The following is a 57,671-nucleotide window of genomic DNA, read 5'->3' on the forward strand; positions in this document are numbered from 1 at the left end:
GCGCGGTCGCTGAGCACGACACGCGCGACCGCGAGCAGTTGCACGCGATCCTCGTGCGGGATCTGCGCGCTCGAACGCACGAAGACACCGCCGGGCTTGTCGATCATTGCGGCTTCGCCGATCGCGGCGACGGCGCCGTAGATCGCATCGTTCACTTCTTGGCGATAGCCGCCGCGCTCCTCGTTGAGCACGATCAGGTCGAACTTCAGGCCCTTGTTGCGGCAATAACGCTGCGCGGCGACGGCCTGGCGGACCAGGACGAGCTTGTCCACGTCTTCGATCAGCACGAGCGCGATCGACAGGTCGCCGGAAATGCCGTGCGCCCACAGGCCGGCCTGGCTCAAGCGGTTGCTGGCGATCACGTCGGCCTGCGCGCGCCGCGCCGGATCGGCGTAGAGAATCGCCGAAGCGAGCCGTGAATAGAGCTGCGCTTCGCTTTCGGCGACGTTGATCTGGCCGAGCAGCATGCGGTTGTGCGTCGGTGCGATCGCCAGCGCGCGGTCGGCGAGCGCGCGGTCGCGATACTTGTCGACCAGCGCGAGCACGGCTTCGCGGCTGGCACCGGCGCCGGTGACGAAGTCGACGATGACGCTGCTTTCGGCCGGCACGCTGACGCGATGGCGGATCGCCACGACCGGATCGAGCACGTCGCCGGCCGTGTTCGACAGCGCACCCGCGCGCTGCAGCGCGGCCGGATCGTTCGCGCCGCGGCCGCGGCCGAGAAAACGTACGCGGTCGGTCTCAAACGAAGTCTCGGCCGGCGTCGCGCGGCCCGCCTCTTCGCGTACGCAGAACAGATGCACGAGCCACGGCTGCGCGTCGTCGGCCAGACGCGGACGGCGCGTGGCGAGAATCGCCGGATACGCCTGCAGAATCTCGGTCTGCACGAACAGGTTGTTGAACGCCGGATGCAGCGCGTCGGCCGCGCCGGTGTTGAGCACGACTTCGGCGTAGCTGGTCAGCTCGAACGTGCGCGCGACGCGCGCGCGATTGGTCAGGCGCAGGCGGCGCAGTTCGACATCGTCCTCGGGCGAGACGACGATCTGTACGCGCGCATCGCCGCGGTCCAAAGTCAGGCGCTGCTCGACGCGCGCGTCGTCGAAGGTGATCTCGTAGGCTTCGACGTCGGCCGCGGCGACCATCGCGCCGGTGCTCCAGACCTTGCCTTCTTCGACGTCGCGGATGTGGATGAAACTGCCCCAGCCGTCGCGCGTCGGATCTTCGCGCCAGCGCGTGAGATCAAGCTCGTGCCAGCGGCTGTAGCCGGCGCCGCTCTGGGTCAGCATGACGTGGTAGTTGCCGTTGCTCAGCAGCTGCACGGCCGGGCGCGGCGTGTCTGCGCGCGTGTAGCGTCGCTGCGGCGCCGCCGGTGCTTCCTCTTCGGCGCGCGCGTCGAGCAGGCGGGTGTCGCCGACTTGCACCGTTTCCGCGCGCGTGATTCGCTCCTGCAGCAACAGCAGCACGGCGGCCAGTTCGGCGTCGGCGGCGAAGCGCCGCTGCATCGGCGCGCCGTTCACGCATTCGTCGAACGCGACCAGGCTCATGCCCTGGTGATGCGCCATGTACTCGCGCACGACGCCGACCGTTTCGCCCGCGGGCAGATGCGCCGGGGTGAAGTCGATCGCCTCGTAGTAGCCCCACTGAGACCACCAGCCGCGCGCGGCGAGGTCGGCGAGGTTGCGCGCCGCCTCGCGCGGAGCGACGAGCAGGGCGAGCGCGCTCGCGTACGGCGCGATGACGCGATCCTGCGACAGGCCGCGCTGCAGCCCGAGCCCCGGCGTGCCGAACGCGCGGTAGTGATAGTTCTGTCCCGCGTCGGTGAGGAAATATCCCGACTCGGAAATGCCCCACGGCAGGCCCTGCTCGCGGCCCCAGGCGATCTGCTGCGCGACGGCGACGCGCGTCGATTCGGCGATCAGGCTGCCGGGCCACGCCGGCATGATCAATTGCGGCATCAGGTACTCGAACATCGAGCCGCTCCACGACAGCAGCACCTGGCCGTCGCGCGTCTGCGTCTGCACGCGGCCGAGCGAGAACCAACCGTCCTGCGCGATCTGGCCCTGGGCGACGGCAATGTAGACGGCGAGGCGCGCTTCGGACGCAAGCAGGTCGTAGTAGCCGGCGTCGCGCCGGCCTTCGCCGACGTTGTAGCCGATCGCGAACTGCTCGCGCGCCGGGTCGTAGAGGAAGGCGAAATCGACGCGCGCGAAATCGGCGCACAGCGCGCCGAGCGCTTCGATCTCGTGCATGCAGGTGCGCGCGAGTTCCTGCGCCGCGGGCGAAATCGACTTCGCCACGGCGAGCGCGGCGAGACTCGGCATCGGCGACTGGGTGTGGATGGCGCCGGCCGCATTCGCGACCGCAGCGGCGATCGACACGTCGCCGACGAAATCTTCGAGGTCGGCCATCGCCATCGCGGCCTGGCGCACCAGTTTTTCGCTCCACTCGCGCTCGAGCGGCGCGCCGGCCGACAAGGCCGCATGCAGCGCCTGCGCACTGAGGAACAGCTCGCGCAGCGCGGCGTGGATCGGCGCGATCGGCAGCTCAGGCGGCAACTGCCGCGCCGAAGCGAGCGCGTCGGCGAAAGGCTGCCAGACTTCGCCGCCCGTGCGCTCGCTCAATGCGCGCAGCACGGCGAAGGTGTCTGCAAGACCGGCGAACACCTGGCGGCCGACGACCGGTGCGTTGAGGCATTCGTACAAACCTTGGCGCAAGGTCAGTACGTGGCCGACGAAGTTGCCGCTGTCCACCGTCGAGACGTACATTGGCTGCAGCGGCTGCAGCGTCGCCGTGTCGTACCAGTTGTAGATGTGGCCGCGATAACGTTCGAGTTTCTGCAAGCTGTCGAAGGTGCGCCGCGTCGCCGCGAGCAGGCCGCGCAGCGAAACGTAGCCGAGATCGTGCGCAGCGAGATTCGCCAGCAGGCCCATGCCGATGTTGGTCGACGAGGTGCGGTGCATGATCTTGACCGACGGATACTCCTGGAAGTGATCCGGCGGCAGCCAGTTGTCTTCGGCGCTGACGAATTGCTCGAACCAGGCCCAGGTTCGGCGCGCGGCCTGGCGCACGAAGGCGGTCTGCTGCGCGTCGAGCGGCTGCGCCGCACGCGTGGGCGCGCGTGCAGTCCACGCAACGATGGCTGGAGCGAAGAACCAAGCGAGCAGCCACGGCAGCGCGAGCGCCAACGCGTCGGCGCGGAACGGGATCAGCGCAGCGGCGACGGCGAGCGCCGCGATCGGCGCCGCTTTCATTTCGTACCACGCAGCCGTCGCGCCTTCGCCGCGCGCGCGCTGCGCGACCACGCTCGATGCGACCCACTGCAGCAAGTGCCGCTTCGACACGTGCACCCGCCAGCCGGTGCGCACGATCGCGCTCGCATTCTGCACCGCCTCGAACGGCAGGCAGATCAGGCGGAAAGCAACGCGCAGTGCGGCCGTCCCGAGGTTGCGCAGGACGTCGCCGAAATGCCGCGCGAGTCCGTTGCTCGGCACGCGCAGCAATGGCGGCAGGGCATCGAGAATCACCGGCAGGAAAACCGCGGCGAGCACGAACGCGGTCCACGCGCTCGGCGCGGGCAGCGCCAGCCATGCGATCAGCAGCAGAGCGAACAGGGCCGGCGGCAATACACTGCGGCGCAGATTGTCGAAAATTTTCCAGCGCGACAGCCACGACAACGGATTGCGTTCGCGCCGCCCGTCGGCCATCGGCACCGAAGGAAACAGCCATGCCGCGATCTGCCAATCGCCGCGAATCCAGCGCGCGCGCCGTTGCGCATCGACGCGATAGCTCTGCGGGTATTCCTCATAAAGTTCGATATCGGCGGTCAGACCGGCGCGCGCGTAGCAGCCTTCGAGCAGGTCATGGGAAAGAATCCGGTTGTGCGGGAAACGCCCGACCTCCGCTGCGTCGTCGGCGCGCTCGGCCGCTTCCGCACCGAGCGTGCGCTCAAACGCCTCGACGTCGTAGATGCCCTTGCCGATGAACGAACCTTCGCCGAACAGATCCTGGTAGAGGTCGGATACGGCGAGCGTGTACGGGTCGAGCCCGGCATCGCCGCCGAACATCGTCGCGTAACGCGTGCTGCCGGCCGACGGCAGCAGGTTGCCGATGCGCGGCTGCAGAATCGAATAGCCCGACTCGACCCTGCGCGCGCCGGCATCGAGACGCGGCCGGTTGAGCGGATGCGCCATCGTCTCGACGAGTCTGCGCGCGGTGTCGCTCGGCAGGCGCGTATCGACGTCGAGCGTGATCACGTAGCGCACGCCGTCGAGCACGGCGCGATCGCCGACGATGCAGCTGAACGCATCGGCATTTCCGCCGCGTAACAGCGCATTCAAGTCGCCGAGTTTGCCGCGCTTGCGTTCGCGGCCCATCCAGTGCCGCTCGCCGTCGTTCCATGTGCGCGGGCGATGCAGCAGAAAGAAATGCGCCTTCGCATGACGCTGGTTCAGTTCGCGGATCGCAGCGACCGCGGCGTCGAGCACGGCCGCATCGCCCGGCAGATGTTCCGCGTCGGCGTCGGGAAAGTCGCTCAGCAGGACGAAGCCGAGGCCGTCGTTGCGATTGGCCAGATAGCGCAGTTCGAGCTGATCGGCGAGCGAGTCAGCTTCTTCCGTACTGCCGATAAGGCACGGCACGACGACGAGCGTGCGCGCATCGGCCGGAATGCCTTTGCGGAAATCCATGCGCGGCAACGGCTGCGGTGCGACCAGAGAAAGCGCGAGACGATCGACGACCCAAACCGCGGGTTGACTGATCGCAACCACCGCGCAGAACGCCGCAACGAGACGCAGCCAGAGCGGCAACTCGGTCGTCCACAATACGTGCAGCAATGGCACGGCCGCGGCGAGCCCGAGCACGACGACGGCGGTGCAATAGACCGGGAACGGCAGGCCGCCGCTGCGCCATTTCTCCCGCTGCGCCGTCGCGATGCCGGCGCCGCAGTGACGCAGCAAGCGCGTACGCCCGGCACCGACCAGGTGGTAGCCAATATGTGCTGCGGGCAGCGCGTCCGTCGCGGGTGCGTCCGCCGAGGCGGCGCGCGCAAGGTCGAGTGCGGCCTGCGCGACCTCAGATTCGCTGTGATCGGTAAGCCGGGCGAAATGCTCGACCGCATGGCGATAGGCGTCGCGCGTGGCGAAGTCCATGCGCGCATAAACGCCGGCCGGGTCCTGGCCGAGCACGCGATCGACTGCGCTCGCGGCTTCGACGAAGTCGTGCCAGTCGAGCGCGTCGAGCAAGCGCAGGCTCGCGATCGAGTTGTCGATCGTGACGCGGTCGAGCGCGCGCTCGTGATGCGAATTCTGCACGAGCTGGGCGATCGACAGCCCCGCCTCGGCGAGACGCTGCTCGATCCACGACAGCGGCAGGTTCAGCGCCGCGCCCGCACCGTGCAGGCGCCGCGACATTTCGGCGACGAAGGCCTGAGTCAGCGGCGGCTCGGTGCGCGCCATATCGGCGACGACGAGGATAAGGCTCTTCGGCTCGCGCTGCGCCGTCTCGAGCATCAGCCGCGCCCAATGCGCGGCGAGACGACTGTGCGCGAGGCCACGGCGCACACGTGCGGCGGCGCGGCCGAGATTCTCGATCAACGCAGCGCGCAGCATGATCGGAATCGCCCAGAGTTCGCCGAGGCTCAGCGGCGCGCGCTCCTGGTAGGCGCGCACGAAGCGCGCGAGCGCATCCTGGTCGACGCGGCCGTCGCCGTGCGAGATGGCATCGAGCGCAAGGTCGTACACGCGCGGCATGCCCGCGCTCGCGCCGCGTGTCAGCACCGGCAGTTCGGCGCTGTAACCGTGCGGCAAATGAGTGCGCGTCTTGCGCACTTGTTCGTGGATCACGTGCAGCTGATCGAGCAGCCATTCGCCGGCCGGGGTGATGCGGTGCTTGTCGGCGATCGCCGCGGCGAGCGCGCGACAGGTGTCGTCGATCAGTGCCTCGTTGTGGCGCAGCCGTTCGAGCAGTTGCACGTCGCCGCGGCGTGCGCGCCGCCATTGATGTTCGCCGGCGAGTTCGCCGCCGCGTTCGCCCATCTGCGCAGCGGTCAGCAGTTCCGCGCGCAACGGCGCTTCACTGACCCGCACGCGGCCGCGACGCTTGCCGAGTTTGCGCGCCGCGAGCGCCGCACCAAGCGGCAGCCCGATCCGACGCATCGCCGGCAGTATCAAACGGCTGAATCTTCGTTTCGCACGTTTCGAGTCCAAGCGCAGTCCTTGTCGTTGCGACGGCCGCGTACACGCAAGCGCGAGCCGCCTCGCTCATTCCCCTTATGAGTGTGGAAAGGCCAAGTCGCAGTGCGCGAAGAAAGGTCGAACGCACCGGTTGCGGACATGTGCGCCCGCGCGACCTGAATGATGTCTTTGGTATAGCCGAGCAAGGCGAAAGAAAACGTAAAAACGCGTTGCGCTTCGTTCATCTAGCGGCGGCGATGCCGCCTACACGTCAATCCGCCAGCAGCAAATTGACGAATGGTTTGCGATTCTTCCAGCGATAGCCTTCGAAGTCGCGCGCATCGGAGGAGAGAATGCGGCCTTCGCCGAGTTCCTCGGCGAGAACGACAAGCGACGCATCGGCCAGATCCATCGGCAGATTCGCATAGCGCCGCATCAGTGTCTCGATGCGCAAGAGGGCATCGTCGGGCAGGTCGGCGACGATGGCGGCGCCGTGCGCGATGTCGCCGACGAAGACATTCGCGCGGTCCGGATGTACGCGGTGGGCGAGCAGATGCACGACTTCGGTCAACACGGGCCAGGTGGTGATGAAACCTTCAGCAGCATACTTTTGCGCGGCTCGCACCGCGCGGTCGTGATAGCGATCGCTGCGGCTGCCGAGCGCGATCCAGAAGCCCGAGTCCGCGAGAATCACTTGGCCGCGCCCTTGCGTGGCTTGCCGGGCTTCGATGTCTTCTCGGGCCGATAGGCCGGAGCCGCCGGTTCGTTGACCGTGTGGCGCAGCTTGCCGTCGAGGGAGTCGCTCAGATAGTCCTTGTAACGCGTCGAGAGATCTGCGGGCGCTTCGAAGCCGCCGATATAGCCAGAAGCCTGCATCAGCTCGAACGCGTTCGGCCGTGCTTTCGCATGGCGCAGGTAGTACTCGCGCAAGGCGTCGCGCAGCACATCGGAGGCGGCGCGCGCGCCTGCCCCCTGGGTCAGCTCGATGAAGCGCCGCGCGTCTTCACCGGTCAGACGCGCATTGATGCGAATGGCTGCTGTGCTCATGGCAGTGCCTTGATTTTGCTTGTCATAATCGTATGACAAGCAGAAAATCGATGCAACTCACCGCGTCCGCCAGCTTATTCGACCCGACAGAACGCCGCTTTCAGATAACGCGATTCCGGCACGTTGGCGAGCCAGGGATGATCGGGGCCGGCACCGGAGACCTTGATTACCTGCACGCTGCGATTCGCATAGAACGCCGCGCGGCGCAGCATGTCGAGGAACTGTTCCTCGCTGACCAGGCCGGTGCACGAACAGGTGAGGAAGATGCCGCCCGGCTTGACCGCGCCGAGGGCGAGCTTGTTCATGTCGAGATATTTCTTCAGCGCCGGAATCACCTGCTCGCGGTCGCGCGTCATCTTCGCCGGATCGAGGATGACGACGTCGAACTTCTTCTGCGGATTGCCGGCCACGTCGCGCAGCCAGGCGAAGATGTCGGCCTGGATGAACTTGACCTTGACCTTGTTGAGCCGCGCGTTCTGTTCGGCGATGCCGAGGATTTCCTCGTCGAGGTCGATGCCGACGACTTCTTCCGCGCCGCCGCGCGCCTTGGCATAGATGCCGAACCCGCCCGAATTGCAGCACAGGTCGAGTACGCGCTTGCCGGCGCAGAATTCGGAAAGGAACAAACGATTGTCGCGCTGATCGGCGAAGAAGCCGGTCTTGTGCTTGCTGCCCGGCGCGGCGTGAAACTGCACGCCGTGCTCGTGGATCACGCTCGGCTTCGGCGCCGGCGGCGCGTTCCAGTCGAAACTCTCCTGCTTCTGCACATGTTCTTCGGCGAAGGCGTAGATCTCCGCGTCGGGGAAGTGCTGCAGCAGCACGCGCTTGATCAGATCGCGCTGCTTGAACATGCCGGCCGAGAAATACTCGACGACGAGGGTGTTGGCGAAACGGTCGACGACGAGACCGGAAAGCCCGTCGCCCTCGGAATGGATCACGCGGTAGGCATCGGTCACCGTGTCGAGCTTGAGCACCTCGCGGCGCAGGCGGATCGCTTCGTCGATCTTGCGGGCGAAGAAGGCTTCGTCGACCGCTTCATCCGGATCGGCGGTGAGCACGCGCAGGGCGATGCGCGAATGGCCGTTGTAGAAGCCGCGGCCGGCGAACACGCCGTCGCGATCGACGATGTCGACCACGGTGCCGGGCTTGGGTTTCGGATCGGGCTTTTCGACCATCTTCTGGAAAATCCAGGGATGGTTGGAGCGGCGCTCGATCTTCAGGCGGACGAGAGGATAGTCGTTGTTCGGGGAATTCATCGCGACATGATAAGGCATGCGCCGCGATCGACGGCATTCGCGTCAGTCGAGCGCGCGCCGGTAGCGCACTTCGTCCACGGCGACGCCCCAAACCACGTCCTTGCGCACCGTGCTATCGGCAACCCAGCCGTCACCCCGGTAGAAGCGTTCGCCGCGCCGGTTGCCGGCCAGCAGCCAAAGCAGGGCGTCGCGGAAACCCTGCTCGCGCAAACGTGCCCGCGCGGCAGCAACGAGCGCGGCGCCGAGACCACGGCCCCACCAGTCCGGATCGACATATAGTGCGCAGAGTTCGCCCGATGCCGGCGCAGCAGCGTCGCGTGCCGGCATCGTTGTGACGAATCCGCGAACCAGGCCGTCCACCACCGCGACCCGCGTCGCCGGTTGCGACGGATCGGCGTTGGCGAAATCGTAACGCCGCGCGCGGTCTTCGGCGCGCAAACCGTCGAGGTATTCCTGCGCGAGTAGGCCACGATAGCCGGCCTGCCACGCACGTACGTGCACGCGCGCAACGTCGATCGCATCGTCGGGTTCGGCCGGTCTCAGCAGCATGCGGTCAGTGTGGCACGCGGCGTACGCCTTGTGCATGCCGATGCCATCCCCATGATGAAGCCATGGAAATCGCTCCGATCACCGCCGAAGCCAGCATGGCCGCCGTGCGCAACGATCGTGCGCGCGTGCGCTACGCGGTGCTCGGCGCGCTCGCGCTCGTCGCCGGCATCTGGCTGGTCTGGCTCGGCGCCTTCGCGCTCGGCTGGGACATGGACGCGCTCGGCATCCGTCCGCGCGATCCGCACGCGCTGATCGGCATTCTCACCGCGCCGTTCGTGCACGCGTCGTTCGAGCATCTGATGTCGAACACGCTGCCTCTCGGTCTGCTATCGGCCTTTATGCTCTATGCCTATCCGCGCGCGGCGCGCTACGCGCTGCCGCTGATCTGGATCGTCTCCGGCCTCGGCGTCTGGCTGTGGGCGCGGCCGTCGCTGCACGTCGGCATCAGCGGCATCACCCACGGCCTGATGTTCTTCCTGTTCCTGATCGGCCTGCTGCGGCGCGACCGTCTCGGCGTCTCGATCGCGCTCGCGGTGTTCTTCCTCTACGGCGGCATGACGATGACCGTGCTGCCGCGCGAAGAACACATCTCGTTCGAGTACCACCTCGCCGGCGCGATTGCCGGCGTCATCGCCGCGCTTGCGTTCTACAAGCTCGACCCCGCCGCACCGCGCAAACGCTACAGCTGGGAAGACGAAGAGGAAGAGGCCGAGTTCAGCTACTCCACCCAGCTCGACCAAAACGAACTCGAACCCGAGCGCCCGCGCAACGTGCCCGTACTCTGGGACGGACCGCGCCCCCAGCCGCTCGGCGGAGACAACGTCGTCGATTTCCCGCCGCGTCGCGAACGCGAGAACCCGACGGTGCATTGACCGCGGCACGCGGCACCTCCGAAGAAATGTCCGCACGTCCGCCGCGATTGTCCGCGGACGCGCATCGTGCGCTTGTTCGCCGCACCAAGCCTCGCCGCAACGCGATTCACTCTCTGGCATGCGACTTGCTGTTGCAGACGGCCCGCGCGGTATTGCCGCCGTCCATACACCCAAGGAGCCCTCTGTGCTGCGTTCTCTTTTTCTCGCTGCTGTTCTGCCGCTCGCACCCGTCATCGCCACAGCGGCTCCGCTCGATCCGTCGGTGATCAAGCGCATCGATGCGGATGTGCAGACCGTGCTCGAGCGCAGCGGCGCGCCGAGCGCGGTCATCGCGATCGTCGACGACGGGCGCATCGTCTATCGCAAGGCGTACGGCTTGCGCGATCGCGAACACCGGCTCGCGGCAACCGTCGATACTCACTACGAAATCGGTTCGATCACCAAGCAGTTCACCGCGGCGGCGATCCTGCAGCTACAGGAGGCCGGCAAGCTGCGCATCGACGACAAGTTGTCGAAATATCTGCCCGATGCGCCGCATGCCGACGAAGTCACCCTGCGGCAACTGCTGTCGCATACGAGCGGGCTGCCCGAATATCTCGACGCGATGGAAGAGGCGCACACGATCGACAAGCCGGCGCGCTTCGATCAGCTCATTGCGCACGTGGCCGGCAAGCCGCTCGATTTCCCGCCGGGCAGCCGCTGGTCGTACTCCAACACGGGCTACGCGCTGCTCGGCCGCATCATCGAGACCGTGTCGCAAGAATCTTATCGGCACTACGTGCAGACGCATCTGCTCGATCCGGCCGGGATGACCAAGACCTACACCGTCGCCGACGAATGGCGCCTGGCGAACAAGGCGCTCGGCTACCGCCGCAACAATGGACAAATCGAACGCGCGCCGACCATCGCCGATTCGGTCGGCTGGGCAGCGGGATTCCTCGTCTCCACCATCGACGACGTGCAGAAGTGGAACGCCGCGCTGGAACACGGCCGCATCGTCACGCCGGAAAATTACGCCTTGATGGGCACTTCGGTTCGGACCGCCGATGGCGGCGACAGCGGCTACGGCTTCGGCCTGTTCGTCGACTCGGTCAACGATCAACCGCGCATCGGCCACACCGGAGGCACGCTCGGTTTCACTACGGCGGACGAATATTTCCCCAAACAGAATCTGCACGTCATCGCCTTCACCAATCTGCGCACCGATCCGCGTCCCGGCGAAACGATCGCAAATGCCCTGTTCGACGATCTGTTTCCCGAGATCGCCGCCGCGGGAGCGAAACCGGCATCGGGCGAGAACGGCGACGCGACCGCCAAAGCGAAAGCGCTGTTCGCCGAGTTCCAAAGCGGTGCCGAAAGTTCACCGCTGCTCGGTGCCAAACTCGATGCGAAGATGAAAGCCGGCCTGGCGAAACGCCTTAAGGCGCTATTCGCTCCGTACGGTGCGCCGACACGCTTCGTCTACAAGGGCTCGCGTCCGGGCACCGACTCTCATTGGCACGATTATGTGATCGAATTCGGACCGGGCAGCCGGCTCAAGTTTTCCATCGCTCTCAGCGATGAGAAGAAGATCGTTTCGATCTCGTACGGATAGGCGACGCGGTTTACTTTGCACCGGTCGATGCGCGCCACGATCGCGCGGCAACCTTTTACCGAGGCCTCGCATCGAAACAGGTTTCACGGCCTCGTCGGCCGACTGCGGAGATCGATTCATGCCTTCATGTCTTATCGGCGGCGCACCGACGCGCCGCGGATTCGTCGTCGCCGGGTTCGCTCTGCTCGCGATTCCGGCGTTGGTCGGCGCCACCTTTTCGATCGTCGCCTGTGACCGCGACGGCAACTGCGGCGCCGCGGTCGCGACCAACAATCTTGCCGTCGGCGCGAGCGTGCCGTATGCCAAGGCACGCGTCGGCGCTCTGGTTTCGCAGTTCGAGACCAATCCGCACTACGGTCCCGCGGGTCTGGCCCTGCTCGCCGCAGGGCAGGCGCCCGATGCAGCGCTCAAAAGCCTGCTCGACGGCGACGGCGATTTCGACGGAACGACCATCGCCGAACGCCAGGTCGGCATCGTCGACACCAAAGGCCGCGCGGCGGTCTACACCGGCACCGATGCCGCGAAAGCCACGTGGGCCGGCGCCGAGCGCGGCGACGGTTATGCAGTCCAGGGCAACGGGCTCGTGGGCAAGGCGGTGCTCGCGGCGATCAAGGACACGTTCCTGTCGTCATCGGGAACGCTCGGCGAACGACTTATGGCCGCACTCGAAGCGGGACAGAATGCCGGCGGTCAAGCCAGCGGAAAACTGTCCGCGGCATTGATCGTGCGCACGACCGAAGGCGATTGGCAGGACATCGACCTGCGCGTCGACGCCGCGGCCGAACCGCTGCGCGACCTGCGCCAACTGCTCGAGCGCCACTACGCGCTGCAGGCGATCATTCGCGCCGAGCATCAGGCCAAGAAGGGCGCGGCAGCCGACGCGCGCGCCTCGCTATCCGAGGCATTGCGGCGCAGCTACGGCTGGGATCGCATCTGGCGTCGCGCCGCGCGACTCGCGATGACGATGGGCGACGGCGACCGCGCGATGGATTGTCTCGGTGTATTCCTTTCGATCAATCCCGCCTGGGCGAAGACGGAACTGCGCGACGATCTCTATCGACCGCTGCGCGAGCGCTCGCTTTTCCAGACCTGGAGCCGCTGAGCGCGCCGCTCAATCCACATCCGCCAGGAACGAAGCGCTCAAACGCAACACCTCGTCTGTTTGCTCACGGTGCGGAACGTGGCCGCAACGATCGAGGATCGCCAGCGTCGACGCGCCGCCCACTCCGTCCACGATGCGGCGCGGAAACGCCTCCGAACCGTACTCATCCGCGTCGCCGTGGATGGCGAGGACCGGGCAGCGGACGCGGGCGAGCTGTGCGTCGAGGTTCCACGACGAAAATTCCGGCGACAACCAAACCTCGGTCCAGGCATCGAGCACCCAGCGCGCCTTGTCACCGTGCCATTTCGTCAGTTTCGCGAACTGCGCGGCGTCGGCGAACTGCGCTTTCGCCGCGCGAATTCCGTCCAGGGTGCGCTGCTCGACGAAAGCCTGAGCGGATTCGGTCACGACCGCCTCGCAGCCGTCACCGCAGTTCGCCGCAGTCGCCAGCGCCATCGCGCCGCCGACGCTGTGACCGAACAGAACGAAGCGGGCAAGGCCGAGCGCCTTGCGCAGCGCCGGAAAAAATACCTCTGCTTCGTCGTCGATGAAACGAACCGACGCGGCCTGCATCGACGGCGTCGACCGGCCGAAGCCGAGGCGATCGTAGACGATCACTTCGCGACGCGTCGCCGCGGCAAGAGCGGCCGGAAAATCGCGCCACAGTTCGACGCAGCCAAGCGAATCGTGCAGCAGAACGATCGGCGCACGCCGAGCGTCTTCACCGACCCAGCGTCGCAGGAAAACGCGGCCGCCCGGAACGTCCGCGAATGAATCGAGAGTTTCCATCATCATGGCTAGCGAGCTTCTTTATCCTTCCACGGCAAGACGATATCGCATAAGCCACACCGTACGAACGCGCCGGCTCACGCATCGCGATGCCACAGCGGAAATTAAGGTCTTTCAGCGTTGCGGATTTCGCTTCGCGCGCGAACTCGCCGAGCGCGTAGCGCCACGCGTGCCGGCCGTGCTCGCGGTCACCCCGCGCTCGCGGCCCCAGACGACCGCGGCACTGCGCCGATTGACGCCGATCTTGGCGTACAACGTGGCGACATGGTTGCGCACGGTATTGCGCGAAAGACCGAGCGCGGTCGCGATCTCCGCATCGCTGCGCCCTTCGCAGATCAGGCCGAGCACTTCGATCTCGCGCCGGGTCAGTTCGGCCAGACCGGTAGGCGCCGCGGCGCCCGGATGGCGAAGCTGGGCGAGTCTCTCGATCACGCTGCGGCCGAACCACGACGCGTCCTGCATCACCAGTTCGATCGCCGCGATCAGTTCGCCTTCCGAACGTTTGCGCTCGGTCACGTCCTCGACCACGCAGAGCGCATAGCGCTGCTCGCCGATCTCGACCGGCTCGGCCGAGAGCAGACAATCGAGCTTCGCATCCCCGGCGCCGCGCAGGACGACCTCGCGGTTGCGCACGCTTTCGCCCGCGGCGAGTTCCGTACGCAGGATCTCACGCAGTTCTGCTCCGATCGCGCTGTCGTTGTTTTCTTCCGACGCAATCGCCGCACCCTGGCCGAAGCTCGCGGCAAACGCCTCGTTCGCCTCGACGGCCTCGAAATCGGGCAGGCGGCAGACCACCATCGGCACGGGCGCGAGGCGGAACGCCTTGGAAAAGCGTTCTTCGCTCTGGCGCAGCGAATCTTCCGCGCGCTTGCGCGCCTCGAGATCGATAAAGGTGAAGAGCATGCAGGCTTCTTCGCCGACCTCGAGCGGCTGTCCGGCGACGACGACGAACTTGCGGCTGTTGTCGGGCAGGCGCAGCAGCGCCTCGGTTTGCGTGATGGTCGCGCCCTGCTGGAGTTTCGCCACCGCCTCGTCGCGATTCTGCGTGCCTTCGAGCACGTCGATCTCGTAGACGGACGCGGCAAGCACGGCGTCGCGTTCGTAGCCGCTCATCTCGACAAAGCCCTGGTTGACCTTGATGTAGCGCAGGTCGGCGAGGCGGCAAATCACCGCGGGCGCCGGGTTGGCGTTGAACGCGCGCTCGAAGCGCTCCTCGGCGCTGTAGCGTTCACTGACGTCCTGGATAACGAGCACCAGCGACTCGGTCTCGTCGGCCGCGTTCGTCAGGATCAAACCGCGCACCTGGTGGAAGCGGCGAAAGTCGTCGTCGTCGCTGCGCGTCACCTCGACAGTCACGTCGCGGAAGACTTCTCCGCCGAGCAGGCGTTCGATCGGATACTGCGCAGCGCTCAGCGCATGATGGTTGCGGAATTTCAGCACGAACTTCTTGCGGTACTGCGCAGCGTTCGCGCCGAGTTCGTCGAGCTCTACGCAGCCGTGGATCGCCAGCGCGGTCTCGTTCGCCCAGACGATCGCGCCGTCCGCATCGACGATAAGGATGCCCTCGGTGAGGCCCGAAACGATCTGCTGCAGTTGACGGCGGTCGACCTGCGGTTTCTCGGCGGTGGCATCCATAACGATTCCTCGACAGAGAACCGATTGTAGACCGTGCGTCCGCAGCAATGACCGCCAAAAAGTACCAGATGCACTGGTGCAGCTGCGTCTGGGCGCGAGCGGGCGCCGGGCATAGCCTGTCTTCACCACCGGACTTCGGTGGACAAGGAGATGAACCATGAAACAGTCGCTTGCACTATCCGCCGCGCTGCTCGCCGCAACGGTCGTTGCCGTGCCGGCAGCCCTGACCGCTACGTCGGCATGGGCCGCGGACAACACCGCCGCCGATTCCGGGCAGCCGGTCACCGACGGATGGATCACGACCAAGGTGAAGGCCGAACTGGCGACCACCGACGGCGTGAAAAGCATGGATATCTCGGTCGAGACCAGCAACGGCGTCGTCACCCTGACCGGCGTGCTCGCCAACGACATCGCGGTGAAGAAAGCGGTCGCCGCGGCCGAGAGCATCAAGGGCGTGAAGAAGGTCGACGCGTCGGGACTCAAGGCGAAGAACTGAAGCGCACATCCGCCCTCGCCGCACAACATCAACCAACCGGAGAACACTCGTGAACGAAGACAAGATCAAGGGCCAGTGGAAACAGCTCAGCGGAAAGATCAAGGCGCAGTGGGGCAAGCTCACCGACGACGATCTCACCGTGGCCGAAGGCAATCGCCAATATCTCGCCGGCAAACTGCAGGAGCGTTACGGCATCGCCAAGGAAGAGGCAGAGAAGCAGATCAAGCAGTTCGACGACGCCCTTTAACCTGAGATACGGGGAGCGGCCGACGCCGCTCCCCGATCGGGAGACCGCGATGCGCAAATACGTTATAGCCTGGCTGCTCGGCGTACCCGCCGGCGTGCTGGTGCTGGTTTATCTGTTCACTCATCTGCTCTGACCGCGGCGAGCGGTCTTGGCGATAACGCGCGCCCGCATCGCTCAGCGCGTCAACGCGGCGGCCAGGCCCGACCAGCGCTGCGTACTGCGCGCCATCGCCTTGGCCAGAATGTCCGCGCTCGCCCATAACCGCACTTTTTTGCGCGCGCGCGTGACTGCCGTATAGACCAGCTCGCGCGTGAGCACGCGCGACTCGCGCTCGGGCAGCACCACTGCCACCTCGTCGAACTCCGAACCCTGCGCTTTGTGCACAGTCAGCGCATACGCCGGCTCGCACGCACTGAGGACCAGCGGCGGCAGGGCGCGCAGGCTGCCGTCGGCATTGCGGAACCAGACTTCGAGCGCACCATCCGTTCCGCTCGGCAAGGCCACACCGATATCGCCGTTGAACAAGCCGAGTCGATAGTCGTTGCCGCCGACGATGACGAGGCGGCCCGCATACCATTCGTCCGCGCCGGCACCACTGCGGCGGCGCAGTTCGCGTTCGACTTCGGCATTCAGCGCACGCGCGCCGAACGGGCCTTCGCGCAGCGCGCAGAGCAGGCGGAACCGATCGGCCACGGCGAAAGCCGCATCGGCATCGGCGGCGCCGGCGAGTTCGGCATAGCCCGGCGCGATCTCGGCCGCAGTTCGTTGCGTCAACTCGGCGGCCGTGACGGGCAGCATAAGCGCTTCGTTGCGGCCTTCGTAGAGCACGCTCAACGCATTCTCGACATCGCCGCGGCGCAGGGCCACGGCGAGACGACCGATCGCGCTCTGTGCGGTGAAACGATGATTGCCGCGCAATTCCACGTAGGCGTCGGCGAGCGCGTTCGGCGCAGCAGCAACGTCCACATTTTCCAGAAGACTGTTTTCCAGCCATTGCGCGAGCCCCGGCGAATAGCCTGCCGTATCACCCGCTGCGTGACTCAACGCGCCGAACACGCGGCCGGCCTCGACCGCGGCAAGCTGGTCGCGGTCGCCGAGCAGGATCAGACGCGTCGGCGGCGCGAGCGCTTCGCATAGACGCGCAGCCAACGCGAGGTCGAGCATCGAGGCTTCGTCGATCACCACGAGGTCGTAGGGCAACGGGTTGCGCCGATCGAACCGCGCGCGCCCGCTGCTCGGATTGAGTCCGAGCAGGCGATGCACCGTTGCGGCGGCCGTCGGAATCGCGGAGTCCGCATCGCCGGCGCGTGCGCGCAGCGTTTCCGACAGGCGCGCGGCGGCCTTGCCGGTCGGTGCGGCGAGCGCGATGCGCGGCGGCGGCGCACCGCGCATCGGCGCCGTCTCGACGATCAGGGACAGCAGGCGCAGCACGGTCGTCGTCTTGCCGCTGCCGGGACCACCGGAAATGATCAGAAAGCGCGAGCGCAAAGCGAGCAGCACGGCAATGCGCTGATCGAGGTCGTCACTGCGGCTGCGCGCTGCGGCGGGCTGTGCCAATGCGGCACGCAACGCCGGCGGATCGATGTGGGCGATGTCGCCGGCGAGGCTCGAATCGGCCAGCCGCGCGCGCAGCGCCTCGGCGACGGTCTGCTCGTAGACGTAGTAGCGGCGCAGATAGATGCGCTCTTCCGCATCGAAGACCAGGGCAGCGGCCGCGGTCACATCGCGCGCGACGAGCGACGATGCGCTCAGTGCTGCGCGCACCGTTTCCACCGTCGGCAAACGCGGCGGCAGTTTCGCCTCGGCATCGATGGCGAGATCGGCGGCGAAGTCGTGCAACGCGGCCAGCGGCAGGCAACTGTGGCCGCGCGCGAGCGCCGCGCTGACGAGTGCGGCGGCAACGCCGAGCGCCTCGCCGGCGTCCGCGGATTTCACGGCGAGAAGACGGCCGAGTGCGGCATCGACGGCCTGCAGTACACCAAGCGCTTCGAGCCGGTCGATCAACGGCGTCGTCATGCCGCCGCCTTGCCCGCGGGCGCCAACAGCGCGTCGATCGCTGCGATCAATTCCACCGGCGGCGTATCCACATGCACGCCGTCGACACCGCCCGCATCGAGGCCGCGCACGAACAGATACAGTGCGCCGCCGATGTCGCGCGTGTAGTCGTAATGCGGATCGCGCGAGGCGAGCCAACGGTGCAGCGCGGCCAGATAGATCAGATATTGCAGGTCGTATTCCTTGTCGCGCACCGCCGCGGCGAGCGCCGCGGGCGCGTAGGCACTCGCTGCCTCGGGCCCGTCGTCCGCACGCGCATGAAGAAGATTCGTCTTGTAGTCGATCACCCACCAGCGTCCAGCGTGGCGCACGACGAGATCGAGCACGCCGGTCATCAGCCCTTCGAGCCGCGCGATGTCGAAGCGGCGGCGCTCGCCGACGTAGCCGTATTGCTGCAGCAGCGCCAGCCAGCGCGCCGTATCGACCTGGCCGAGGGCGAAATGGAACGGCATCTCGGCGCGATATTCGCCGGGCGTGAGATCGGCGAGACGCAAACCGGTGCCCTCACCCTTTGCCCTCTCCCGCTCGCGGTAGAGGGGAGCAGTCGGAGTCGCGCTGCGCGCGAAACCGTCACCGATGGGCAGCGGCGCGTTGAGCGTGCGCGCAACGAGGTTGACGAGCAGGGCGCGTGCCTCGGCCGCATCGGCGGCGAAACCGTGGCGCTCAATGACACGCTCGACCAGGGCTTCCTGATCCGCCGGCGCGCCGCGGCCGCGCCAGTCGCGCCATGCGGCGAAATCGGCAACTTCGATCAGCTCGTGAAACGCCGTACCGAAACGCGCGCCGGCGAGCACTTTGGCCGGCGCGCCATCCGCGGCCGGCGCCGCGCCTTCGTCCTCGCGGTCGGCACGCGCTTCCTCACGCGCGCCCGAAGCGAGGCGCGAATAACTGACGATGCGCCAGTCGTCGCGCACGCGCCGCGGCATGGTGCGTGCGATACCGCCCGCGGTGCTGGTGCCATCGGCGGCGCGGCGCGCTGTTCCGACGGCGGGCAGGGTGTCGATCGCGACCGCGCCATCGGCGGCAGCGCGCACCGCATCGAGGCCGCGTGCGAGCAGGTTCGCCTCTTCGTCTTTGCCGCCGTCCGCGCCGAGCAGATGCAGCAGCGCCGGCGTTTCGCCGCGGCCGATCGGATCGACCGCGACATAGGCCGCGCAGCAGGCGCGGGTCAGCGCGACGTAGAGCACGCGCAGGCGTTCGGCGAGATCGTCGCGCGCCGCAGCATCTCTTGCCGCGACCGCCTCCGGCTTGGCTACGGCTTCGGCATCGACGGCCACGTACGACAGCGCGCTGCCACCGTCGTCGCGATAACGGTATTCGCGCGGATACTGCGTGCCGGCGCCGCGGCGCATGCCGGCAAACGGCAGGAACACGACCGGGAACTGCAGACCTTTGCTTTTATGAAAAGTATAAATTTTTACTCGGCCCGCATCGGATTCGAGACGCAGCTGTTCGTCCTCGTTCTCGTGGTCGGCATGCGCGATGCGCGCCGCGAGCCAGTCGACGAGGCCGCGCAGGCCGACGCAGTCGCCGCTCGCGCTCTGCGCCAGCTCGGCAAGCTGCAGGTAGTTGGTCATGCGCCGCTCGCCGCGCGCGGAATGCAGCAGAGCCGCGGCGCGGCGCTCGAACACGCGCGACAGTGCTGCCGCAACGCCGCGCTCGCGCCAGATTTCGCGCAGCTCGGCGAGCCATTCGAGTTCGTCGCTCCATTTGCGCGGCACCGCGGCGAAGTCGAGAAAGTCCTGCGCCGTCGCATCGAACAGCCGCGTCGCCAGCGCGCCGCGCAGACGCGCCTCGTCGAAGTCGGCGAGCGCGTCGAGCAGGACGTGCAGATCGAGCGCCTCTTCACTTGCGAACACGCTGCGCCGCGTGATGCTCGCGCTGGCGATACCTCGCGCGCCGAGAGCCTGCTGCATTTCGAGTGCCTCGTCGTGCGTAGCGACGAGGACGGCGATATCGGCCGGCGCGAGCGCACGATGGCGGCCGTTCTCGCGCAACTGCGCACGGCCCGCGGCGAGCAGATCGAAAATGCCCGATGCGCAGGCGGCGGCGAGCTGCGCGCCGGCAGCTTCCTTGCTCGTGCGCTTGACCGCGTCGTCGCGATCACGCCAGAACGTGAGCGGCTGCACCGGTCGGCCGTCGATCAGCAGATCGTCGTCCGCGGCTTTGCCGCCGGGCGCGAGTTCCTGGTAGTCGATGCCGGCCTGGGCGAAGGCGCGTTCGCCCGCGTGGGCATAGAGTGCGTTGAGCGCGCGCAGATAGGCGGGCGAAGAGCGGAAGTTCTGCGCCAGCGTCTGCACCTGCTCGACGCGGCTGCGTGCGCGCAGGTAGGTGTGCACGTCGCCGCCGCGAAAGCCGTAGATGGCTTGCTTGGGATCGCCAATTAAAATCAGGTCGCCGAACGTGACCGTACCGAGACTCGTTTGTCCATCGTCTGCGGCGCGGGAGGGACCATTCGTAGGGCGAACGGTAGGGTGAGGGCGGCCATAGATCGCGTCAAAGATCTCGAACTGCTGCGTATCGGTGTCCTGGAATTCGTCGATCAGCGCGACCGGGAAACGTTCGTGCAAGCGCGCGGCGAGCTCACTGCCGCGCGATCCCGTCAATGCGTCGTGCAGCTCGCGGATTTCGTCGTCGTGCGAGTAGCGTGCGGTCGCGCGCTTGATCTCGGCGACCTGCGCGCGCACTTGCTCTGCGGCATCGGTCAGCAGGGCGATCGCGCGGCCGCCTTCGCTCACGTCGGGCAGCAGGCGGCGCGCACCCGAAAGCAGCGGTGCGAGGATCCTGGCGAGCGTGTCCGGGCTCTTGAACGCCGCGCGCAGGACAAGGAAATCTTCTTTCGTCGCGGATGCCGAAACGCGGCGCCAGTAGTCGGCCGAGGCCGTGGCGACGAGGTCTTTGTCGCTGGCGACAAGCTCGCCCGCGAGCGCGCGGCCGGCGAGCAGGCCGAACTCGTCGAGCGCGCGCCGACAGAAACCGTGGATGGTCGAGATCGGCGCGTGGTCGATATCGAGCGCGGCGAGGCGCAGCCGGCGTTGCAGTGCCTCACGCGTCTCTCCGCTGGCAAACGCGCGGGCGATCAACTCCTTCGCCTGGCGCGTCTCCGCGGAATCGAACGATGCCGACAAATCGCCGACGCCTTCCGCATCGTCGAGCAGAGCCGCGCAGGCGATCAAGCGCGCGCGCAGGCGGCTTTTCAACTCCTGCGTGGCCGCGTCGGTAAACGTGACCGCGAGAATGTCGCGCACTGCGCGGCGGCGTTCAACGACAAGGCGTAAATGCAGGCCGGCCAGCGTATAGGTCTTGCCGGTGCCGGCGCTCGCTTCGATCAGCTGCAGACCGTCGAGCGGCATCGTTAGGGCGAGATCGGGCGCGCTCATTTCGCCGCCTTTGCTTTGCCGCGCGCGGCGGGCGATTTCTTCGTCTTCGCTTCGGCGCCGTCGGCATCGATTTTCTGCAGCGTACTCAATGGCGGGGCGAACACGCGCAGCGCACAGTCGGCGAAATCACGGCTTTCCGCGGCGGCAGGATCGAAGAAATCGATATCGCGTGCCGCCAATGCGAAAGCCGCGTCGGCATCGTCGCCGCGATGAAAACGACCGCTGAAGAAGCCGCCGCTTGCTGCGCTGAGCGCCGCAGCTTCCCAGGCGATTTCGTCGTCATCACCCTTGCGCTTGTCCGCACGCCGTTTCGCATAGGCGTACGACGCTTGCGGAAAGAACGGCAGCGGGGCCCCTTGTCCACGCACGTACAGTTGCGCCAGATCCGTCAGCCAGCGCCGCGCCTGCTCCGGCGCAACCGCGCTCGCGCAGCGCTGCTGCAGTTTGCCGTCGTTCCATTCGAGAAGGACCAGTCGCGCGTCTTCGCGCACGGCGGCGAGAACTAGGTAGTCGAGCCATGCCTGCAGCAGACGGTTGCTCTCCGCTTCCTTGAGCAGCGCATGCACCACGAGGCCGCCGTGGTGTTCGGGCAGAACGCCGCCGAGTACCACGCCGCCGAGGTCGAACTCGAACGGCGTGCCGGTTTCGCGCGCCACGCTGCCGATCCACGCGTTGCGCGCGGCCGATAGCGCAGCAAGCGGGGCCTGCAGTTCGCCGAACGCCTCGGTGCCGGCACTGCCGGCCGGCAGTTCGGCGCGCGCACGCAGCAAAGCGAGCTGGGTCGTCGGATCGGTTTTTTCGCCGTCGTCGAGCAGCGCATGGAAGGCCGCATAACGCGCCAGCCCCGAGAACGCGAGATCGTCTTCGTCGTCGATCGCTTCGGGCGCGCGCGACAGTTCGATGGCGAATGCGCGTGCGAAGAACGCGGCGGCCGGATTGCGCCACCAACGCTTCCATTCGCGCCAATCGACCGGGATCGGCGCGGAATCCGCGCTCGGCGCCTCGGCATCGACAAAGCGCGCCGCGCGCTTCGGCCTGCCGCCGCTCGCCGTGCTTTGCCACGCGGGATCGTAGGTGAACAGCGCCGAATCTTCACCGTCGAACAAACGCGGCGAAAACGGCTGCAGCGGATGTTCGACGACGCACGCAGCGGTGTCGACACCGTACTCGCCGAGGATGCCGAGCAGCTCGGACACGACCGCGGACGGTTCCTCGCGCGAGCCGTCGCGCGCGTCCTCGCCGACCCAACTCAGATAGAACAGCTCGCGTGCCGCCATCAGTTGCTGCAGGAACAGATAGCGGTCCTCGTCGCGCACCGACGGTTCGACGCGGCGGTCTTCGCCGCGATCGAACGGCGCGGCACGATCGCGGCGCGGGAACGCGCCTTCGTTCATGCCGATCAGGCAGATCACGCGAAACGGCACGGTGCGCAGCGGCACCATGCCGCACATCGTGATGCCGCCGCCGAAAAAGCGGTAACCGCGCTCGGCCTCGCCGAGGGCAGCGGCGAGTTCGTCGCGCACGCAGCGCCAGTCGAGCGCGTCGATCATGCCGGCTAGCGAGGTTTTTTCGGCGAAGTCTGCAAGTACCGCACGCACGCGTTCGAGCGCGCGCATTGCGTCGCGGTCGCCGTCCGCATCGAACAGGTCGGCAAGCGCGTCGTTGTAGAGCTTCTGCCATTCGCGCGGCGCCTGCTCGCGGCGTTGCGCACGTAGCAGGGCATCGAGCAGATCGACGATGCGCAATATCGCGCCGAGCAGGCGCGCATTGGTGCCCTCGACCGCCGCGTCGGGCGCGATGCCGGCGACGAGGCCCGCATCGGCGTCGGCCAGCTCGCCGCTCGCATAGCCGAGCAGGAGACGCGCAAGGCCGAAGCGCCAGCTGAATTCGGCATACGCGCCGGCACCGACGGACGCGCGCTGGGCGGCGTCGAGACCCCAGCGCACGCCGGCGTCGCGCAGCCACGCGGACAGCCGCATCACGTCGTCGGCATCGAGGCCGAAGCGGCGCTGCAGCGCGGGCAGGGTCAGCCATCCCGACACCTCGGCCAGCTCGAACCGTGACGCCGGCAGCGCAAACAGACGCAGAGCAACGCCGATCAACGGATGCGTTTCGCTCAACGGGCAATCGGACAGCGCATAGGGCAGGTAGCGTGCGTCGTCGCGCGCGATGCCGCCGAATACGGAGTCGATGTGCGGCGCGTAGGCACCGATTTCGGGCGACATGACGACCACATCGCGCGGTGTCAGACTCGGATCAGCAGCGAACAGATCGAGCAGGCGATCGTGCAACGCCTGCACTTCACGCAGGCGCGAGTGGCATTTGTGGAATTGTATAGAAGCATCGTATTCGACTACGCCTGCCGATGGCGGCAGACGATCGAGCACGTCGCGCTGCACGCGCGCGAGCAGCGCAGTGCCCGTCGATGCGCGCGAACAGTCGTCTTCCTCGTCGGGCTGCACGAGTTCGTAAGAGAAGAGACGTTCGATCAGGTCGCGGCCGGCGCGGCCCCAGGCGGCGAGCGCCGGGTTCTCGTCGTCGGCAAACGCATCGCTGTCGAATTCGGCACCGTCGCGCAGGCGTTGGCGCGCGCTGCGCACGTCGCCCCAGTATTCGCGGCACGGATTCGGCAGATAGAAATCGATGTCGATATGCCGCGCGACGCCACCGTAGAAACGCAGCAGATCGGGCGAAATGTTCGCGCAGGCGAAGGCGGACAGGCGCGGCGGCAGGCCGGGCGGCGTGCGCGAGCTGGCACCATAACGCTGCAGCCAGTCGGCGAGCAGTTGCGCGCGATGCGGTTGCGCGGCGGCGTGGACGAGGCGGCGCCACAGTTCGGCACGGAAATCGCCGGCGTCGGCGCCGCGCTCCCAGCGCGCGAGGCGTTCGCTGCGATAAGCGAGATCGCGTTCGTAGGCGTGGGCGAGCGCGTCGGCGAACTGCAGTCGCCGGCTCATGTCGCCGTTGCCGATGGCCGTGGCGATTTCGCCGTGACCCGGCTCGCGCGACAGCGGACCAAGCAGGGAGAAAACCCGCCAGCGCAGGATCGAGCGCTCGTAGCCGGACTGTTCGACCAGATCGGGATTTGCGGCGCGCAGCAATTGCCAGGCGTATTCGGCCGGCGCGGCGAAATCGACGTTGGCGATGATGCCGAGTTTTTCCGCGAGGCGGATTTCCAGCCAGCGGCGCAGGCCGAACTGCGGCACGAGAACGATCTCGGGCACGAGCGGATTTGCCGACGCCACGGGCTCGCGCAGGCGCTGCGCGAGCCGGTCGAGCAGCGCATCCGCATCATTGCCGTGGACGAGACGAAACCCCATATCGCGAGCATACGGTCTGGCGTCGCGGCATGCGAGACTTGCGCGGAGGGTCCGCGCCGGTGCCGGTTCCGCGTCCTCTAAAGTAGTAACATTGGAAACCAATTAGTCCGGAGCGCCTTGCATGAACGCCCAGCCTCGCCGCGTCGAACATCTGCAGACCGACAAGGGCAACGTGCCCGTTTACACCACGGCCGTGGTCGAGCAGCCCTGGTCCAGCTACAGCGTCGACGATCACGCGACCTGGGCCACGCTGTTCAAGCGTCAGCGCGAAGTGCTGGTCGGCCGTGCCTGCCGCGAGTTCATCGAGAATCAGGAGCGCTTCGGCATGACGCCGAACGCGATCCCGAAGTTCGAGGAACTCAACCAAGTGCTCAAGCGCGGCACCGGCTGGGAACTGATCGGCGTCGAGGGCCTGCTGCCGGAACTGACGTTTTTCGACCATCTCGCCAACCGGCGCTTTCCGGTGACGTGGTGGATACGCCGTCCCGACCAGATCGACTACATCAGCGAGCCCGATCTGTTCCACGATCTGTTCGGCCACGTGCCGCTGCTGCTCAATCCGCTGTTCGCCGACTATATGCAGGCTTACGGCGCAGGCGGGGTGAAGGCGCACGGCGTCGGCGCGGAAGCGCTGGTCAACCTGACCCGTTTGTACTGGTACACGGTCGAATTCGGCCTGATCAAACAGAACGACGGTCTGCGCATCTACGGTTCGGGCATCGTTTCCTCGAAGGGCGAGTCGATCCACTGTCTGGAATCGGCGGCGCCGAACCGCATCGGTTTCGACTTGAACCGCATCATGCGCACGCGCTACCGCATCGACACGTATCAGAAGACTTATTTCGTCATCGACAGCTTCGAACAGCTGATGCGCGCGACCGAGCCGGACTTCACCCCGTACTACGCCGAACTCGCCGAGCAGGATTCGATTCCGGCCGGCAACGTGCTCGACAGCGACAGCGTCTATCAGCGCGGCACGGGCGAAGGCTGGCTCAACGACGGCGACGTGTAGAATTTCGCGTCACCGCCATGTCGAAGGAGCGATCATGCCGAACCGCAGGAAATTCGTACAAACTCTCGCCGCGTCTGCATTTGCCTCGGCTTGCGGTGTCGTCAAGGCCGGCGAAGCGGCGATGAAGCGGCCGACGACGAATCGCATGCCCGACGAAGCCGAGCCGCACCGGCGCACCTGGATGGCGTTCGGCGCGAGCGAAGAAGTCTGGGGCCGCAAGCTGATCGCCGAAGTACAGCGCAATCTGGCCGGCATCGCCCGCGCGATTGCCGACTTCGAGCCGGTGACGATGCTGGTGCGCGAAGAAGAGCATGAAATCGCCAGCGAACTCGTCGGCAAGAAAGTCGAGCTGCTCGTGTGCGCGATCGACGATCTGTGGATGCGCGACACAGGCCCCGTGTTCGTCGCGCAGCCGGGCGGCGGCCTCGCCGGTGTCGATTTCAACTTCAACGGTTGGGGCGACAAACAGGAACACACGGACGATGCGCAGGTCGCCGAATTCGTCACGACCAAGGCCGGGGTAACGCGCATCGCCACCGACCTCGTGCTCGAAGGCGGCGGCATCGAAGTCGACGGACACGGCACGGCGATCATCACCGAAAGCTGTGTATTGAACGACAACCGCAATCCGGGCAAGAGCAAGGCGCAGGTCGAAGCCGAACTGAAACGCCTGCTCGGCCTCGACAAAATCCTCTGGCTGCCCGGAATCAAGGACAAGGACATCACCGACGGCCACACCGACTTCTATGCGCGATTCGCGCGGCCCGGGGTCGTCGTCGCGGGCTACGATCCCGATCCGCAGTCGTACGACCACGAGGTCACGCGCAAGCATCTCGACATCCTGCGCGCGGCGACCGATGCGCGCGGGCGCAAGTTGGACGTGGTCACGCTCGAAGCGCCCGGCACGGTGCGCGAACGCTACGCGAACGACGACTTCGCCGCCGGCTACATCAATTTCTACGTGTGCAACGGCGCCGTGATCGCACCGCAGTTCGGCGATGCGAAAACCGACCGCGCGGCGCAGAGCAAGCTCGCCGCGCTGTTTCCGGGCAGGAAGATCGTCGCCCTCGATATCGACGCGATCGCCGCGGGCGGCGGCGGCATCCACTGCACTACGCAGCAGGAGCCCAGGGTATGATTCGGCGACGCAGGCACGCCGCCTGGTGACCAAGCCGGTCCATAAATAAGAAACCGTTCGTGTTGAGCGTAGCCAAGCTCGGCATCGCGAAGTCGAAGCACCCGAAATTCCACGGCTTGCGGCACTTCGACTTCATGCCCCGGCGCTACGTTCGCTGCGAACGGATCGTTTATTCGCAAACTCTTCACTGCCGCACCGGAGCCCTATGTCTTTCGCCACCGCCGATCTTTCCGACGCGCATCCCGAAGCACAGGTCTGTGCGCCGATATTCCAGGATTACGGCGGCAAGCGCGCCTTCCACGGGCCGATCGCGACGGTGAAAGTGTTCGAGGACAACGCGCTCGTGCGCGCGACCTTGGAAACACCGGGTGCGGGCCGCGTGCTCGTCGTCGACGGCGGCGGCTCGATGCGCTGCGCGTTGGTCGGCGGCATGCTCGGCGAACTCGCGCTGAAGAACGGCTGGGCCGGCATCGTGGTCTACGGCTGCGTGCGCGACACGACCGAGCTTGCCGCGCAGGACGTCGGCGTGAAGGCGCTCACCACGCATCCGCGCAAGAGCGACAAGGGCCTGCATACGGGCCATGCCGAGCGCGTCGTCGAATTCGCCGGCACGCGCTTCCGTCCGGGCGCATGGCTCTACGCCGACGCGGACGGCATCGTCATCGGCGACGCACCGCTCCATACGTAATAGGCTACTGCACGAGCGGCGGGACACGCCGAGAACGCGCGGCTAGATCAATTCGTCCTTGACGCAGTCGATCAGGGTCTGCGGCACCGCGGACTCGGGCACTTCGATCGTCGCCGCCTGCCCGTCGACGATGCGCGCGATGCGATAGCGGAAACCGTCGCGCAGCAACGGCGGTGCGGCGATCTTCGCGCCTTTGGCATGGGCGTGGAACAGATTCTCGACAACGCTGCGGTCGCGCGGCGACAGTTCGCTCAGACCGATGCGGCCGCGGCTCGCGATGCGCGAGGACGGGCCGCCGATGCCGGCAAGGCCGCCGAGACGTTCGATTTTCAGTTCGTCCATCGCACGACCGCCTACAGACCGACCGCCGACCAGCCTTGATCGACGGCCTTGTAGACTGACGCTTCGGCGGGATAGAGCGACTTCGCGATCTGCCGCGTGCGCTCGGCGAACGCCTTCATCTTCAGGCGCGGACTCGGCGGGTAGCCGGTCAGGGCCTGGTACCAGATGTGCCCGGCCTTTTCCCAGCTCTTGCCGCCGATCGCCATCGCCGCTTTGTAGAAGGCGAGATTCGGGAAACCGCTCGAATCGTGCGGGTCCATGCCGGCCTTGTACTGTTTGTAATTGCTCGGCTGCGGCGCGAGGCAGTGCTTCGCGCCCGGGTCGGCCATGTCGCGCAGGCAGGTGTAGCCCTGCGACTTCGCGTCGGGGCCCATGATCTCGCTGCCGATCAGCCAATCGGCCTTGGCCACGGTCTGCTTCTTGCTCCACTGGCGGAACATCGAACCGAACACGTCGGAGATGCTTTCGTTCAAGCCGCCGGCCTCGCCGCTGTATTCGAGCTGCGCGCTGAACTGGGTCACGCCGTGAGTAAGTTCGTGGCCGATCACGTCGTTGCTGCGCGTGAAGTCGAGGAAAATCTCGCCGTCGCCGTCGCCGTAAACCATCTGGCCGCCGTTCCAGAACGCGTTGTTGTATTTGCGCCCGTAGTGGATCGAGGACTGCAGGGTCATGCCGCGCGCGTCGACCGAATTCCGGCCGAATACTTCGCGATAGAAATCGGCGACGCCGGTCGTCGTCGTGTAGGCGCGCACGGCCGACTTGTCGCTCGCATCGGCAGGTTTCGCGATCGGCCGGCCCGGCAGCGCGGTGCCCGTGGCGCAGTCGTAGACGGTGATCGCCGGTTTGGCCGCGAGAGTCACTTTCGCGGCGACGGATTCGACCGCGATCACACTGCTGCGCCCGAGCAGCGAGCGCAGCTTGCGCCAATGCTCCTCGAACTGCACGGTATCGGCGCAGTCTTTGCGCTGCTCGGACGAGAGTGCCTTGTCGCGCGCGAGGCGTTCGAGCACTTTGGGCGGGATGATGTGACAGCGGCAAGTCATGGCAGGCTCCGGCGGCGACATTCGCTTATGGATTCCACTTTATCGGCCGGGCTTGGACCCGGCCACGTGAGTCGCCGCAATGGTACTCCTCGACGCCTTCACGAACGATGTGTTCGTTGGCGCTCTTGCCGCCGGTTTCGATCGTCACCGAACCGGCGACGATGACGCCGAGGAGGAGCGCGAATCGCACTCCTCTCCGATGCGGGCGATTATTTCTTGCCGTTCGCCGCTTGCTCGATCATCTTCGCGACCGCTTGCGGCTGCGAAACATAGATCGCGTGGCTGCCGGCAACTTCGGTCACCGCCGCGCCTGCACGCTTGGCCATGCTCCGCTGCGCCGGCGGCGGAATCATGCGGTCTTGCGTGGTGACCAGATACCAGCTCGGCTTCGACTTCCACGCCGGCACGGTAATCGTGCCACCGAGCGCATTGACGCCCCACGGCACCTGCGAGTCGGCCATGAACTTCGCTTCGTCGGTGTTGACGTCGCCGGCGAACGCCGCGGCGAACTTGGCCCGGTCGAGCATCAGGAAGCCGTCCTGCGGCGGCAGGATCGGCGGCACCGGCGCGCCGGCCGGCGGATTGGCAATCAAAGTCTGCACCGACTCGCCCTGATCGGGGGCGAACGCGGCGATGTAGACCAAGCTCTGCACTTTCGGATCGGTGCCGGCCTCGGAAATCACCGCGCCGCCGTAGGAGTGGCCGACGAGCACGACCGGGCCGTCCTGCTGGGCGATGGCGCGCTTGGTAACAGCGACGTCGTCGGCGAGCGAGGTGGTCGGGTTCTGCACGACGGTGACGTTGTAGCCGTCCTTCTTGAGGATGTTGTAGACCTTCTGCCAGCCGGAGCCGTCGACGAAGCCGCCGTGGACGAGAACGACGTTCTTCGCCGCGCTGGCGGCATGGGCGGTGGTGCCGACGGACAGGGCGGCGGCGGTGGCGAGGACCAGGGTTTTCAAGTTCATGGGATTCTCCGAAGATGGGTGGTTGGGCTTGTGCGTCGGTTGGAGGAAGGATTTCGCGATCCGTCCTTGAGGCACAGATTGCGCCGCCGCCCCTGCGCGCACCATCGGTCGAACGACCGATGACCGCGCGACCCCGCTGTAACTAGACTCGCCCCTCTTTGGCCGCCTATGCGATCTGCCGTGGACATTTCCGAAGTCGCCCTGCTCGATGTGATTCGTTCGCTCGCCTTCGTCGGCGACCTGGCCATGGGTCAGCCCACCGATCATTCTCCGCGCGCGGCCTGGATGGCCGGGCAACTCGCCAAGACAGCGGGCGCCGATGACGATATATGCCGGCAAAGCACAGCGGTCGCGCTGATGCGCTGGTCGGGCTGCACGGCCAATGCGCCCGAGTTCGCGCAATTGTTCGGCGACGACGTGGGCGGTCGCAAAGCGCTGCTCGCGATCCAATCCGCGGGCAGTGGGTTTCGCGCGGGCACCGATCGCAAGGGTTCGGCCTTCCTTTCGCTGTCGCGCATTCACTGCGAGGTGTCGGGCGATATCGGCGTGCAGCTCGGCCTCGACGAAGCGACGCAGTTCGCACTGCGTCATCTGTTCGAGAGCTATGACGGCACCGGCGCTCCGGGCGGTCTGCGCGGCGAGCAGATTCCCGTTTCGGTCTATCTGGCCTCGCTTGCCGGCGACCTGGAAATCTTCAACCGCCTCTACGGTCTCGAACAGGCGTGCAAGCTCATCGATCAGCGCGCCGACGTGCTCTATCCGCGCGAACTGGCCGAGCCGCTGATTGCGCATGCCGCGCAATGGCTCGCGGCGCTCGACGACGATCCGACCTTGTGCGGTCCGTGTTCGCTCGACGCGGCGTTCACCGGGCGCACGACGTCACTCGAAATCCTTGCCCACGTCATCGACCTCAAGCTGCCGTGGATGACCGGCTATTCGCGCCAGGTTGCGGAATTGTCGCGCAGCGCAGCGCTTGTCCTCGGCCTCGACGCGGCGGGCCAGCAGCGCGCCTACCGCGCCGCGCTGATCCACGGCATTGGCCGCGCTTCGGTGCCGAACATGATCTGGAACACGCCCGGCCGGCTCGCGGCCTCGGCCTGGGAGCGTGCGCGCCTGGTGCCGTACTGGACCGGCCGCGCGGCGCGGCAGATCGGCTCGCTCGCCGACGATGCGGAAATCGCCTCGTATGCCTACGAACGCCAGGACGGTTCCGGTTATTTCCGCGAAGCGAAGGCGAGGAACATTCCCGTCGAAGGGCGCATCCTCGCTGCCGCCGCCGCGCTTGCCGCGCTGCGCTGCGAGCGCCCGTGGCGCGACGCGTTCGCGGACAACGCCGCCGAGTCCCTGCTCACAGCCGAAGTCGGCGCGGGACGCTACGATGCGGAGGTCGTGCATGCGCTACTCGACAGGCATCGCCGCGCACCGGCGCACATTGCGGCGAAACCGGCAGGCGGCCTGCTCAGCGAACGCGAGCGCGACGTGCTGCGCTGGATCAGCCACGGCGCGAGCAACAAGACCGTGGCGCAGAAACTGTCGATCAGCCCGAGCACCGTGCGCACTCATGTCGAAAGCGTGTTCCGCAAGCTCGAGTGCTCGACGCGTGCGGCGGCGACGCTGAAGGCGACTCAGCTCGGTTTGCTCTAATCCGACTCAGCCAGGAAATCGACGCTCGCTGCAAAACGATCATGACCCTGCACGGGAAAATTCTGTCCTGTGCAGAGTCTTGGCGGACGGCTTCGTTTCGCGCCGTCCGCGCCGCCGACTTGCCTCAGCCTGCGCCCTTGCCGGCGAGGTGGAAATCGAACTGTAGCCACCACTGGCGGCCGTAGGCGTTGTACCAGCCCGACGAATAATTCGGCCAGCCCGCGCTCTTGTCGACCGGAATCGAGTTGGTCAGGTTGTTGACGATAAAGCTCACGCGCAGGCCGGTATCGAACTCGTAGCCGACGCTGCCGTTGTACTGCGTATAGGCGCCGCGCAGGCCGGAATAGTCGTTGAGCGGAATGCGCCCCCAGCGCGTGCCGTTGAGCGCGGCGCTCCACGGACCGAGGTTGAAGCTGACGCCGGCATTGACCTTGGTGCGCCAGTCGCTCTGGCGCGAGAGGTCGTTGAGATAGTCGCGCACCGGATCGCCCGGGAACTGCTGATAGGTGTGCTTGAGCACGTGCGTATAACCGGCGTGGAAGCGATAGTTGCCCCAGCGGTCGGTGTCGAGACGCGCGTTCGCGCTCAAGTCGATGCCCTGGGTGATCTCACTCGCCGCATTGACCGGCGCGAGCGTGATGTTGGTCACCTGGTTCGGCAGCACCGGCGCCGTCGGTGGATTGCGCTGCACGCGCGCGAATGCGTCGCGGCATAGCGCCGAATTCACATCGACCGGGGTGCCCGATTCGGTCTTGCCGAGGCGGCAGTCGGCCTCGGTGCGCAGGATCTGCGTTTCGTCGAGGCTGGTGACTTCATCGCTGATGCGGATGCGGTAGTAGTCCGCACTGAAGTCGAGGTCGTTGCGCGGCGAGAAGACGAAGCCGTAGGTGAACGACTTGCCGCGCTCGGGCTTGAGATCGAGGCTGCCCGACTGGTTGAAGTTCATGTTGTAGCTGTTGTCGCAGCTCGACACCGGCTGCGGCGGATCGGCCGTGCGGCACTGGTAGACGTCGGTGACGTTCGGCAGATAGCCGGTCGTGTTCTTCGCGAACAGATAGTTCATGTCGGGTGCGCGGAACGAGGTCGCGTAGGTCGCGCGCGCGAGCAGGCTGTCGAACGGCCGGTATTCGAGACCGAGGTTGTAGGTGTCCTTGCCGACCTTGCGGCCGCCGTAGCGGTACTGGTCGTAGCGCGCCGCCGCAGTCAGGGTGAGCTGGGAGAGCAGCGGCACGTTCGCTTCGACGCCGCCGGCGTAGCGGTTGCGCACGCCGTGGTCGATCGACGCCGCGCTCTGGCCCCAGATCAGACCCTGGTTGATGCGCGGATCGGGACGGTTGGTATAGCCCTGGCGACCCGCTTCGAGCACGCCGGCGAGGCCGAGCGGCCCGGCCGGCAGGTCGAACGGACTACCGTTGACCGAGAACGTCGCGCCTTCGGTCCAAGCGTCGTCGCGTTCGAGCGTGCGCGTGGAAATCGAGCGGAACTGGCTCGGCGTCAGCGCCGTGATCAGGCGCGTCGGATCGGCGTTGTAGCTCGGGTAGGTCACGCCGTTGTAGTCGTGCGTGCCGGTCGGCGCACCGAGGAAGAACGCATCGACGTTCGGCGTGAACGCAAAGCGGCCCTGGTTGCTGACGTATTCGGAGCGGTTGAGGTTCGCCTCGTAATGCCAGTCGGACGCGCCGAACGTGCCCTTGATGCCGAGGGTGATGTCCGAGCTGTGCTGGAGGAAGGTGCGCGCGCTCTGTTCGGTGCCGCCGATCTCTTCGGGCGCGAGGATGCGCGTCCAGTTTTCCAGGCGGCCGGTCGCATCGTTCCAGAACGACGGAATCGACCAGTTCGGCGAGCGCACGACGGTGGCGACATTGGAGAAGCTGTAGAGGAAATCGCCGTAGAGTTCGGTCGTGTCGTTGAGCGTGTACTTGAGGCTCGCATACGCGTCGGCGAGCTGCTGGCGCGTCTGGATCGTGCGGAAGCTGTAGTAGCGGTCGCTGCTGCAATAGGGGCCGTACTTCGGACTCGTGAACGTGGTCATGCTGCCGTCCATCAGTCCCGACACCGCGCCGCAGCCGGCGCCCGGGAGGCTGTAGTACTTGCGCGAGACCGGGTCGCGGTAGCCGATCAGCGCGCCCGGCAGAGTACCCGGCGCTGCGTAGCGCGAGTACGTGTCGGTCAGGTCGCGGTCGCCGTAGAAAATCGGATCGCGATTGGTCAGCTCGAGTGCGAACACGCCGGAGAACGCGCCCCAACTGTGGCCGCCGATGAACTGCACGCGCTGGTTGTCGCCGCCGCCCTGCTGGGTGCCGCCGACGCGCACCGACACATCCGCGCCGTCGTACTCGCGCTTGAGCACGATGTTGACGACGCCCGCGATCGCGTCGGAACCGTAGACGGCCGAGGCGCTGCCGCTGAGGATTTCGATGCGGTCGATCATCACCGTCGGAATATTGGCAAGATCGACCGCGCCGACCGAGCCGTTGTACGCGACCGGATAATCGGCGACGCGATGGCCGTTGATCAGGGTCAGCGTGTGGTTCGGTCCGAGGCCGCGCAGGTTGATCACGTTCGCGGCCGGCGTGAAGGTGCTGCCGAAATCCTCGCCCTGCACCGAACCGGTGTTCTGGCTGATCTGGGTCAGTACGTCGAACGCGTTGCGGAAGCCGCCCTTGTCGATGTCGGCTCCCTTGATCACGGTGACCGGTGCCGGGCCTTCGACCTGCGCGCGCGGAATGCGCGAGCCGGTCACAGTGATCTGTTCGAGCTGGTTCGCGCTGGCTGCGGCGTCCGTGCCGGGCGTTTCATTCTGCGCGAACAGAGGCAATGGCAGCAGTGCGATCATCAAAACCGCGTACGCCGCATGCCGGCACAGCGGCGACGTGGTGTTTGCGTACTTCAACTTCTTTCTCCCGAATCGATGACGAATCCTTTTGCCGCGGCGCAGCAAATGGAGCGGGAGAATAACGATTCCGACGCGCCGCGATCAGGCGCGTTCGGTATATGAATATGCGCATAAAGCGCGCACCGCGGCGACGAGTCGCACGCGGTGTGCGCAAGTTCGCACTACTTGGCTTTGGCCGCGGCGATATACGCGTCGATATGCTGTTCGAGCACCGGCAGCGGCACTGAACCGATTTCGAGCACGGCGTCATGGAACGTGCGGATGTCGAACTTCGTGCCGAGTTCTTTCTCCGCACGCGCGCGCAGTTCGACGATCTTGAGTTCACCGAGCTTGTAGCTCAGCGCCTGGCCGGGCCACGAGATGTAGCGATCGACCTCGGTCTCGACTTCGTGCTGCGACAGCGCGGCATGACCGGCGAGATAGTCGATCGCTTGCTGCCGCGTCCAGCCCTTGTGATGGATGCCGGTATCGATGACCAGGCGCGCGGCGCGCCACATCTCGTAGGTCTCGCGGCCGAAATCGTCGTACGCCGTCTGATAGATGCCCATCTCCTTGCCGAGCTTCTCGCAATACAACGCCCAGCCTTCGCCGTAAGCGGAAATGTAGCTGTGCGTGCGGAAGTCCGGCTGTGCTTTCGCTTCGAGAGTCAGCGCGCCCTGCAGCGAATGGCCTGGCGACGACTCGTGCAGAGTCAGTGCAGTCAGGTTGTACAGCGGGCGCGAAGGCAAGTCGTAGGTGTTGACCCAATACGTGCGCGCGCCGCCGCGGCCCGCAGTCCAGAACGGCGCGAGCGCGGCCGGCACCGGTTCGATGCCGAAGCGTCCGCGCGGCAGGGTCTTTACGTAGTCGCCGATCTTGGCGTCGACGCGCTTGGCGATCCATGCGGCGTGCATGAGCAGTTCTTCCGGCGTCTTCGCATAGAACTGCGGATCGGTGCGCAGGAATTTGAGGAAGGCCGGGAAATCGCCCTTGAATCCGGTCGCCTGCATGGTCGTCTGCATCTCGGCGTCGATGCGCGCGACTTCCTTCAGGCCGATCTCGTGGATCGCTTCGGGATCGAGATCGAGCGTCGTGTATTCCTTGATCTGCTGGCGATAGTAGGCGTTGCCGTCGGGCATCGCTTCGGCCGCGAGTGTCGTGCGCGCCTTCGGTACGTATTCCTCGCGGAAGAATTTGAGCAGCTTCGCGTAAGAAGGAATGACTTTTTCGCGGATCGCCTTGACTGCGTCGGCGCGCAGCGCGGCTTGTTCGTCGGCCGGGATCGTCGTCGGCAGTTTCTTGAACGGCTTGTAGAAATCGCTGTCTTCGGGTTTATCGATCTTGGCAAAAGTCGAAATGGACACATCGCGGCCGTCGAGTACGGCGCGCGGCACCGAGAAGCCGCGCTTCAATCCGGCGTGCATGTTCGCGATCTCTTCGTCGAAATAGCGCGGAACGTCGTTGAGGCGGGCGACGTAGGCGCGCGCGGCGGCCGGATCTTTGAGCGGCCGGTCGGCCATAAAGCGCAGATTGGTCCAGAACTGCGTGTCGCTGTTGAGCGGCATCTCGTAGTCGCGGAAACGCAGGCCGGCGGCGAGGTTTTCGATCTGCGGCTTGTAGATTGCGTAGTTGACGCGGTTTTCCGGCGAAAGCTCCTCGGGCTTGAGCGCGGCTAGTTTCTTCAGCACGTCGTCCCAGTAGGCGAGCCGCGCGGTCTGCGCTTTCGCATCGACGGCCGGCAGGCGATTGTCCTTGTCGCCCGCTTCGCGATCCTCGTCGTCCAGCCCCGGGAACTGCTGCTGGCGCCAGGCCCATTCGGCCTTGTACAACTGCTCGAACTGGCGGTCCGCGGTTTCGGCATGCGCGGCGCCGACGAGAGCCGCGGCGAGAAGAACGAAGAGGGGGAGTTTTTTCATCGCGATGTGCTCTTTTTCGGTGCGGTTTTTTTCTTTTTCGGCGGCTTCGGCAGCGGCAGCTGCAACTGCGCCGTGGTGATCGCGATCAGCCGTGACAGCCACTCACGCTCGTCCCATTTTTCCTCGGCGACAAGATACCAAGGTTTGGCCTGCGGATACGGCGATACCGCCTCGACCTCGCCGAGGAATTCGCGGCCGGCCTCGGTCGGCTTGACGAACAGGCGGTCGTCGCAGATCAAGGCGACGAGCCTGCCGTCGCAGTAAAGGCCGTACTCGCCGAACATCTTGCGCGCGGACACGCTGCCCGCGGCGGCGATCTGCTCAAGCACGAAATCGACATTGCGCTGCGATGAAGACACGGTCATTCCCTCGCGCTTTCGTCGGCGCTGGCCGCGCGCATATACGCTTCGAGGCCGCGCTCGGCGGTTTCGACGAAGACCTCGCCGGTCACCTCGAATGCGGCGATGCGGTCGGGGCGGAAGTTGCGGAAATCGTTGCGCAGACGGCACCAGGCACCGAGCGTCCAGGCGCCGCCCCAAAACGCGAGGCAGAGCGGCTCGACCTCGCGCGCGCTCGTGCGCGCCGCCGCGTCGGCATAGTCGAGGCGCAATACGCGATGCTCGACCACCGCTTCATGCAGCCGGTCGATCACGCTCGCACGCTCCATGCGTTCGCGCCAGGTCGGGGCGAAGATGCGCGAGCGCTCGCTGCGCTGACGCAGTTCCTGCGGCAGCACCGCTTCGATCTTGAGCAGCGCGGCCTGCGCACCCTTGGCCAAGCGCGCGCCGGCGAACGCGCGCACGAAGCGCGTGCCGACGACGAGGGATTCGAGTTCGTCCGCAGTGAACATCAGCGGCGGAATGTCCGCGCCCTTGCGCAGCACGTAACCGACGCCGGCCTCGCCCTCGATCGGCACGCCCGAGGTCTGCAGATCGACCACGTCACGATAGACGGTGCGCAGCGAAACGCCGAGCGTGTCGGCCAGGCGCCGCGCGGGCAGCGCCGTGCGCCGTCCGCGCAAAGCATGGATGATGAGGAACAGGCGGTCGGCGCGGCGCATCCGGACATTGTTTCCGCTCCGCGCACATTCGTCCAGCGGCGACTAAGCGGAATCGGTGAGATAGCCGGATGGATGAGCATGATCGCCTGCGCCGCCTGCTAGATCCTGGTCATGCGCATATGCCAGTTCGTTTCCCAGGTCTTACCTTCGTCGATGGAAAACGCCTGCTGCCAATGCGCCGAGGTTGGCGTGATGTCGGACCAGATGAAACGCGCGAGCACCGGCCTGCTCTGGTGCTCGGCACGGCCGTAGAAGCGGCCGACGCCGTCCTCGAAATGACCGACGACGGGCGGTTCGAGCGCGCCGGTATGGCTCGACGCCCAGTAGATACTCCACTGCTTCTTTTCGCGGTCGAACAGGCGCAGTGTCATGCCGCGGAGTCCGCCGTTCCATTCGGTGACGAATTCGTCGGCGTTGGCGTAGCCGCCGAGCATCGAACGGCAGTCGTTGGTCGCTTCGAACTTTTCCCAGTCGTCGCTGCCGGCGAGGCGTTCTTTCAGGCGCTCGTTGCGCACGAGGAAGCGTCCCAACAGGAAGTCGAAATCGTGCGGTACATCAGATGCGGAGGACGACATCGGGAAAGATTTCCTTTCGCTGGCGTGGGCGGGTAGACGGGCGGTCAAGGCCAGCGCTGCGAAAGCGGCGCCGGCCTCGATCCATTGCCGGCGTGCCGGCTTCACTGACGCGAGAACAGGCCGACCCGGTTGCCTTCGCTGTCGATAAACTGGGCGAAGTAGCCGATGCCGTCGGGCAGCTCGGTGCGCGGCACGATCGTGTCGCCGCCTTGCTCGTGCACGCGCGCGAGCACGACGCGCAGGTCGTCGACATTGAGGTAGACCGTACTGCCGAACACCGAGGGTTCGATCTGCTCGTGCTGGATCAGCGCGCCGCTCGAATTCGGCTCACCGCCGTACGGGAATATGGCCATTTCGCCGCCACCCATGTTTTCGCGCTTGAGCTGCACGCCGAGGATGGCCTCGTAGAATTTCTGCGCGCGATCGAGGCGACTGGCGGGGATTTCGAACCAGGCTGGAACATTGGCTTGTAGCATGACGTTATCCTTGTGTCGTGATGAGGGGAAATCAGAGGTGGCGGATTTCGTCGGGCGGGTTCCACCAGGCGTTGTCGCGGCCGTTGCAGTACTGGATGGGCGCCGCGATCAGATCCTCCGCAGCGGCATCGTCGAGCGTCTTCAGATGGATCGTGATGTAGTCGCCGCCGAGTTGTTCCAGGTGGCCGCGCCCGAACGGACGCACGCCGCAATGGCGACAGAACAGGTGATGCTGGCTGAGCGTGCCGAATTGATAGTCGCTGAGTTCACTTTCGCCGGCGAGCACGCGGAAGTCGGCCGGCTTGACGATCGCCCCCCAGCTGCGCGTCTTTGAACACATCGAGCAGTTGCAGCGGGTCGTGCCGGCGGCGAGGTCGATATCCGCCTGATAGCGCACAGCGCCGCAATGACAACTGCCGCTGTAGGTTTTCTTCATGGTTGCTTCCCCGGGTTGAATTTCGATGGTGGCTAGGATGCTCCGGTCCTGCTGCCAACGTGTTGTCAGCAGGCTGGCGTCGCGCCGGCGCAACCGCGACAATAAACGTGTCCCCGTGCGCAGAACGTCAATGAATCAACCCGACTTTATCGAGGTCTTCGACCAGGCGATTCCCGCCGAACAATGCCGCGCACTGATCGCGGCGTTCGAGGCCAGCGACAACATCCATCGCGGTGCGATGGGCGGCGGCGTCGAAACATCGATGAAGAACAGTTGGGACATCTGCATCTCCGACGACAAGCGCTGGGCGCAGGCGGAGGCGGCACTCAACAATGCGATGCTGCGCGGTCTGCTCGCCTATCTGCGCAAATACCCCTACACCATTCTCGGTCCGGTCTGGCTGCGCATGAAGGACCCCAAGACTGGCGGGTCGACCCTGCTCGATCCGGACAGTCTGATCGCGCTCGACGACACGCGCCTGACCGCGCTCGTGATGAAGGCGTTCCGCCCGGGCCGGATCAACGTGCAGAAATACATCGCCGACGAAGGCGGTTACCCGCGCTGGCATTGCGAGGTTTATCCCGAGCGCAAGCCCGACACGCTGAGCCGCACCCTGCTGTGGACGATCTACCTCAACGACGATTTCACCGAAGGCGAAACCGAGTTCTATCACCAGCAGCGCAAGATCACGCCGAAAACCGGCAGCCTGCTGATCGCACCCGCAGGCTTCACCCATACCCACCGCGGCAACAAGCCGAAAGGTGCGCACAAGTACATTGCGACCTCGTGGGTGTTGTTCCAAAGTGCAGACGTGCTGTACGGCACGCCGCCTGCACAAGGCACGACGAATCCGGACGGGCAATCTCAACCCGCGAAGTAGCGTCGGCTTTCGCCGGTCGACGTATCGACGGTTATTGAAAGCGCATGCTTCGCATCGGCCTTATTTCCGATACCCACGGCCTGCTCAGGCCCGAAGCACTCGCGTTCTTGCGCGGCAGCGACCATATCGTTCACGCCGGCGACATCGGCAATCAGGACATCCTGCAGAAGCTGTCGGCCATCGCACCCGTTACCGCCGTGCGCGGCAACAACGACAAAGACGAGTGGGCCAGGACGATTCCCGAAACTCAATTGGTGAAGTTCGGAAAAACGTTCGTCTATGTGCTTCACGATCTTGCCGAGCTCGATATCGAGCCCAAGGCCGCCGGCGTCGACATCGTCGTTTCCGGGCATTCGCATCGGCCTATCGTCGAGAAACGTGATGGCGTCCTCTTCGTCAATCCCGGCAGCGCCGGGCCGCGGCGGTTCAAGCTGCCCATCGCCGTCGGAGAACTTGTCATTGCGAATGAGTCGATTGCCCCACGCATTGTCGAACTCGGCAACTAATGATCGGGCACGATGAAGTTTGAACTGTTCGTACCGAGCGTAGCCAGATGGCGACACGGTCAAAGTGTCACTGCAACAGGCTTCGACTCCGCGCCTTCGGCGCTACGCTCAGCCCGAACGGGTTCATATCCGTTGCGGCCACATCAAGAAGCTTGTCTGCACTCGCCAAAGCCACGCGACAATGGAGTTTGAACCGTTCGCACTGAGCGTAGCCGCGTAGCGGCGAAGTCGAAGTGCCACTGCAATAGGCTTCACTGCGTGCCTTCGGCTCTACGCTGAGCCCATACCGGATTCATACCCAATTCGCGCCACGCCAATAAGCTCGCCTGCACTTGCCAAAGCCACGCGGCGATGCCATTCGCTTCGTTGCGGATTCGCCGAAAACTATGCGGCAGGCGCTTCGTCCGGGCTGCGCAGCAAGAGCCGATACGCCGGATTCTCGCTCTCGTCGCGATAGGCGTAGCCAAGTCGCGCAAGGAACTCGGCGAACGCCGCGCGATCGCCCGTCGGCACCTGGATGCCGACGAGGATGCGGCCGTAGTCGGCGCCGTGATTGCGGTAGTGGAACAGACTGATGTTCCACGCGGGATCGAGCGCGTCGAGGAAGCGCGCGAGTGCGCCGGGGCGCTCGGGAAAATCGAAGCGGTACAGCAACTCGTCCACGGCGAGATCGCCGCGACCGCCGATCATATAGCGCAGATGCAGCTTGGCGAGTTCGTCGTGGGTCAGATCGAGCACTTCGAAACCGCCCTGCACAAACGCCTGCGCGATGCGCGCAGGTTCGTCGCGATCGCGGATCTGCACACCGACAAACAAGCGTGCACGCTTTGCATCGCCGATGCGGTAGTTGAATTCGGTAATGCTGCGCGCGCCGAGCAGGGCACAGAAACGGCGGAAGCTGCCGCGCTCTTCGGGAATGGTGATCGCAAACAAGGCTTCGCGCGCCTCGCCGACTTCGGCACGCTCGGCGACGAAACGCAGACGGTCGAAATTGAGGTTCGCGCCGCTCGCGATGGCGACGAGAGTTTGATCGTGCAGCCCTTCGCGTTCGGCGTATTGCTTGGCGCCGGCGACCGCGAGCGCGCCGGCCGGTTCGAGCATACTGCGCGTGTCGGCGAATACGTCTTTGATCGCCGCACAAAGCGCATCGGTGTCGACGCGCAGCACTTCGTCGACATGCTCGCGGCAGAGGCGAAAAGTTTCTTCGCCGGCTAGTTTGACCGCGGTGCCATCGGAAAACAGGCCGACTTCGCTCAGCTCGACGCGGCCGCCCTTTTCCAGCGAGCGCGCCATCGCGTCGGAATCTTCGGTCTGCACGCCGATGATTTTCACTTCGGGCCGCACGGCTTTCACATACGCGGCGACGCCCGCGATCAGGCCGCCGCCGCCGATCGGCACGAAGATCGCGTGGATCGGCGCCTGATGCTGACGCAGGATCTCCATCGCGACGGTGCCCTGGCCCGCGATTACGTCGGCGTCATCGAACGGATGCACGAGGGTCAGGCCGCGCTCGGTACCGATTTTCACGGCTGCGTTGTAGGCATCCGTATACGACTCGCCCGCAAGCACGATTTCGACCGCATCGCCGCCGTGCGCGCGCACCGCATCGATCTTCACCTGTGGCGTCGTCACCGGCATCACGATCACCGCGCGCGTGCCAAGCTTGCGTGCCGCGAGCGCGACGCCCTGCGCGTGATTTCCCGCCGACGCGGCAAACACGCCACGCGCGCGCTGCTCGGGCGAGAGCTGCGCCATCTTGTTGTAAGCACCGCGCAGCTTGAACGAGAACACCGGCTGGTTGTCCTCGCGCTTGAGCCAGATGCGATTACCGAGGCGCGCCGACAGATTGGGCGCGAAGTCGAGTTCGGTTTCGCGCGCGACGTCGTAGACGCGGGCGGTGAGGATGCGGCGCAGATAGTCGTTGGTGGTCGGCGTGCTCATCCGCCGCAGCGTAGCACGTGGGCGCGCCGTCTTGGCGCCGGCCTACCGCGTTGGATTATTTCGCAGCAAAAGAGGTCGGGCGGCCCCGGGGAATCGTCGTCCTACGAGAACAATTCGCCCTGCGGCGACGCCGCGCGCGGCACGCGGAACAAGCTCGTGTCGAGCCGCACGGGCCGGCCGCGGTCGATGCCGTATTTGCGGCAGGCGAGCTGGAAGCGTTGGCGGATCAGGTCGGCGAATTCGCCTTCGCCGCGCATGCGCGAACCGAAGTTCGGATCGTTGTCGCGACCGCCGCGCATCTGCTGGATCAGACTCATTACGTGGTCGGCGCGCTCGGGCACGTGCAGGGCGAGCCATTCGCGGAATAGGTGTTTAAGTTCGTATGGCAAGCGCACGATGGTGTAGCCCGCTGCCGGTGCGCCGGCCTGCGCGGCGCCTTCGAGAATTTTTTCCAGGTACTTGTCGGTCACCATCGGGATGATCGGCGCGACCATCACGCCGCATGGCACGCCCGCGGCGTTGAGTGCTTCGATCGCCTTGAGCCGGCGATGCGGCGCACTCGCGCGTGGTTCGAGTGTCGAGGCGAGGCGATTGTCGAGCGAGGTGACCGAGACGAAGACATGCACGAGATTGTCGCGTGCCAGCGGTGCGAGCAGATCGAGATCGCGCTCGACCAAGGCGTTCTTGGTGATGATCGTGAATGGATGCCGGTGTTCGCCGAGCACTTCGATGATCGAGCGCGTGATGCGGTAGCGCCGTTCGATAGGCTGGTACGGATCGGTGTTTGCGCCGAGATTGATCGGCGAGCATTGATAACTCGGCTTTGCCAGTTCCTTGCGCAGTTGCTCCGCGGCGTTGGTCTTGGCGAACAGCTTGGTCTCGAAATCGATGCCCGGCGAAAGATTGAGATAGCTATGCGAGGGCCGCGCATAGCAATAGATGCAGCCGTGCTCGCAGCCGCGGTAGGCATTGATCGACGCGGTGAAGTGGATGTCGGGCGATTCGTTGTGGCTGATGATCGTGCGTGCACGCTCTTCGGTCACCGTGGTCTCGGGCCGCGGCTCGGGTTCGGTTTCCTGCTCCCAACCGTCGTCTTCACGCGTCTTCGTCAGCGATTCGAAGCGACCCTCGGGATTCGACGGCGCGCCTCGGCCCTTGGTGCGCTGGGGCACGTCGAGACGATCGGTGTAGTCGGGCTTGCGTTCACGGCGCAACATGCAGCGAGTATGCGCCGCGCGCGTCTCAGCACAGGAGAAACCGCGCGCGCCTGAAGAAAAAAGGCAGCCGTTTCCGGCTGCTTTTTGCTATTCGCTTTCCACAACGTGCGCACTAGTGCTGGGCGTACATCGCCATCACGTCGCGGCGCAGCGCCTGCTGGCTGTCGCCGCGGCTGTAGAACATGTGGCCGCCCGGGTATTCCTTGACCTGAACGCGGTGCGGATCACCCATCAGCGGCATCTGGTCGACGATCAGCTTGGACGCCATGAACGGGCAGCTCAAATCGCCCCAGCCGTGCACGATCAGTACCTGCAGCTTCGGGTCGATCGCGGCGGATTGGCGCAGCTCCTGCACCGAACCGCGCGTTTCGTCCTTGCGGTCCCAGGCGCGGTTCACTTCGTAGCTCAGCGCGTTGTAGCGGCCGACGTATTTCCAGCCGACCGTGCGCGTGACGAAATCAACCATCGCGGTCGTGGTCGGCGCGATGATCGCGTCGAGCAGCGGATCGTTGGTGCGCTGATCGGGCGAGAACGGGAACGGGTCCCACTCGGTGACGTTGGCGTCATAGCGGCTGCCGAGCTTGCCTTCGTTGCGGAATACTTCGCGCAGGAACGCCTGCGTCTCCAGGCGGCCGCCGGCGCGGCGCACGAAGGCCGGATCGAGACCGGACAGTTCGGTGACGCGCTTGACGATGCGCTCGACCGCCTGCGGATCGGAGCGTCCCTTGAGCAGGTCGACGACATAGTCGCCACGCGTGTATTCGATCACCTGCGCCATGGTCGTGTCGTTGAGCTTGCCTTGGCGCTCAAGGTTCGTCGCGGTGATTGTCGGCAGGGTCAGCATCCACGGCAGCGGCGAGAGGTCGCCGTTGTCGTTCTGCGCGCCGGGATCGAGATACGGTGAGACGAGCACGTTGCCGTTCATCGCCACGCCGAGCCGCGTCTGCAGATAGTGAGTGATGCGCGGACCGCGGAAGCCGCCGTAGCTCTCGCCGACGAGATATTTGCGCGACATCAGGCGATGATTCTTCACCAGCCAGTCGTAAATGATGCGCGAGAGATATTCGATGTCGGCCTGGGTCGAATAGAAGTGCTTCTTCGTCTCCTCCTCACTGACGCGCGAGCGGCTGAAACCCGTGCCGACCGGATCGATAAAGACGAGGTCGGTGAAGTCGAGCCACGAGCCCGGGTTGTCCACCGGCGTCGCCGGATCGGACGGCGAATTGCCCTCGGCGCCAAACTGCACGCGCTTCGGACCGAGCGCGCCGAGATTGAGATACACCGACGAGGCGCCCGGACCGCCGTTGAGCGCGAACGTGATCGGCCGGTCTTTGCCCGGCGCAACGTACGCGACGAACATGACGTCGGCGATGGTCTTGCCCTTCTCGTCGAGCACGGGCAGCGAACCGACCGTCGCTTCGTAATTGATGGTCTTGCCGGCGATCGTGGTCGTCTGCGCAACCGACTTGTCGGCGGGGAAGGGCGGCAGCTTGCCTTCCTCGGGTTTGTTTGCCGCTTCTTTCTGCGCGTCCTTGGCGTTGTCGTCGGCCCAGACCGGGACGACGATCAGGGTGGTCGCCATGGCGACGGCGGCGAGAAACAGTTTCGGCAAACGTGGAAGCATTTCGGCACCTTGCTGGATCGAGCGGACACGATCGCGCAGCATAACAAGCGGCTCGCGCCTGCCATGTGCCAAAAGCAAGGGTCGCGGCTGGAATCGCCGCGGTGCGGATCAGCCCGAAGGCGATCGCGACGTCGCCGCCGCCGGCGGCGCATCGGCCGGCGCGCCCGACAGCTTGCGCCAGATCCGCGCGAGATAGCGCAAGATCTTGGGCAGCAGCCAGATAGTCAGCGCGATGAACAGCGCCAGCAGAACGAGGAACGCGAGCGGATGCGCGAACATGAGCCAGAGGCCACCGAGCAGCAGGCCGTCTTCGCCGGCGCTCGCGGTCCAATTGGTGAACGGCTCGGGCGAGGTGTTGATCGCCGCGCGCGCGCCGGCCTTGGCCAGATGTGTGCCGCCCGCGATCGCGCCGCCGAGGATGCCGGCCGCCATCTGCAAAGCCGGTCCCTGGTCGCCCATCGCGCCCCAGGCCAGCATCGCACCGATCGGAATGCGGATGAAAGTATGGATCGAGTCCCAGATCGAGTCGAAGCCGGGCACTTTGTCGGCGAGGAATTCGGCGATCAGCATGATCGCCGAAGCGCCAAGCACCCAGTTGTGCTCGAGCACGACGAGATCGCTCGGCAAATTCACGTATCCCAGGCGGCCGAGCAGGCCGACGATAAAGACCGCCGCGTAGAGGCGGATGCCGCTGGCCCAGGCCAGGCCTCCGGCCAGAGCGATTTGCTGCAGATGTTCCATGACCGCCTCCGCGCTTCACGACATCGACTGCCGCATTGTAGACCGGGCCGATGAATCCGCCACGATCCGGCCGTGCGCGGGTTTTCCAGGAATGCCGCAAATCGGCCCGATGCCGCCGTCGCTCCGGGCCGCTCTCGCCTTGACGGGGAATCCTATGGCAGCATTTCGGCAAAAGGGGACTTCCCATGCGCTGGATTTTGCTCGTTGCCGCCATTGTCGGCTTTGCCGTCGCTTTCACGACCACGTCGCCGACTCTCATGGGCGCAGGTCTGATCATCGGCTGCGTGACGCTACTCTGTCTCGGCTTTGCGCTCGCGGCCGCGCGTATCGCACAGACCGCGCAGCCGGAAGCTACGCTGATCGTCGACCCGGAAATCAGCGCGCTGCGAGTCAAGATGAACGCAGCAAAGAACCGCTCAGCTACGGCTGCGCCGACCGCCTCAGCCGACGCTCTGCCCGGCCCGGATCGACCGATCTGATTTTATTGCGCTGCGCTTTGACAAGCCCGTCACGAGGCGCACAATGGCGCCGCGGTCAACCGACCGTTATCAGGGAGCGCGGCATGGAATTCATCACGTATCTGATTGTGGGCGCAATCGCCGGCTGGCTGGCCGGTGTCGTCGTAAAAGGCGGCGGGTTTGGTTTGATCGGTGACATCATCGTCGGCATCGTCGGCGGTTTGATCGCCGGATGGCTGTGTGCGCATGTTCTCAATTTCTCGGTCGGCGGCGGCATCATCGGCCAGATCATTACCTCGGCGATAGGCGCGATCATCCTGCTCTTGATCATCCGCCTGGTGAAACGCGCGTAGCTGCCGTTCCAACATGGAAAACGACAAAGGCCGGAAGTGGGACTTCCGGCCTTTGTTTTTTCTGGATCGCCTTGCCGATGGCAGGACGGTGCGAATCACTTGGTGATGTCGACGTCCTTGGTTTCGCGCAGGAACAGCGCACCGATCACGAAGGTCATTCCGGCGATGATCACCGGATACCACAGTCCCGAGTAGATGTTTCCGGTCGCCGCGACGATGGCGAACGAGATGAACGGCAGGAACCCACCGAACCAGCCGTTGCCGATGTGATAGGGCAGGCTCATCGAGGTGTAGCGGATGCGCGTCGGGAACATCTCGACCAGCCACGCGGCAATCGGCCCATAAACCATCGTCACGAGCAGGACCAGATAGGTCAGCAGCAGGATCGCCACAGGTGAATTGATCGCCGCCGGATCCGCCTTGTCGGGATAGCCCGCGGTCTTCAGCGCCTCGAAAACCTGTTTGCTGAAAGCCGCCGACTGGTCGGTGAACGCCTTCTTGTCGAGTGCATCGCCCTCGAAACTCGGGATCGCAACGCCGCCGATCGACACGTTGGCGACGCTGCCGGCTGGCGCTTCCGCATTCGAGTACGGAATGCCTTTTTTGGCTAGCACCGATTTGATGATGTCGCACGACTGCTTGAACGTCGCCTTGCCGACCGGATCGAACTGGGTCGCGCAGCGGGCCGGGTCGGCCGTGACCACGACGGGCGCCTTGGCAGCCGCTGCTTCGAGTGCCGGATTCACGGCGTGCGTCAGCGCCTTGAACACCGGGAAATAGGTCAGCACCGCGAGCAGGCAGCCGGCCAGCACGATCGGCTTGCGTCCGATCTTGTCCGAGAGCCAGCCGAACAGAACGAAGCCGCCGGTGGCCAGCGCCAATGCGATTGCGATGTAGATGTCAGCCTTGTCGGCTTCGAGGTTGAGGGTCTTGGTCAGGAAGAACAGCGAATAGAACTGGCCGCCGTACCAGACCACGGCCTGGCCCGCGGTCGCACCGAGCAGGGCGAGAAGGACGATCTTGCCGTTGGCCGAGAAGAAGCTCTCGGTGATCGGCGCTTTTGAGGTCTTGCCCTCGGCCTTCATCTGCTGGAACAGCGGCGATTCGTGGAGCTGCATGCGGATCCATACAGAAACGAGCAGCAGAAAGAATGAAACGAGGAAGGGAATGCGCCAGCCCCAGGCTTCGTACGCTTCCTTGCCGATCGAGTTGCGGCACAGCCAGATCACGATCAACGAGAGAAACAGACCGAGGGTCGCCGTGGTCTGGATGAAGCTCGTATACAGGCCGCGCCGGCCGTGCGGCGCATGCTCGGCGACATAGGTCGCCGCGCCGCCGTATTCGCCGCCGAGCGCGAGGCCCTGCAGCAGGCGCAGCACAATCAGGATCACCGGCGCGGCGATGCCGATCGCTGCATACGAAGGCAGCACGCCGACGAGAAAAGTCGACGCGCCCATGATCACGATCGTGATGAGAAAAGTATACTTTCGCCCGATCAGATCGCCGAGCCGGCCGAACACGAGCGCGCCGAGCGGACGCACGGCGAAACCCGCGGCGAAGGCGAGCAGGGCGAACAGATACTGCGTCGTCTCGTTGAGACCGCCGAAGAACTGCTTGCCGATGATCGCGGCGAGCGAGCCGTATAAATAGAAGTCGTACCACTCGAACACGGTGCCGAGACTCGACGCGCCGATCACGCGTACGTGATTGCTCGTCAGCGGCGCAGCGCCTTGCATTGTCGTTGCCATGAACTATCCTCCCCGATGGTTTCTTGGTTTTGTTCCGCGCCCGAACTGCGCGATGGCATCGCGCCTCGGGCGTAGAATCGCGGTTGGCAGTATCGCGTCGGCGCGAAGACATAGTCTGTTGGACTAAGGTCCGATTCCGGCGTCCGCGAAACGCGGCAAAGTGGTCTTACCTCGCAATGCAGCATGAAGGATGATGTCATGTCGAAGATTTATCCGGTCCCCGCCGACGTCGCCGCGAAGACGCGCGTCACCGCCGCCGATTATGAGAAGGCGTACGCCGAATCGGTGAAAGATCCCGAAGGCTATTGGGGCCGCGTCGGCAAACGTCTCGACTGGATCACGCCGTACACTCAGATCAAGGACGTTTCCTTCGACGCCAAGGATCTGCACATCCGCTGGTATCACGACGGCACGCTGAATCTTTCCGCGAATTGTCTCGACCGCCATCTGGCCACGCGCGGCAACAAGACCGCGATTCTCTGGGAAGGCGACGATCCGGGCGAATCCAAGCACGTCAGCTATCACGAACTGCACGAGCAGGTCTGCCGCGCCGCGAACCTGCTGAAGAATCTCGGTGTGAAGAAAGGCGATCGCGTCACGATTTATCTGCCGATGATTCCCGAAGCGGCCGTCGCGATGCTCGCCTGCGCGCGCATCGGTGCGATCCACTCGGTCGTGTTCGGCGGCTTTTCGCCCGACTCAATCGCCGGACGCATCGCCGATTGCACGTCGAAGCTCGTCATCACCGCCGACGAAGGCCTGCGCGGCGGCAAGAAGGTGCCGCTCAAGGTCAACGTCGACGAGGCGCTGAAGCGCCCCGGCACGAACAGTGTGGAGACCGTACTCGTAGTCAAGCGCACCGGCGCGCCGGTCAACATGCAAGCGCCGCGCGACCGCTGGTGGGATGCGCTGATCGCCGAGCAAAGCGCCGAGTGCGCGCCCGAGCCGATGAACGCAGAAGATCCGCTGTTCATCCTCTACACCTCCGGTTCGACCGGCAAGCCGAAAGGCGTGCTGCACACCACCGGTGGTTACGGCGTGTTCGCGAGCTACACGCACGAAAGCGTCTTCGATCTGCGCGAGGACGACGTGTACTGGTGCACAGCGGACGTCGGCTGGGTCACCGGGCACAGCTATATCGTCTACGGCCCGCTCGCGAACGGCGCGACCTCGCTGATGTTCGAAGGCATTCCGAACTACCCCGACGTTTCGCGCTTCTGGCAGGTGATCGACAAGCACCAGGTCACCTTGTTCTACACCGCGCCGACCGCGATCCGCGCGCTGATGCGCGAGGGCGAGGCGCCGGTGAAGAAGACTCAGCGCACCTCGCTGCGTCTGCTCGGCTCGGTCGGCGAACCGATCAATCCGGAAGCCTGGGAGTGGTACTACCACGTCGTCGGCGACGGCCGCTGCCCGATCGTCGACACTTGGTGGCAGACGGAAACGGGCGGCATTTTGATTACGCCGCTGCCTGGTGCGATCGCGACCAAACCGGGCTCGGCAACCAAGCCGTTCTTCGGTGTGAAGCCCGCGCTCGTTGACGCAAACGGCGCCGCGCTCGAAGGCGAGGCCGAGGGCAATCTGATTCTCACCGACTCGTGGCCCGGCCAGATGCGCACCGTTTACGGCGACCACGAGCGCTTCATCGAGACCTATTTCAAAACTTATCCGGGCAACTACTTCACCGGCGACGGTGCGCGCCGCGACGCCGACGGCTATTACTGGATCACCGGCCGCGTCGACGACGTGATCAATGTTTCCGGTCACCGCATCGGCACGGCCGAAGTCGAAAGCGCTCTCGTCGGTCATCATGCCGTCGCCGAAGCCGCCGTGGTCGGCTGTCCGCACGAGATCAAGGGCCAAGGCATTTACGCTTACGTCACCCTCAAGGCCGGCGTGCAGCCGACAGACGAATTGCGCAAGGAACTGATCGCCCACGTGCGCAAGGAAATCGGTCCGATCGCGACGCCCGATCATCTCCAGTGGGCGCCGGGCCTGCCGAAGACGCGCTCGGGCAAGATCATGCGCCGCATTCTGCGCAAGATTGCCGAGAACGCGCCCGATCAGCTCGGCGACATTTCAACCCTTGCAGATCCGTCAGTCGTGAAGAACCTCGTCGATACGCGCCTGATCCGCTAAGTCTGCATTCGATGCCTTGACGCGGCGCGGCGCATGACCAAGCATGCGCCATGCGCACGCTGACCGCCGCCGATTTCTCCGTCTCCCGACTCCCCGCCGAGTTGGGAGACGATGAAATCCATCTATGGTTTTTTCCGCGATACCGCTCCAGCGATGCGGCGAAATCCAATGGCATGGACTGCTTGCGCGGCGTACTCGCGGCGTATCTGGCTGCCGATGCGAGCACTTTGCGTATCGAGCGCAACGAGGCGGGCAAACCGTATCTCGCCGATGCGGAGCTGCAGTTCAATATTTCGCACAGCGGCGACGCGCTCCTGGTCGGATTGAGCCGTAGCCAGCCGCTCGGCGTCGATCTCGAAAGCGGGTTTCGCGAACGGCCGTACCTCGAGATCGCGCGGCGCTATTTCACCGGCGCCGAAGCGGCGGCGCTCGCTGCGTTGCCGGCCGAACGGCTTGCGCCGAGTTTTCTCGAACTGTGGAGCGCCAAGGAAGCCGTGCTCAAAGCGATCGGTCGCGGCATCGCCTTCGGTCTCGATCGCGTCGGCTTCGAGTTCGGTGTGGACGACGCAGTATGGCGACTGGATCACATTGCCGAAGAAGCGCGGCCGCTCGCGGATTGGCGCACCGTGCGCTTGAAGCCGGCTGCAGGCGCCACCGGCGTGCTGGCCTGGCAAGGTCCGCAAAGGCGACTCCGAGCCTTTGCCGCCGCGGAGTCTGCGACGATTTCAGCAACTTTGCCGTCTTTATGGCAATGAATCGCAGCGCGGACATGGATATGAGCGGGCTGGAGCAACTGTCCGGTTTTGCCCGACTGGTCGATGCAAGCGTACTCGCCCGCGCACAACGCGGCGACATGCAGGCGTTCGCGACGTTGTACACGCACTTCGGTCAGGCCTGTTACGGCTTGGCATTGCGACTCACCGGAAACAAGGCACAAGCCGAAGACCTGGTGCAGGAGGTATTCTTGAAACTGATCGAAACCATACGCAGCTATCGCGGCGATGCGCCGTTCGGTGCGTGGCTCAAGCGCATGACTGCGAACGCCGCGATCGACCATCTGCGCAAGAACAAGCGTTTCGTCGATGCCGATCCCGACGCGATGTTCGCCGGGCTCGACGCGCCGGAAAGCGGTCCGGCGCAGAAGCTCGACGCAGCCGCTTTGCTGCAGCGACTGCCGCCGCGTGCGCGCGCTGTCGTTGTGCTGCATCAAATCGAAGGCTACACGCATACGGAGATTGCCGAATTGTTCGGACAAAGCGAAAGCTATTCCAAATCGATCCTGTCGCGCGGGCTGCAGCGTCTGCATGCCATCGTCGCGCCGGCCGAGGCCTGAACCATGAATGTCACCGATTCTGCCAACCTGCAAACCAGCGCACTCCTGCGCACGATCACGGACATCGAATCCGAGCCGCCCGTCGATCTGTGGTCGCGCATCGAAGCGGCGCACGGCACGCGAGTCCGCCGCCGGCGTCTGCGCCGGTTCGTCGCCGGCGGCGTTTTCAGCGCGGCGCTGGTCGGCGCGGTCGCGCTCGGTGGCTTGCGTCTGCCCTCGGGTATGCCTAGCGGCGGCGCGAGTATCGACTGGCAGGCGCGTGCACAGGCGCTCGAATTGCAGTTGCAGGCGCTCGAACGCGATCACGGCGCGGTCGGTAGAACCGTTGCCAGATACGATGCCGGTCCTGCTGCGACCGAACTCGCCGATATCGACCGCCGCCTGCAAGCGGCCTACGAACACGGAAAGTATACAAATGAACTTGTTCCTTTGTGGAAGCGACGCAGCGAACTTCTCGACACGCTGATCGCGGCGCGTAAGGAAGGGTTGACTTTGACCAGCATCTAAAGGGTACGTGCCATGTCCCGCATACTCGGTTTGACTATCTTGCTCGGCGCCGCCGGCGGCGTTTTCGCCGCGGATGCGGCAACCACACCTGCTCTCGACGCGTCCGGCGGCAGTGCCACTTCGACCGCCGTCACCCAGCGCGTGCGTGAGGAAATGCATCAGGTTCTCGTGCGATTGGCCAGCACGGGCGCGCTCGGCGCGCATCCGGAGCAAGTGACGCTTCAGCTCGACGAGCCGGCGCAACGTTCGATCAATCTCGGCCTGCTCGTCGATGCGACCAGTGCAAACAACGCACGCGACGGTCTGCGCGTGTTCGGCACCACGCCAGGCGGCACGGCCGAACGGATCGGCGTGCATCCGGGCGACGTCATCGTCGCGGTGAACGGCCGCTCGTTGCGCGAACTCGGCGCAGACGACAATGGCCGCGCACTCGCGGCCTCCACGCTGAAGTCCAGCGTCGATGCGTTGCCGGCCGATGCGAACGTGCAGCTCGACGTGCTTCGCGGCGGTACGCAGCTGGCGCTGAACGGCCCGTTGCAAAGCGTGCAGCTGCCTGCACTGCGCGTCGCGCTCGGCGTGTCCGGTGCGGCGGCCGATCTGCCCACGCAGGCGGCCGCCACGGGTTGCGGCCGCATCGGTCTGGTCGATCTCGCGCCGCGTCAGGAGAAGCTCTACGGCGCGACGATTCTGCTCGTCGATGGAACTGCTCCAGGCCCATACGGCGCGAAGAGTTATCGCGTCGATGCCGGTACGCACGAGCTGCTCGTCGCCGAGCGCATTCCCACGCGCGCGATGGGCATGGGCGAATTCGCATCCCTGCGCAAGAGCAAACCGAAATCTCTGACCATTACCGTCAAGCCGAATACGACGGTGCTGATCGCCGCGCGCTTCAACGAAGATCGCACCAGCGAGCTCAACAAGGGCGGCTACTGGGATCCGGTGGCGTGGAAAGAGATTGCCGAAACCTGTCCCTAAGCTGACCCACGCGGGTTTGCCGACGTGGCATAACGAACTTTCTCCGCCATAACGTGTCTGAGTAGGCACTCCCCCACAGGGTCTCCTCCACACGGACGTGGTTTCTTTAATCGACACATCTCCTTTCGGTTACGACCCATGCGCTATTCTTGGCGCATGGGTTTTCTCTGCGCGCATCGTTCGTGGGCAGGCGTGCTGTGCGCCTTGCTGTTGTCGTTGCCGGCGCTGTCAGTAGCACGCAAATCGACGTCTCCACCCGATTCCACACTTCTACCGGCCTCGTTCCGCGAGACGATCGAACGCGGTGTCGCCAACGGCGCGTATCAATCCGTCGCCGTCGGCCTGATCGATGGCAAGCAGCGCGGGACCTTCTATTTCGGCCATCGCGACGGCGCGGATTCCAAACCCGCCGACGATAAAAGTCTGTTCGAAATCGGCGCGGTCGGCGAGGTCTTCACTGGACTTCTGCTCGCGCAGGCCGCGCTCGAAGGCAAGCTGCGGCTTTCCGATCCGATCGAGAAATTTCTGCCTGCGCCATTTCCGTTCACCGATGCGCGCCTCGGAAAAATCACTCTGCTGCAGCTCGCCACGCAACATTCGGCGCTGCCCGCGCGACCGGCGAATTTGTTTCCCGCCGATCTCGACGACCCCTATGCCGGCTATGCTGCGGAAGATCTGCTTGCCCTGCTCGCCTTTCATCGTTCGAGTGCAAAAGCAGACGATGCCGCGTACGGCTATTCGATCCTCAACGCCGGCCTGCTCGGTCACTTGCTCGGCCGCATCTATCAGATGCCGCTTGGCGAAGCGCTCGCTGCCAAGATTTTTTCGCCGCTCGGGCTGAAGCGATTGACCTTTGCGGACGACACAGATCTGTTGCCGGGACATGCGAGAGGTGCGAGCGCACCGCATCGCCATTACGGCGCCCTCATCGGTGCGGCGGGACTGCGTGCCGGCTTGCCCGATCTGCTCGGCTTCCTGCAGCTCAATCTGACACCGAACGATTCGCCGTTGCGCGCCGCTCTGCTGCTCGCGCGGCGGCCGGATGCGTCCGGTCCGGCCGACCAGCTCGGCTTCGGCTGGAACGTGCGCGAGAAGATCGACGGCACGGCGACCTGGCCTCTCGTCTGGCGCGCAAGCCAAACGGCAGGATTCGCGAGTTTCATCGGTTTCCGCACCGACAAACAGAAGGCCATCGTCGTGCTCGGCAATGCTACCGAAGACGTCGCCGCACTCGGCATCGCTTGGTTGGGCGACACTTCGCCGCCCGAGACCGCGCATGGCTTCGCCGATGCCGGAAGCAATCGCCTCGAAGAGTATCCCGGTCTCTACCGGGTCGCCTCCGGCGTCGACGCCATCGTGCGTGCGGACGAACAAGCACTGAGCCTGCAAATGCCCGGCGCGTTGCCGGCGCGCCTGCAAGCGGCGGACAAAGATGTCTTCGTCGCCGACGACGCAGGGTTCGGTGTCACCTTCATCCGCGATATCGATGAGATCGTCGGCCTCGTATTGCACGGCGGCGGCCAGAATGTCAGTGCGAAGCGCTTGAGCGCGCGCGCCCCGCGCCTTGCACGCGTGCCGATCGGGATCGACGCTGCGGCGCGCAGCGCCATGCTCGGCGATTATCGTCTCGACGATGCAACTTGGCTGCGCATCGCCGAATCCGCACAGGGCTTGAACTTACAGTGGACGATGGCCGAGCGGCGACGTATTTTTCCTTATGCGCCCAGTCGTTTTACCGACGCGGACGGCGCGGTCGAGTTGCAGATCAAGCGCACTGCAGACGGTCGCGTCGCCGGCATCGATCTCGACCTCGCCGGTACGCGCCGCGAAGCCGTGCCGCTGCGCAAATATGTTCATTGAGAAGACCCATGACCCGACTCAGCGTCAACGTCAACAAGATCGCCGTGCTGCGCAATTCACGCGGCGGCCAAGAGCCCGATGTCTACGCCGCCGCGAAGGCCTGCATCGCCGCCGGCGCGGCCGGCATCACAGTGCATCCCCGCCCTGATCAAAGACATATTCGTCCCGACGACGTGCGCGCATTGAAGTCGCTTATCGGCGGAGATGTGGAGTACAACATCGAGGGTAACGGTTTCGCCGGCGCACGCGGCGGTTACCCGGGCTTGCTCGCGCTGGTCGAAGAAACTCGGCCGACGCAAGTCACGCTCGTGCCCGACGGTGATGCACAACTCACTTCCGATCACGGCTTCGATCTGCGTGCCGATGCGGCGCGGCTGAAGCCGCTCATTGCGCAGTTGAAACAACTCGGCGCGCGAGTCAGTTTGTTCGTCGATATGGACGCCGTCGACGTCGCGCGTGCCGCAGAGATCGGCGCCGACAGAGTGGAGATTTACACCGGGCCGTATGCAGAAGCCTTCGCTCACGGCGACTATGCCCGCGAGTTGGCCATGTGCGTCGCCTGTGCCGACAGTGCCCTCGCCACGGGTCTCGGCGTCAATGCCGGACACGATTTGAATCAGACCAATCTCGGCACGTTGAAAGCTGCGATTCCACAGCTCGCCGAAGTCTCGATCGGCCATGCTCTGATCGGCGAGGCCCTGTATGGGGGCCTCGACGCCACGATCAAGGCCTATCTGCGCATCCTCGCCGCCTAAGCGATCAGCGACCGGCGGGCTCGATGCTGATCCGGCGCAGATTGGCGTTCTTCGCAGTCGCGAGGATGTCGGCGACCCGTTCGTAGCGCGTCCGCGCCTCCGGACGCAATGTCAGCGGCGGTGGATCGTTCTGCTGCGCTATCGTTGCGAGATTGCGCGCCAGTTCGCCGCGATTGATCGCTACGCCGTTCCAGTACAGCTCGCCGGTTTCCTTGATCGAGAGCTTCACTGGATCGGCGGAGGACGGGCAATCAAGCGAACAGTGCGAGAAGTCGAGCGTGAGCTTATGCGTGAGCAGCGGCGTTGCGATCATGAAGATCACGAGCAAGACCAGCATCACGTCGACAAGCGGAGTGACGTTGATCTGTGCAAATGTCGGGGATTCGCGATCGAGCGTGAAAGCGGCCATCCGGCGGTCTCCATTGGGCACGGCAGTGTGCCCACGCAGAATAGCGTGCCGAAGCCGCGGCAAAATCCGCGGCGGCGATTTTCATGATTTTCATTAGCGCAAAAGAAAACGCCGCATCGCTGCGGCGTTTGTTTTTCGACTCGCGAGCGAACCGGCTTTACTGGCCCGCGCCACGCGCCGGCTGGAAGCCGATTTTGGTCATGCCGGCGTTCTTCGCGTCCGCCATAACGGTCGCAACGAGCTGGTACTTCGCGGTCTTGTCGGCCTGAATCTGCAGTTCCGGCTGCGGACTCTTCTTCGACGTCACCGTCAGCATCTGCTGCAGCTGTTCTTCCGACACGAGCTGGTCGTTCCAGTAGAACTGCCCGCTCGAACGCACCGACAGCGTGATCGGGTCGGGCGGATTCTCGACTTGCGGCGGCGGATTGTTCGTCGGCTGCGGCAGGTCGATCTTGATGCGATGAGTCAGCATCGGCGCCGTGATCATGAAGATGATCAGGAGCACGAGCATGACGTCCACGAGCGGCGTCACGTTGATGTCGGCCATCGCGCCGCCGCCGCTGTTACCTGCACTGAATGCCATGATTCTTTCTCTTCAAACCTGTTACTGACCGCCGTGCTGCGGCGTCGTGATGAAGCCGACCTTGACCATGCCCGCGTTCTTCGCGTTGGTCATGACATTGGCCACGAGCTGGTACTCGGTATCCTTGTCGGCACGAATCTGGATTTCCGGCTGCGTTGCCTGCGGCGCGACGACTCGAAGCTGGGCCTGGAGCTGGCTCTCGGTGACCTGCTCGTCGTTCCAGTACATCGTTCCGTCGTGACGCACGGCAATGGTGACCGGCGGCACCGGCGGAGTGTCGGTCGGCGGCGCGATCAAGGTGCCTTGCGGCAATTCGACCTTGATCTTCGGTTGAGCCAACTGCGTCGTGATCATGAAGATGATCAGCAGCACCAACATCACGTCGACGAGCGGCGTGACGTTGATTTCCGCCATGATGCCGCCGCTGTTACCGCCCGCACTCATTGCCATGGCTTACTTTCCTTCGACGCGCGAACCGCTGACAAAGAAGTCGTGGAGGTCGTGAGCGAACTCGTCGAACTTGCCGAGCGTAACGCGGTTGGCGCGGTTGAACACGTTGTAGGCGAGCACCGCCGGGATGGCGACGCCCAGACCGATCGTGGTCATGATGAGCGCCTCACCGACCGGACCCGCGACGGCGTCCATCGACGCGTTGCCGCTGGCACCGATCTTGAGCAGGGCGTGGTAGATGCCCCACACGGTACCGAGCAGACCGACGAACGGCGCGGTCGAGCCCGTCGTGGCGAGCCACGTCAGACCGGTTTCGAGACGGCCACTTTCGCGAGCGACGCCCTGACGCAGAGCGCGGTCGACGTACTCCGAGCGATTCAAGGTCTCGGCGAGGCGACTGCCTTGAGCCTGACTGTGCTGTTCGGCGGCCACGGTGACATCGAGAGCGATCTTCGAGAACGGCTCCCAACCCGGCTGCTCTTCGAGATGGCGCTTGGCATCGGTCAGAGA

The 57,671-nt window shown here is 65.2% G+C and carries 49 protein-coding genes (2 of these 49 running past the window's edge); 20 read left to right on the top strand and 29 right to left on the bottom strand.

The genetic code is table 11. The features are described from left to right. The 5 genes from FFS30_RS17380 to FFS30_RS17400 form a co-directional block, all read right to left on the bottom strand. Window positions 1-6,152, bottom strand: partial view of a glucoamylase family protein gene (locus tag FFS30_RS17380; protein ID WP_137914432.1) — the 5' portion only. The gene continues 2,596 nt to the left of window position 1, outside the view; the window shows 6,152 of its 8,748 coding nt (coding positions 1-6,152); its start codon is at window positions 6,150-6,152; its stop codon lies beyond the left edge, outside the window. 289 nt (window positions 6,153-6,441) lie between these two features. Beyond that, complete coding sequence (locus FFS30_RS17385; RefSeq protein ID WP_137914433.1) at window positions 6,442-6,864, bottom strand: PIN domain-containing protein; 423 nt, start codon at window positions 6,862-6,864, stop codon at window positions 6,442-6,444. Continuing rightward, on the bottom strand, window positions 6,861-7,217 hold the full coding sequence (locus FFS30_RS17390; RefSeq protein WP_137914434.1) for a hypothetical protein: 357 nt from the start codon (window positions 7,215-7,217) through the stop codon (window positions 6,861-6,863). Before FFS30_RS17390 ends, FFS30_RS17385 begins: the two co-directional genes overlap by 4 nt. A gap of 74 nt (window positions 7,218-7,291) precedes the next feature. After that, the gene (locus FFS30_RS17395; RefSeq protein WP_137914514.1) at window positions 7,292-8,473 is read right to left on the bottom strand and encodes a class I SAM-dependent rRNA methyltransferase; all 1,182 of its coding nucleotides are present in this window, start codon (window positions 8,471-8,473) and stop codon (window positions 7,292-7,294) included. 42 nt (window positions 8,474-8,515) lie between these two features. Continuing rightward, a complete protein-coding gene (locus tag FFS30_RS17400; RefSeq protein WP_137914435.1) occupies window positions 8,516-9,022 on the bottom strand; it encodes a GNAT family N-acetyltransferase in 507 nt (168 codons plus the stop codon). Between the two features lie 62 nt (window positions 9,023-9,084). On the opposite strand from FFS30_RS17400, the gene FFS30_RS17405 reads away from it, so the two are divergent. The 3 genes from FFS30_RS17405 to FFS30_RS17415 all read left to right on the top strand — a co-directional run bounded on the left by FFS30_RS17405 (window position 9,085) and on the right by FFS30_RS17415 (window position 12,590). Beyond that, complete coding sequence (locus FFS30_RS17405; protein WP_137914436.1) at window positions 9,085-9,894, top strand: rhomboid family intramembrane serine protease; 810 nt, start codon at window positions 9,085-9,087, stop codon at window positions 9,892-9,894. 184 nt (window positions 9,895-10,078) lie between these two features. Beyond that, entirely contained in the window at window positions 10,079-11,488 is a 1,410-nt protein-coding gene (locus FFS30_RS17410; RefSeq protein ID WP_171014693.1) for a serine hydrolase domain-containing protein, read from the top strand. 118 nt (window positions 11,489-11,606) lie between these two features. Then, a complete protein-coding gene (locus tag FFS30_RS17415) occupies window positions 11,607-12,590 on the top strand; it encodes a DUF1028 domain-containing protein (RefSeq protein ID WP_137914438.1) in 984 nt (327 codons plus the stop codon). A 9-nt stretch (window positions 12,591-12,599) separates the two neighbouring features. On the opposite strand, the gene FFS30_RS17420 is transcribed toward FFS30_RS17415, so the two are convergent. Both FFS30_RS17420 and FFS30_RS17425 read right to left on the bottom strand, forming a co-directional pair. Further along, window positions 12,600-13,385 (bottom strand): alpha/beta hydrolase, encoded by a 786-nt coding sequence (locus tag FFS30_RS17420; protein WP_137914439.1) that lies wholly within the window; start codon window positions 13,383-13,385, stop codon window positions 12,600-12,602. A 108-nt stretch (window positions 13,386-13,493) separates the two neighbouring features. Continuing rightward, window positions 13,494-15,014: a PAS domain S-box protein gene (locus tag FFS30_RS17425; RefSeq protein WP_137914440.1), complete on the bottom strand. Its 1,521-nt coding sequence runs from the start codon at window positions 15,012-15,014 to the stop codon at window positions 13,494-13,496. 157 nt (window positions 15,015-15,171) lie between these two features. Between FFS30_RS17425 and FFS30_RS17430 the strand changes: the two genes are divergently transcribed. Then, window positions 15,172-15,510, top strand: coding sequence for a BON domain-containing protein (locus FFS30_RS17430; protein WP_137914441.1), 339 nt, complete (start codon window positions 15,172-15,174; stop codon window positions 15,508-15,510). Window positions 15,511-15,559: 49 nt separating this feature from the next. Continuing rightward, entirely contained in the window at window positions 15,560-15,757 is a 198-nt protein-coding gene (locus FFS30_RS17435) for a CsbD family protein (protein ID WP_137914442.1), read from the top strand. A gap of 174 nt (window positions 15,758-15,931) precedes the next feature. Here the strand turns inward: FFS30_RS17435 and recD are convergent, their stop codons facing one another. The 3 genes from recD to recC are packed head-to-tail and all read right to left on the bottom strand — an operon-like array spanning window position 15,932 to window position 24,512. Beyond that, window positions 15,932-17,773, bottom strand: coding sequence for an exodeoxyribonuclease V subunit alpha (recD, locus tag FFS30_RS17440; RefSeq protein ID WP_137914443.1), 1,842 nt, complete (start codon window positions 17,771-17,773; stop codon window positions 15,932-15,934). Further along, window positions 17,770-21,192 (bottom strand): UvrD-helicase domain-containing protein, encoded by a 3,423-nt coding sequence (locus FFS30_RS17445; protein ID WP_137914444.1) that lies wholly within the window; start codon window positions 21,190-21,192, stop codon window positions 17,770-17,772. The genes recD and FFS30_RS17445 overlap by 4 nt, the downstream gene beginning before the upstream one ends. Continuing rightward, window positions 21,189-24,512, bottom strand: coding sequence for an exodeoxyribonuclease V subunit gamma (recC, locus tag FFS30_RS17450; protein ID WP_137914445.1), 3,324 nt, complete (start codon window positions 24,510-24,512; stop codon window positions 21,189-21,191). The genes FFS30_RS17445 and recC overlap by 4 nt, the downstream gene beginning before the upstream one ends. 121 nt (window positions 24,513-24,633) lie before the next feature. On the opposite strand from recC, the gene phhA reads away from it, so the two are divergent. The 3 genes from phhA to rraA all read left to right on the top strand — a co-directional run bounded on the left by phhA (window position 24,634) and on the right by rraA (window position 27,350). Further along, entirely contained in the window at window positions 24,634-25,524 is an 891-nt protein-coding gene (gene phhA, locus FFS30_RS17455; protein ID WP_137914446.1) for a phenylalanine 4-monooxygenase, read from the top strand. A gap of 34 nt (window positions 25,525-25,558) precedes the next feature. Further along, on the top strand, window positions 25,559-26,662 hold the full coding sequence (locus FFS30_RS17460; RefSeq protein ID WP_137914447.1) for an agmatine deiminase family protein: 1,104 nt from the start codon (window positions 25,559-25,561) through the stop codon (window positions 26,660-26,662). Window positions 26,663-26,867: 205 nt separating this feature from the next. Beyond that, complete coding sequence (gene rraA, locus FFS30_RS17465; RefSeq protein ID WP_137914448.1) at window positions 26,868-27,350, top strand: ribonuclease E activity regulator RraA; 483 nt, start codon at window positions 26,868-26,870, stop codon at window positions 27,348-27,350. Window positions 27,351-27,392: 42 nt separating this feature from the next. Here the strand turns inward: rraA and FFS30_RS17470 are convergent, their stop codons facing one another. The 3 genes from FFS30_RS17470 to FFS30_RS17480 form a co-directional block, all read right to left on the bottom strand. Next, window positions 27,393-27,692, bottom strand: coding sequence for a protealysin inhibitor emfourin (locus FFS30_RS17470; RefSeq protein ID WP_137914449.1), 300 nt, complete (start codon window positions 27,690-27,692; stop codon window positions 27,393-27,395). An 11-nt stretch (window positions 27,693-27,703) separates the two neighbouring features. Then, entirely contained in the window at window positions 27,704-28,735 is a 1,032-nt protein-coding gene (locus FFS30_RS17475; RefSeq protein WP_137914450.1) for a M4 family metallopeptidase, read from the bottom strand. A gap of 209 nt (window positions 28,736-28,944) precedes the next feature. Beyond that, window positions 28,945-29,700: an alpha/beta hydrolase gene (locus tag FFS30_RS17480; protein ID WP_137914451.1), complete on the bottom strand. Its 756-nt coding sequence runs from the start codon at window positions 29,698-29,700 to the stop codon at window positions 28,945-28,947. Window positions 29,701-29,880: 180 nt separating this feature from the next. Here FFS30_RS17480 and FFS30_RS17485 point away from each other — a divergent pair, with 180 nt between their 5' ends. After that, on the top strand, window positions 29,881-31,344 hold the full coding sequence (locus tag FFS30_RS17485; protein ID WP_249352537.1) for an HD domain-containing phosphohydrolase: 1,464 nt from the start codon (window positions 29,881-29,883) through the stop codon (window positions 31,342-31,344). A gap of 124 nt (window positions 31,345-31,468) precedes the next feature. Here FFS30_RS17485 and FFS30_RS17490 read toward each other — a convergent pair whose 3' ends face one another. The 7 genes from FFS30_RS17490 to FFS30_RS17520 form a co-directional block, all read right to left on the bottom strand. Continuing rightward, complete coding sequence (locus FFS30_RS17490; RefSeq protein WP_137914453.1) at window positions 31,469-34,237, bottom strand: TonB-dependent receptor; 2,769 nt, start codon at window positions 34,235-34,237, stop codon at window positions 31,469-31,471. A gap of 164 nt (window positions 34,238-34,401) precedes the next feature. Beyond that, a complete protein-coding gene (locus FFS30_RS17495) occupies window positions 34,402-36,135 on the bottom strand; it encodes a DUF885 family protein (protein WP_137914454.1) in 1,734 nt (577 codons plus the stop codon). Further along, complete coding sequence (locus FFS30_RS17500; RefSeq protein ID WP_137914455.1) at window positions 36,132-36,500, bottom strand: TfoX/Sxy family protein; 369 nt, start codon at window positions 36,498-36,500, stop codon at window positions 36,132-36,134. Before FFS30_RS17500 ends, FFS30_RS17495 begins: the two co-directional genes overlap by 4 nt. Beyond that, on the bottom strand, window positions 36,497-37,195 hold the full coding sequence (locus tag FFS30_RS17505) for a YafY family protein (protein ID WP_137914456.1): 699 nt from the start codon (window positions 37,193-37,195) through the stop codon (window positions 36,497-36,499). Before FFS30_RS17505 ends, FFS30_RS17500 begins: the two co-directional genes overlap by 4 nt. Before the next feature lie 98 nt (window positions 37,196-37,293). After that, complete coding sequence (locus tag FFS30_RS17510; RefSeq protein ID WP_137914457.1) at window positions 37,294-37,770, bottom strand: hypothetical protein; 477 nt, start codon at window positions 37,768-37,770, stop codon at window positions 37,294-37,296. A 101-nt stretch (window positions 37,771-37,871) separates the two neighbouring features. Next, window positions 37,872-38,246, bottom strand: coding sequence for a VOC family protein (locus FFS30_RS17515; protein ID WP_137914458.1), 375 nt, complete (start codon window positions 38,244-38,246; stop codon window positions 37,872-37,874). Between the two features lie 31 nt (window positions 38,247-38,277). Next, window positions 38,278-38,682, bottom strand: a complete 405-nt coding sequence (locus FFS30_RS17520) for a GFA family protein (protein ID WP_137914459.1) — start codon at window positions 38,680-38,682, stop codon at window positions 38,278-38,280. A 130-nt stretch (window positions 38,683-38,812) separates the two neighbouring features. Between FFS30_RS17520 and FFS30_RS17525 the strand changes: the two genes are divergently transcribed. Then, window positions 38,813-39,562, top strand: a complete 750-nt coding sequence (locus tag FFS30_RS17525; RefSeq protein WP_137914460.1) for a 2OG-Fe(II) oxygenase — start codon at window positions 38,813-38,815, stop codon at window positions 39,560-39,562. A 44-nt stretch (window positions 39,563-39,606) separates the two neighbouring features. Continuing rightward, window positions 39,607-40,068, top strand: a complete 462-nt coding sequence (locus tag FFS30_RS17530; RefSeq protein ID WP_137914461.1) for a metallophosphoesterase family protein — start codon at window positions 39,607-39,609, stop codon at window positions 40,066-40,068. A gap of 384 nt (window positions 40,069-40,452) precedes the next feature. Here FFS30_RS17530 and ilvA read toward each other — a convergent pair whose 3' ends face one another. The 4 genes from ilvA to FFS30_RS17550 form a co-directional block, all read right to left on the bottom strand. After that, complete coding sequence (gene ilvA / locus FFS30_RS17535) at window positions 40,453-42,009, bottom strand: threonine ammonia-lyase, biosynthetic (RefSeq protein WP_137914462.1); 1,557 nt, start codon at window positions 42,007-42,009, stop codon at window positions 40,453-40,455. A 101-nt stretch (window positions 42,010-42,110) separates the two neighbouring features. Beyond that, window positions 42,111-43,226 (bottom strand): PA0069 family radical SAM protein, encoded by a 1,116-nt coding sequence (locus FFS30_RS17540; RefSeq protein WP_137914463.1) that lies wholly within the window; start codon window positions 43,224-43,226, stop codon window positions 42,111-42,113. Between the two features lie 112 nt (window positions 43,227-43,338). Continuing rightward, window positions 43,339-44,808 (bottom strand): peptidase S10, encoded by a 1,470-nt coding sequence (locus FFS30_RS17545; protein WP_249352542.1) that lies wholly within the window; start codon window positions 44,806-44,808, stop codon window positions 43,339-43,341. Window positions 44,809-44,958: 150 nt separating this feature from the next. Further along, on the bottom strand, window positions 44,959-45,591 hold the full coding sequence (locus tag FFS30_RS17550) for a DUF4126 domain-containing protein (RefSeq protein ID WP_137914465.1): 633 nt from the start codon (window positions 45,589-45,591) through the stop codon (window positions 44,959-44,961). A gap of 185 nt (window positions 45,592-45,776) precedes the next feature. Here FFS30_RS17550 and FFS30_RS17555 point away from each other — a divergent pair, with 185 nt between their 5' ends. Further along, window positions 45,777-46,070 carry a hypothetical protein gene (locus FFS30_RS17555; protein WP_137914466.1) on the top strand — a complete coding sequence of 98 codons (294 nt, stop codon included), beginning with the start codon at window positions 45,777-45,779 and terminating at the stop codon, window positions 46,068-46,070. Window positions 46,071-46,153: 83 nt separating this feature from the next. Beyond that, a complete protein-coding gene (locus FFS30_RS17560; protein WP_137914467.1) occupies window positions 46,154-46,402 on the top strand; it encodes a GlsB/YeaQ/YmgE family stress response membrane protein in 249 nt (82 codons plus the stop codon). 95 nt (window positions 46,403-46,497) lie between these two features. On the opposite strand, the gene FFS30_RS17565 is transcribed toward FFS30_RS17560, so the two are convergent. Continuing rightward, window positions 46,498-48,150, bottom strand: a complete 1,653-nt coding sequence (locus FFS30_RS17565; RefSeq protein ID WP_137914468.1) for an MFS transporter — start codon at window positions 48,148-48,150, stop codon at window positions 46,498-46,500. Window positions 48,151-48,348: 198 nt separating this feature from the next. Between FFS30_RS17565 and acs the strand changes: the two genes are divergently transcribed. The 7 genes from acs (at window position 48,349) to FFS30_RS17600 (ending at window position 55,719) form a co-directional block, all read left to right on the top strand. Beyond that, window positions 48,349-50,289, top strand: coding sequence for an acetate--CoA ligase (gene acs, locus FFS30_RS17570; RefSeq protein WP_137914469.1), 1,941 nt, complete (start codon window positions 48,349-48,351; stop codon window positions 50,287-50,289). 50 nt (window positions 50,290-50,339) lie between these two features. Beyond that, window positions 50,340-51,044, top strand: coding sequence for a 4'-phosphopantetheinyl transferase superfamily protein (locus FFS30_RS17575; RefSeq protein WP_137914470.1), 705 nt, complete (start codon window positions 50,340-50,342; stop codon window positions 51,042-51,044). Then, window positions 51,041-51,622 (top strand): RNA polymerase sigma factor, encoded by a 582-nt coding sequence (locus FFS30_RS17580; protein WP_171014695.1) that lies wholly within the window; start codon window positions 51,041-51,043, stop codon window positions 51,620-51,622. Before FFS30_RS17575 ends, FFS30_RS17580 begins: the two co-directional genes overlap by 4 nt. Window positions 51,623-51,625: 3 nt before the next feature. Next, window positions 51,626-52,129 carry a hypothetical protein gene (locus FFS30_RS17585; protein ID WP_137914472.1) on the top strand — a complete coding sequence of 168 codons (504 nt, stop codon included), beginning with the start codon at window positions 51,626-51,628 and terminating at the stop codon, window positions 52,127-52,129. Window positions 52,130-52,141: 12 nt separating this feature from the next. Beyond that, a complete protein-coding gene (locus tag FFS30_RS17590; RefSeq protein ID WP_137914473.1) occupies window positions 52,142-53,104 on the top strand; it encodes a PDZ domain-containing protein in 963 nt (320 codons plus the stop codon). Window positions 53,105-53,242: 138 nt separating this feature from the next. Continuing rightward, the gene (locus FFS30_RS17595; protein WP_137914474.1) at window positions 53,243-54,964 is read left to right on the top strand and encodes a serine hydrolase domain-containing protein; all 1,722 of its coding nucleotides are present in this window, start codon (window positions 53,243-53,245) and stop codon (window positions 54,962-54,964) included. Window positions 54,965-54,972: 8 nt separating this feature from the next. Further along, complete coding sequence (locus FFS30_RS17600) at window positions 54,973-55,719, top strand: pyridoxine 5'-phosphate synthase (protein WP_137914475.1); 747 nt, start codon at window positions 54,973-54,975, stop codon at window positions 55,717-55,719. 4 nt (window positions 55,720-55,723) lie between these two features. On the opposite strand, the gene FFS30_RS17605 is transcribed toward FFS30_RS17600, so the two are convergent. The 4 genes from FFS30_RS17605 to FFS30_RS17620 all read right to left on the bottom strand — a co-directional run. Next, window positions 55,724-56,128 (bottom strand): biopolymer transporter ExbD, encoded by a 405-nt coding sequence (locus tag FFS30_RS17605; protein WP_137914476.1) that lies wholly within the window; start codon window positions 56,126-56,128, stop codon window positions 55,724-55,726. 157 nt (window positions 56,129-56,285) lie between these two features. Further along, window positions 56,286-56,711, bottom strand: coding sequence for a biopolymer transporter ExbD (locus FFS30_RS17610; RefSeq protein ID WP_137914477.1), 426 nt, complete (start codon window positions 56,709-56,711; stop codon window positions 56,286-56,288). 21 nt (window positions 56,712-56,732) lie between these two features. Continuing rightward, window positions 56,733-57,161, bottom strand: a complete 429-nt coding sequence (locus FFS30_RS17615) for a biopolymer transporter ExbD (RefSeq protein WP_137914478.1) — start codon at window positions 57,159-57,161, stop codon at window positions 56,733-56,735. Window positions 57,162-57,164: 3 nt separating this feature from the next. Continuing rightward, window positions 57,165-57,671: the 3' portion of a MotA/TolQ/ExbB proton channel family protein gene (locus tag FFS30_RS17620; protein ID WP_137914479.1), read on the bottom strand. It continues 234 nt past the right edge of the window; 507 of the gene's 741 nt are visible here — the last part of the coding sequence; its start codon lies beyond the right edge, outside the window; the stop codon is at window positions 57,165-57,167.

It is taken from the genome of Rudaea sp. 3F27F6 (assembly GCF_005503555.1).
Classification (GTDB): Bacteria; Pseudomonadota; Gammaproteobacteria; order Xanthomonadales; family Rhodanobacteraceae; genus Rudaea.

Excerpts from the sequence above, each read along its gene's own strand:
- FFS30_RS17390 (WP_137914434.1), bottom strand. The coding sequence starts at position 7,217 with ATGAGCACAGCAGCCATTCGCATCAATGCGCGTCTGACCGGTGAAGAC.
- FFS30_RS17395 (WP_137914514.1), bottom strand. The coding sequence starts at position 8,473 with ATGAATTCCCCGAACAACGACTATCCTCTCGTCCGCCTGAAGATCGAG.
- FFS30_RS17400 (WP_137914435.1), bottom strand. The coding sequence starts at position 9,022 with ATGCTGCTGAGACCGGCCGAACCCGACGATGCGATCGACGTTGCGCGC.
- FFS30_RS17405 (WP_137914436.1), top strand. The coding sequence starts at position 9,085 with ATGGAAATCGCTCCGATCACCGCCGAAGCCAGCATGGCCGCCGTGCGC.
- FFS30_RS17415 (WP_137914438.1), top strand. The coding sequence starts at position 11,607 with ATGCCTTCATGTCTTATCGGCGGCGCACCGACGCGCCGCGGATTCGTC.
- FFS30_RS17420 (WP_137914439.1), bottom strand. The coding sequence starts at position 13,385 with ATGATGATGGAAACTCTCGATTCATTCGCGGACGTTCCGGGCGGCCGC.
- FFS30_RS17425 (WP_137914440.1), bottom strand. The coding sequence starts at position 15,014 with ATGGATGCCACCGCCGAGAAACCGCAGGTCGACCGCCGTCAACTGCAG.
- FFS30_RS17430 (WP_137914441.1), top strand. The coding sequence starts at position 15,172 with ATGAAACAGTCGCTTGCACTATCCGCCGCGCTGCTCGCCGCAACGGTC.
- recD (WP_137914443.1), bottom strand. The coding sequence starts at position 17,773 with ATGACGACGCCGTTGATCGACCGGCTCGAAGCGCTTGGTGTACTGCAG.
- FFS30_RS17445 (WP_137914444.1), bottom strand. The coding sequence starts at position 21,192 with ATGAGCGCGCCCGATCTCGCCCTAACGATGCCGCTCGACGGTCTGCAG.
- recC (WP_137914445.1), bottom strand. The coding sequence starts at position 24,512 with ATGGGGTTTCGTCTCGTCCACGGCAATGATGCGGATGCGCTGCTCGAC.
- phhA (WP_137914446.1), top strand. The coding sequence starts at position 24,634 with ATGAACGCCCAGCCTCGCCGCGTCGAACATCTGCAGACCGACAAGGGC.
- FFS30_RS17460 (WP_137914447.1), top strand. The coding sequence starts at position 25,559 with ATGCCGAACCGCAGGAAATTCGTACAAACTCTCGCCGCGTCTGCATTT.
- rraA (WP_137914448.1), top strand. The coding sequence starts at position 26,868 with ATGTCTTTCGCCACCGCCGATCTTTCCGACGCGCATCCCGAAGCACAG.
- FFS30_RS17470 (WP_137914449.1), bottom strand. The coding sequence starts at position 27,692 with ATGGACGAACTGAAAATCGAACGTCTCGGCGGCCTTGCCGGCATCGGC.
- FFS30_RS17475 (WP_137914450.1), bottom strand. The coding sequence starts at position 28,735 with ATGACTTGCCGCTGTCACATCATCCCGCCCAAAGTGCTCGAACGCCTC.
- FFS30_RS17480 (WP_137914451.1), bottom strand. The coding sequence starts at position 29,700 with ATGAACTTGAAAACCCTGGTCCTCGCCACCGCCGCCGCCCTGTCCGTC.
- FFS30_RS17495 (WP_137914454.1), bottom strand. The coding sequence starts at position 36,135 with ATGAAAAAACTCCCCCTCTTCGTTCTTCTCGCCGCGGCTCTCGTCGGC.
- FFS30_RS17500 (WP_137914455.1), bottom strand. The coding sequence starts at position 36,500 with ATGACCGTGTCTTCATCGCAGCGCAATGTCGATTTCGTGCTTGAGCAG.
- FFS30_RS17505 (WP_137914456.1), bottom strand. The coding sequence starts at position 37,195 with ATGCGCCGCGCCGACCGCCTGTTCCTCATCATCCATGCTTTGCGCGGA.
- FFS30_RS17510 (WP_137914457.1), bottom strand. The coding sequence starts at position 37,770 with ATGTCGTCCTCCGCATCTGATGTACCGCACGATTTCGACTTCCTGTTG.
- FFS30_RS17515 (WP_137914458.1), bottom strand. The coding sequence starts at position 38,246 with ATGCTACAAGCCAATGTTCCAGCCTGGTTCGAAATCCCCGCCAGTCGC.
- FFS30_RS17520 (WP_137914459.1), bottom strand. The coding sequence starts at position 38,682 with ATGAAGAAAACCTACAGCGGCAGTTGTCATTGCGGCGCTGTGCGCTAT.
- FFS30_RS17525 (WP_137914460.1), top strand. The coding sequence starts at position 38,813 with ATGAATCAACCCGACTTTATCGAGGTCTTCGACCAGGCGATTCCCGCC.
- FFS30_RS17530 (WP_137914461.1), top strand. The coding sequence starts at position 39,607 with ATGCTTCGCATCGGCCTTATTTCCGATACCCACGGCCTGCTCAGGCCC.
- ilvA (WP_137914462.1), bottom strand. The coding sequence starts at position 42,009 with ATGAGCACGCCGACCACCAACGACTATCTGCGCCGCATCCTCACCGCC.
- FFS30_RS17540 (WP_137914463.1), bottom strand. The coding sequence starts at position 43,226 with ATGTTGCGCCGTGAACGCAAGCCCGACTACACCGATCGTCTCGACGTG.
- FFS30_RS17545 (WP_249352542.1), bottom strand. The coding sequence starts at position 44,808 with ATGGCGACCACCCTGATCGTCGTCCCGGTCTGGGCCGACGACAACGCC.
- FFS30_RS17550 (WP_137914465.1), bottom strand. The coding sequence starts at position 45,591 with ATGGAACATCTGCAGCAAATCGCTCTGGCCGGAGGCCTGGCCTGGGCC.
- FFS30_RS17555 (WP_137914466.1), top strand. The coding sequence starts at position 45,777 with ATGCGCTGGATTTTGCTCGTTGCCGCCATTGTCGGCTTTGCCGTCGCT.
- FFS30_RS17560 (WP_137914467.1), top strand. The coding sequence starts at position 46,154 with ATGGAATTCATCACGTATCTGATTGTGGGCGCAATCGCCGGCTGGCTG.
- FFS30_RS17565 (WP_137914468.1), bottom strand. The coding sequence starts at position 48,150 with ATGGCAACGACAATGCAAGGCGCTGCGCCGCTGACGAGCAATCACGTA.
- acs (WP_137914469.1), top strand. The coding sequence starts at position 48,349 with ATGTCGAAGATTTATCCGGTCCCCGCCGACGTCGCCGCGAAGACGCGC.
- FFS30_RS17575 (WP_137914470.1), top strand. The coding sequence starts at position 50,340 with ATGCGCACGCTGACCGCCGCCGATTTCTCCGTCTCCCGACTCCCCGCC.
- FFS30_RS17580 (WP_171014695.1), top strand. The coding sequence starts at position 51,041 with ATGAATCGCAGCGCGGACATGGATATGAGCGGGCTGGAGCAACTGTCC.
- FFS30_RS17585 (WP_137914472.1), top strand. The coding sequence starts at position 51,626 with ATGAATGTCACCGATTCTGCCAACCTGCAAACCAGCGCACTCCTGCGC.
- FFS30_RS17590 (WP_137914473.1), top strand. The coding sequence starts at position 52,142 with ATGTCCCGCATACTCGGTTTGACTATCTTGCTCGGCGCCGCCGGCGGC.
- FFS30_RS17595 (WP_137914474.1), top strand. The coding sequence starts at position 53,243 with ATGCGCTATTCTTGGCGCATGGGTTTTCTCTGCGCGCATCGTTCGTGG.
- FFS30_RS17600 (WP_137914475.1), top strand. The coding sequence starts at position 54,973 with ATGACCCGACTCAGCGTCAACGTCAACAAGATCGCCGTGCTGCGCAAT.
- FFS30_RS17605 (WP_137914476.1), bottom strand. The coding sequence starts at position 56,128 with ATGGCCGCTTTCACGCTCGATCGCGAATCCCCGACATTTGCACAGATC.
- FFS30_RS17610 (WP_137914477.1), bottom strand. The coding sequence starts at position 56,711 with ATGGCATTCAGTGCAGGTAACAGCGGCGGCGGCGCGATGGCCGACATC.
- FFS30_RS17615 (WP_137914478.1), bottom strand. The coding sequence starts at position 57,161 with ATGGCAATGAGTGCGGGCGGTAACAGCGGCGGCATCATGGCGGAAATC.